Below are 44347 nucleotides of genomic sequence, written 5' to 3' on the forward strand. Positions count from 1 at the left end.
GCCCGACGCCCTGGAGCGTGCCAACCACGCGGCGGTGCGCCGCCTGCTCGGCTGGGTCGACGAGCACACCCCGCGGGCCCGGCTCCACCACGTCTCCACGCTGGCCGTCTCCGGCGGGGTGGACGGCCCGCCGCGCCGGTTCAGCGAGGCCGACCTGTGGATCGGCCAGCGGTTCCGCACCCCGTACGAGCGCAGCAAGTACCGCGCCGAGCAGGCCGTCCGGGCCTGGGCGGCCACCGGGCACGCCGCCTACCTGTACCGCAGCGGCCACATCGCCGCGCACAGCCGGACCGGCGCCTTCCAGGCCAACCCCGGCGACAACCGGATCTACCAGCTCGTCCGCGGCTACCTGCTGGCCGGCGCCGCCCCCAGCCGGCCGGACACCGCCTTCGCGTTCTCGCACGTGGACACGGTGGCGGCCGGGATCGCGGCGATCGCCCTCGACCCGTACGCCGCGCCCGGTGCCTACCACGTCGAGACCCCGTACCCGACGCCGCACGACGAACTGGTGGGCTGGCTCGCCGCGCACGGCCACCGCGTCCGGCTCACCGACGACCGGACCTTCGCGGCCGCCATCGCCCGGGCCGAACGCCGGCACCCGACGGCCGCCCGGCTGGCCGCCGCCTGGGCCGAGCAGGAGGAGCGCAACGTCCGGGTGGACTGCGCGTACACCACCGCCGTGCTGGACCGGCTGGGCGTCCGGTTCGCCGCGCCGACACCGCAGTGGTGGACGGCCGCGCAGACCTGGGCCGCCGAGGCCGGCTACCTGCCACCCCGCTGAACCCCGCCACCCGAACCCACCTGACCCCCGATCCCACCGACGAAGGCGGACTCCGTTGTCCCAGCTCTCCCCAGCGCTCAAGCAGGCCACCCCCGTCGTCGCCGTGCGCGGCGAAGGCCTCCACCTCTACGACGCCGCCGGCCGCCGCTACCTCGACTTCACCTCCGGCGTCGGCGTGACCAGCACCGGCCACTGCCACCCGAGGGTGGTCGAGGCCGTCCGCGAACAGGCCGGCCGGCTGCTGCACGGCCAGTACACCACCGTCCTGCACGACCAACTGCTCACCCTCACCGACCGGTTGGGCGAGGTCCTGCCGCCCGGCCTGGACTCGCTCTGCTACGCCACCGCCGGGACGGAGGCGGTGGAGGCGGCGCTGCGGCTGGTCCGGCACGCCACCGGACGGCAGAACGTGATCGTCTTCGAGGGCTCCTTCCACGGCCGCACCATGGGCGCCGCCTCGCTCACCACCGCCGGGACCCGCTTCCGGGCGGGCATCGGCCCGCTGCCGCCCGGGGTCGCGGTGGCGCCGTTCCCGGCGGCGTTCCGCCTCGGACTGTCCGAGGAGGAGGCGGTCGCGCACGCCCTGCGCGGGCTGGACGAGGTGCTGGCCACCGTCTCCGCGCCCGCCGAGACGGCCGCCCTGTTCGTCGAACCGGTGCTCGGCGAGGGCGGCTACGTCCCCGCCCCGGCCGGGTTCCTCGCCGGGCTGCGCGAGCGCGCCGACCGGCACGGCCTGCTGCTGGTGCTGGACGAGGTGCAGACCGGCTTCGGCCGCACCGGCCGGTTCTGGGCGCACCAGTACGAGGAAGGTGTCCGGCCCGACGTGCTGATCACCGCCAAGGGCCTGGCCAGCGGCTTCCCGCTGTCCGCCATCGCCGCGCCGACCGAGCTGATGCGGCGCGCCTGGCCCGGCTCCCAGGGCGGCACCTACGGCGGGAACCCGGTGGCCTGCGCCGCCGCCCTGGCCACCCTGGACGTGCTGCGCGAGGAACGGCTGGTCGAGAACGCGGCCGAACAGGGCGCGCGGCTGCTGGACGGTCTGCGGACGGTCGCCGCCGGGGTGCCCGGCATCGGCGACGTCCGGGGGATCGGGCTGATGGCGGCCAGTGAGTTCTGCCGGCCGGACGGCTCGCCCGACCCGGAGACCGCCCGGCGGGTCCAGCAGGCGGCGGCCGACCTGGGGCTGCTGCTCCTGCTCTGCGGGATCCACCTCAACGTGGTCCGGATGATCCCCGCGCTGGTCGTCACGGCCGCCCAGGTCGACGAGGCGCTGGCGCTCTGGTCCAAGGCCGTCGCGGTCGGCACGGCGGTCGAGACCGTCGCGGTCGGCACGGCCGGCGTCGGGCAGGAGGAGGCGTCGTGAACGAGCACACCGTGACCGAGATCGGCTGGAGCAGCCTGGAGTTGGAGGCCCGGCGGCAGATGTGGTCGCTGCCGCTGAGCGACGGCGAGCGGCAGCTGCTGTGGGCCGACGCCCGGGCCGGGGGCTGGGGCGCGGGCGAGCCGGTGCGCGCGCGGCTGCGGACCTTCGTCCGGGAGGCCGTCGACTCGGTCGGGCTCGTCCACCTCGGCAACCTGGTCGACCCGGCGCGGCCGGAGCGGGAGGTCGCCGAGGCGCTTCCCTTCCTGCTCCGCGACTACGGCCGGATCGTCCCGCAGAACGGCCGCGGCGACCTCACCTCGGTGCTGCGCGACCACGACGGCGACGGCAACACCGACCTCGGCTTCCACTGCGACACCTGCGACCTGCTCGTCCTGCTCTGCCTCCAACCCGCCTACCACGGCGGTGGGTTGACCAAGCTGGCGAGCGCCCGGCACGTCCACGACCTGATCGGCGTGGAACGGCCGGACGCCCTGGCCACCCTCTGCGAGGACTGGACCTTCGACCGGACCGGCCGGGCGGGCCCGCAGCTGGTCGTCACCCCGATCCTCTACCCGAGGAAGGACGGCACGATCGGCTGCTACTACCAGACCCGCACCGTCCGCTCCTCGCCGGACCGCGGCGGACCGGAGCTGACGGACCGTCAATGGGAGGCGCTCGGCGTACTGGACGAGGTGCTGTACCGGCCGGAGATCGCCTTCGGCCTGCCGATGGCCGCCGGTGACCTGCTGATCATCCGCAACAGCCGTGTCCTGCACGGCCGTTCGGCGTACATCGACGAACCCGGCCGGTACGCCCGGCGGATGCTGCGGATCTGGCTCAACGAGGGGGAGACATGGACGCCGTGAACCGACCGCACGGGAAGGTCGCCCTGGTCACCGGCGGCGGCAGCGGGATCGGCCGGGCCTCCGCGCTGGCCCTGCTCGGCGCCGGCTGGACGGTGGTGCTGGCCGGCCGCCGCAAGGACGCGCTGGAGGAGACCACCGCACTCGCCGTCGACACCGAAGTCGCAGACCCGGAACGGGTGTTGGCGGTGCCCACCGACATCCGCAGCCCCGAGGAGGTCGCCCGGCTGTTCGACGCCGTCCGCGACCGCTACGGCCGGCTCGACCTGCTGTTCAACAACGCGGGCGCCGCAGCCCCGCGCCGGCCCATCACCGAAACGCCCTTCCAGGACTGGAACCGCGTCCTGGACACCATCGCCACCGGCAGCTTCCTGTGCGCCCGGGAGGCGTTCCGGCTGATGAGCACCCAGCAGCCGCAGGGCGGCCGGATCATCAACAACGGCGCGCCCTCCGCGCACGTGCCGCGCCCCAACTCCCTCGCCTACACCGCCGCCAAGCACGCCGTCCTCGGCCTCACCAAGGTGCTCGCCCTGGACGGCCGTCCGTACGGCATCACCTGCGGCCAGATCGACGTCGGCAACGTCAGCCCGCCGGACGGTGCTCCGCAGCCCGCCGCGATGCAGGCCGACGGGACGACGGCGGTGGAGGCGACCATCCCGGTCGAACGCTTCACCGAGGCCCTGCTGCTGATGGCCTCGCAGCCGCCGGGCACCGTCATCCAGTCCCTGGTGGTGCTGCCGGCCACCATGCCGTTCATCGGGAGGGGGTGAGCCGTGCTGGTCAGCGCACGCTCCTTCGCCGAGTACCGCGCGATGTTCGCGCTCACCGACCGCGACCTCGACCAGCGCATCCTGGACTGCCCGGGCGGGGCGGCGAGCTTCGTCGCCGAAGCCGGGCGGCGCGGGATCGACGCCGTCGCCGCCGACCGCGAATACGCCGTGCACCGGGTGGAGTTGGGCCTGCTGGTCGAGCGGGAGAGCAGGTTCAAGCGGGAGCTGCTGCTCCAGGAGACGGCGGATTTCACCCCGTCCTGGTACGCCGACACGGACGACCTGATCCGGCAGTGGACCGCCAACGCCCGGCTGTTCCGGGCCGACATCGCGGCCCGCCCGGAGCGCTACGTCGCCGGGGAGCTGCCCGAACTCCCCTTCCCGGAAAGCTCCTTCGACCTGGTGCTCAGCTCGCACCTGGTCTTCTCCTACGGCAACCGGTTGGGCGAGGAGTTCCAGCGGGCCGCACTGCTGGAACTCGCCCGGGTGGCGCGGCGGGAGGTCCGGCTGTTCCCGCTGACGGTCTACGACACCGGCGAGCGGTACCCCGCGCTGGAACGACTGCGGGAGGAACTGGCCGGGGCCGGGATCGGGAGCCGGGTGGAGCGGGTGGCGTACGAGTTCCAGCCGGGGGACGGCGAGATGCTGGTGCTCTCCTGCGCCGGGTACCGCGCGCCGCCCGCGACGGCGCCCCCGGCCACCGCCGTCGACCCGGTGCGGTGGCGGCACCGGGAGGCGGCACGGCCGGGGGCTGTGCGGCCGGGGGAGTAGGCACCCGGTCGGGTGATGTGTGCTTCGGCGGCGGCCTCCGGTGGGCAGCCTCCGGGCGGACGTTCGGACAGGACACGACGAGGAGGAGGACGGCATGCGGCAGAACGACGACGACGGGTTCGACGCTGAGCAGGCGGGGGGAGGGGCCGGCGCCGGCCCGGAGGACGGCTACCGCCGCTCCGCCGCCTACCTCATCGACGAGGCCCTCGGCTTCCTCTTCCCCGCCGCCCTCCGCGCCGCCGCCGACATCGGGGTGGCCGACCACCTCGCGGACGGTCCCCGCACCCCCGCCGAACTCGCCGCCGCGACCGGCACGCACGCCGACAACCTCCACCGGGTCCTGCGGCTGCTCGCCACCCGGGGCGTGGTGCGGGAGGACGACCGGGGCCGCTTCGCACTGACCGGCGCCGGACAGGCCCTGCGCGGCGATGTCCCGTACTCCGCGCGCACCGCCGTCCAGATGCTGACCGACCGCACCATGTGGTGGCCGGCGGGCGAACTGACGCGCTGCCTCACCGACGGCACCGCGGCCTTCGAGGCGCTGTTCGGCATGCCCTTCTTCGACCACTTCGCCCAGGACGAGCGAACGGCCGCCGTCTTCCACGTCGGCATGGCGGCGATGTCCGACCCGGAGAACGCGCTGATCGCGGCCGCCTACGAGTTCCCGAAGACCGGCACGGTGGTGGACGTGGCGGGCGGTCACGGCGGCCTGCTGCTGGAGGTGCTGCGCCGAAACCCTGGCCTGGACGGGGTGCTCTTCGACCGCGCCCACGTCCTCGCCGGCCACCGGCTCGGCTCGGCCGGGGAGATCGCGGGCCGCTGGACACCGGCGGAGGGCGACTTCTTCGAGGCCGTACCGCCCGGCGACGTCCACGTGCTCAAGCGGATCACCCACGACTGGGACGACGACCGCTGCGTGACCCTCCTCGGCCACTGCCGCCGCGCCCTGCGCCCGGACGGCCGGGTCCTGGTCGTGGACGCCGTCGTCCCCCGGGGGAACGCCCCCCACCAGGCGAAGGCCCTGGACCTGATGATGATGGCCTCCCTCGCGGGCCGCGAACGCACCGAGGAGGACTTCGCAGAGCTCTTCCGGCGGGCCGGCCTGCGGCTCTCCCGCGTTCTCCCCACGCCGACGGTCCTGTCGGTGGTGGAGGCGGTCGCGGCCTGACCGGTTCGCTCGGAGCGCAACGGTGGGGGGAACGCGGCCGCAACGGGCGGTGGTTGTGCACGGTATGAACACGCATCAGAACCACGGCCACCACGAGCACCACCAGAACCACGAGCACCACCAGAACCATGAGAGCCACCAGCAGCACGGGCACCACGAGGGCCACCAGCACCACGCCGACCACGCCCACCACGGCCACGGCGCACCGCAGGGGCTGACGGCCTCCGACCAGGGCTACACCCTGATACCGGAGACCGTCGGCCCCGAGGGCGAGTTCACCTTCCGGATCACCGGCCCGGACGGCAGGCCCGTCACCGCGTACGAGCCCCAGCACGAGGCCCTGCTGCACCTGATCGTGGTCCGCCGCGACCTCTCCGGGTACCGGCACGTGCACCCCACCCTGGACGCGGACGGCACCTGGCGGGTCGCCAACCCCTTCGACGGGCCCGCCGCCTACCACGCGTACGCCGATTTCAAGGCCGCCGGCGCCGCCCCGCTCACCCTCGGCGTGGACCTCACCCTCCCCGGCGGGACCACCGAGCACCCGCTCCCGGAGGCCTCGGCGACCGCCACGGTCGACGGCTACACCGTCACCCTGACCGGGCAGTTGACGGCCGGCGCGGGTGCGCCGCTCACCTTCACCGTGGCCCGCGACGGCGCCCCCGTCGCCGACCTCCAGCCCTACCTGGCCGCCTACGGCCACCTGGTCGCCCTGCGCGCCGCCGACCTCGCCTACCTGCACGTCCACCCGAACGGCGAGCCCGGCGACGGCGTCACCGCGCCCGGTCCGGACATCACCTTCCACGCGGTCGCCCCGACGGCCGGCCCGTACCGGCTCTACCTCGACTTCAAGCACGGGGACGCCGTCCACACCGCCGAGTTCACGGTGGTCGCTGCGGACTGAAGGTGACGCAGCCTGAGGGTCACGCGGACTGAGGGCGACGCGGCCGCCGGCGCGCCGGGCCGTCCGACCGCTGGGACGGTGTGGCCGCGCCGTCCGCCGCTCTGCCAGCATGGCGCGATGGACAACGGACGCCGGCTGGTCAGTTCAGGCTCGCCCCTGGAACCGCGCATCGGGTTCTCCCGCGCGGTCCGCAAGGGCCCGTACGTCGCGGTGGCGGGCACCGCGCCGATCGGCGAGGACGGGACGACGGTCGGGCGCGGCGACGTCCACGCCCAGACGGTCAGGTGCCTGGACATCGCCGAGGCCGCGCTGGCGGCGGCGGGCGCGTCGCTGGAGGACGTGGTGCGGACCAGGATCATGCTCACCGACGTGACGGCCTGGGAGGAGGCGGCCCGGGCGCACGGGGAGCGCTTCGGGGCGATCCGCCCGGTCACCACCTTCGTCGAGGTCTCCCGCTTCATCGACCCGGACTGGCTGGTCGAGGTGGAGGTCGACGCCGTCCTCGGCTGACGCCTGCCGCTGCCGGGGCGCCGCACGCCGCCGCCGATATCCGCGCGACGCACGCCGGGCCGCTCCACTACGGTGCGATCATGGTGAACTTCGTACTGGTCGCCGGTGCCCGGCTCGGCGCCTGGGCCTGGGACGACGTGGCCCCGCGGCTCCGTGCGGCCGGCCACGCCGTCCATCCGCTGACGCTGTCCGGGCTGGCCGAGAAGCGGGGCCTGCCCGCCGGGCAGCAGACCCACGTCCAGGACATCGTGGCCGAGGTGGAGCGCCACGACCTGCGCGAGGTCGTGCTGGTCGGGCACAGCTACGCGGGCGTCCCGGTCGGCCAGGCCGCGCAGCGGATCGGCGACCGGCTGGCCCGGCTGGTCCTGGTCGACTCCGCCGTGCCCGTCGACGGCCGGTCCTTCGCCGCCGGCTGGCCGGACGGCGGCGCGGCGCTCCGGGCCGCGATCGCCGCCAACGGCGGCTCCTGGCCCTGCGCGCGGCCCGAGCACTTCGCCGGGCACGGCCTCAGCGAGGAGCAGACCGCCCGCCTCCTCGCCGGTGCCACCCCCCACCCGGGCGCCACCCTCACCGAGCCCGCCACCCTGACCGGCTCCCTCGCCGCCCTGCCCACGACCTACGTCAAGTGCCTGCTCGCCGGGGCGGAGCCCGACGAGGACGTGGCCGAGCTGCTGGCCGGCGGGCACTGGCGCCTGGTCGAACTGGACACCGGCCACTGGCCGATGTTCTCCCGCCCGGCCGACCTGGCCCGCCTGCTGCTCGACGCCGCGGTGCACTGACGGCCGGGAGACCCGTCCGGCTTCCTGGCACGGCTGACCTGGTGGCGCGGCGACCGTGCTCGCCCCGACCGTGACCGCCCCGACGAACCGTGAGTCCAAGGGCCACGCCCCGGCCGTCAGTCCGCGCTGTCGGGCTGGTGGACGGGGCGGCCGCCGAGGAGGGTGTGGGTGGGGGTGAGGTCGCGCAGGGCGTCGGCGGGGCAGTGGGCCGGGTCGCGGTCCCAGAGGGTGAGGTCGGCGAGGCGGCCGGGGGTGAGGCTGCCGCGGAGGCGGTCCTCGCCGAGGAGGCGGGCGGCGTGGGTGGTGTGGAGGGCGACGGCCTCGTCGTAGCCGATGGCGTGCTCGGGCCCCTGGACGCCGATGACGGTCTGCCGGGTGGTCATGCCCCAGACGGAGCGCATGGCGCCGAACTGTCCGACGGGGAAGTCGGATCCGGCCGCGACGAGCGCGCCCTGGTCGAGCCAGCCGCGGGCGGGGAAGAGTGCGGCGACGCGTTCCGGGCCCCAGAACTCGCGCTCCACCTCGGCGGTGTCGTGCAGCAGCGGCTGCTGGATGGTGACGGGGATGCCCAACGCGGCGGCGCGGGCCCGCTGTTCGGGGCCGGCCAGGCCGCCGTGCTCCATCACCAGGGTGCCGGCGGGCAGGCCGGGGACGTCGCGCAGCACCTGCTCGTAGACGTCGAGGAGGATCCGGACGGCGCGGTCGCCGTACGCGTGGGTGCCGACCCTCCAGCCGCGCCGGACCACGGCCCCGACGGCTTCGGCGAGGGCGCCGGGCTCCCAGGTGAGGGTGCCGGAGTAGGCGTGGTCGCAGGCGTAGGGCTCCTCGGTGGCGCCGGCCTCCAGGCCGCCGTCGAGGCCGAACTTCACTCCCCACACCCGCAGCCACGGGTCGGCGGGGTCGCGCCAGGCCTCCATGGTGTCGAGGAGGTCCTCGACCTGGGCGGTGCCGGTCAGGCCGAGGGCCGAGATGAGCGCCCGGACCCGGGTGTGGAGCGCCCCGGCCGCGCGGGCGGCGAGCAGCACTTCGTAGTCGTCGGGGGAGACGGCGCAGTCGCGGACGGTGCCGATCCCGGTGGCGGCGTACTGCCGGCTGGCCAGGCGCAGCCCGTCGACGCGCCGGGCCCGGTCGTCCGCGGGGACGAGCCGTTCGACCAGGCCGATGGCGTTGTCGATCAGCCGTCCGTTCAGCCTCCCGTCGGCGTCGCGGCCGATCACTCCGCCGGCCGGCACGGGCGTGGACCCGGTGATGCCGGCCAGGCGCAGCGCGAGGGAGTTGACGACGTCGTTGTGGCCGCCGCGCTTGACCAGGACGGGGTGGCGGTCGGTCGCCCGGTCGAGTTCCGCGGCGGTGGGCATGCGGCGCTCGGCGAGGTTGAGCTCCTGCCAGTTGGTGGTGGTGCGGATCCACTGCCCCGCGGGGGTGCGGGCGGCGCGCTGCCGGATCAGGTCGAGGAACTCGGCGATGGTGCGCGCCCGGTGGACGGGGACGTCGTACGCGCTGCGCCCGGCGAAGATCAGGTGGGTGTGGGTGTCGTCGAAGGCGGGCAGGACGGTGGCCCCGGGCAGGTCGTGCACGGTGGTGCGCGCCGTGACCAGGTGGTCCAGGCCGCGCGGGTCGGGGGACAGCGCGGCGATGCGGTCGCCCCGTACGGCCAGGGCCCGTTGGGGCGCCCGGCCGGGGGCGAGGGTGTGCACCGCGGCGGCCCGGATCAGCAGATCGGCACCGTGTTCGGTCATGGTCTTCCTCCCGTGTCCCGGTCCGGTGGCGGGACCACCGGTCGTCCGCGGCGGCGGGGCGTTCCTCGGGTGCGGCCGCCGCCGGTCACACCGTTGTAGGCCCCAATCGTCGGTTTCCCGTACAAACGGCACCCCATGGCGAGGAAACCCGACAGCGGAGCGCCCTAGGATGCTGATCATGCGCCGAACGCTCGACGGAACCGACCGCCGCATCGCGGCCGCCCTGCTCGCCTCGCCCCGGGCCGGCTGGCGCGAGCTCAGCCACTGCCTCGGCCTGTCCGAACGCACCGTCGTCCGCCGCGCCGCGCCCCTCTACGCCGACGGCACCCTGCGCGCCACGGTCGTCCGCAACCCCGCGCACTTCCCCGGGCTGGTCCCGATGGCGCTGCGGATCCGCTGCCGCCCGGCCAGGATCCGCCACCTCGCCGCCGCCCTGGCCCACCGGCCCGACACCGTCTGGGTGGACGTCCTCGGCGGCGGCGACGAGATCTCCGCGGTGTTCTTCCTCGACGGCCCCGACGCCCGCACCGCCCTGCTGCTGCGCGACCTGCCCGCCACCGAGGCCGTCGACTCCTGGACGGCCCACACCCTGCTGCGGGTCTTCCCCACCGCCTTCCGCTGGACCGCCGGGCTGCTCACCCCCGAGGAGACGGCCAGGCTCGCCCCCGACCCGCCGACCGCGCCCGCACCGCCGACCCTTCAGCACGGTGTCGACGCCGCCCTGATCACGGCCCTGTCCGAGGACGGCCGCGCCACCTACACCGACCTCGCCCGCCGCGCCGACACCACCGCCCTCACCGCCCGCCGCCGCCTCGACGCCCTCCTCCGCGGCCACGTGCTGCGCCTGGCCACCGAACTCGACCTCGCCCTGCTCGGCGCCCACGCCGAGGCCCTGCTCTGGCTCACCGTCCACCCCGGCGCCCTGGAGCGCACCGCCCGCGCCCTCAGCACCCACCCCCAGGTCCGCTTCGCCGCCGCCACCACCGGCCCCGCCAACCTCCTGGTCGCCCTCGCCGCCACGGACCTCGACGCCCTCTACACCTTCCTCGTCACCACCGTCGGCCCCCTGCCCGGCATCACCGCGATCGAGACCACCCCCCTCCTCGCCACCGCCAAACGCACCGGCCTCACCCGCCGCCCCTGACCGGCGGATGAATTGCCGCGAGCAGTGACCGACCGGATACTCGCCGTAGTGGATCGCCGTGGATCGGCATCGATGAAGGAGGAGATCATGGCCGGCAAAGCCAGCATCGTTTTCGCCCACGGGCTCTGGGCCGACGGGTCGTGCTTCAGCAAGCTCATCCCCGCGCTCCAGGCCGAGGGCCACGAGGTGTACAGCTCGCAGCACGGCCTCGACTCGCTGGAGGGCGACGTCGCGTGCGTCACCCGGGCCATCGAGCACGTGCCGGGCCCGGTCGTGCTCGTCGGGCACTCCTACGGCGGGACCTTGATCACCAAGGCCGGTGTCCACGACCGGGTGGGCGCCCTGGTCTACATCGCCGCGCTCGCCCCGGACGAGGACGAGACCTCGCAGGGCCAGCAGGAGAAGTTCGCCCCCATGCCCGTCTTCGGCCAACTCGACATCGCCGACGGCCGCATCTGGCTCCGCGAGTCGGGCCTCGGCGACTTCTGCGGCGACCTGCCGGCGGACGAGCAGAAGCTCGTCCTCGCGACCGGCGCCGTGCCGGTCGTCGACCTGTTCAGCCAGCAGGTCCCCGGCAACGCCTGGCGCACGACGCCGAGTTGGTACATCGTCGCGAACCAGGACCGCACCGTGAACCCCGACCTGGAGCGGGCCGCCGCCGAGCGGATGGGCGCCAAGACCTTCGACATCGACAGCAGCCACGTGCCGATGCTCTCGCACCCCGACTTCGTCCTGGACGTCATCCGCGACGCCGCGAAGTCCCTGGAGTCGTAGGGCCCGTCCTGGGCCCGTCTTTGGCCGGCGGCGCCGGAACCTGGTGCCGGACGGCATTGTCCGACAAGATGCTCCGGTGGCGAACTTCACCCGTATCTGGACGATGACCCGCACCAACTTCCACGCCGCCGACCCGGTCGAGCGGTGGACCGCCCGCGCGGCCTGGGCCCTCCTCACCGCGACGGCCTGGCTGCTGGTGATGTTCACGACCGTCTTCGGCGCCGAAGTCGCCGGAGTCCCCATGGGCACCGTCAGCCGGCTGGCGATCGTCCTCACGGTGGCCGTCCCCGCCGTCTCCGCGCTCGCCGTCACCTCCCGCCCGGACGGCCGCACGGGGGCACCGGCCCTGACGATCCTCCTGCTGCTGGCGGCCGTCGTCCTCGTCGTCACCTTCATCTGAGCGGGGCCGTGGTCGTTCCACGAACCGCCCCTCCGGGACAGTGCCTTGTTGCATACTGGCTGCCATGCTGAGCCAGGTAGCTGTGCTGTCCGACATCCACGGTGTGCTGCCCGCGCTGGAGGCCGTCCTGGCGGAGCCGGAGGTGCGGGACGCGGACCTGATCGTGCTGACCGGGGACATCGCCTGCGGACCGCAACCGGTGGAAGTGCTCGACCTGTTGACCGGTCTCGGTGACCGGGTGGCGTGGATCCGCGGCAACGCCGATCGCGAACTGGTGGAGTACCGGCGCGGCCTGCGGGACTCCATCCCGGACCCGATCGCCCCCTCGGCCGCGGAGCAGCTGCGCGAGGACCAGGTCGATCTGCTGGAGCGGTTGCCCACCTCGCTGACCCTCGAAGTCCGCGGGCTGGGCGAGGTGTTGTTCTGCCACGCGACGCCCCGGGACGATCAGGAGGTGGTGCTGGTCGACTCCAGCCTGGAGCGCTGGGGTGAGGTCCTCGCCGGGGTGGACCCGGCCGTCACCACCGTCGTCTGCGGGCACACCCATATGCCGTACACCAGGCTGGCGTTGGGCCGGCTCGTGGTCAACCCGGGCAGTCTCGGCATGCCGTACGGGCGGGCGGGTGCGCACTGGGCCCTGCTGGGCCCCGGCGTCCAGCTCCGTTCGACCCGCTTCGACGTGGACTCCGCGGCGGCCCGGATCGCCGAGGGCTCCGCCTTCCACCAGGCGGCCGAGTGGGCGGACTACTGCCTCAACGCGCGGACCACCGAGCACGACGCGTTCGGGATCTTCGCTCCGCACGACGGTCGCGGGCCGACGCCCTGACGCTGTGGCGGGGCGCCGTGGGGCGGCGCGGCGGCTCACCCCACGGCGCGTCCCGGGTCAGCCGGCCGACGGGACCAGCTCGAAGAAGTGGCCGTTCGGCGGCGTGACGGTCGGGTGGATCGTGCGGCACTCCCAGCCGCTCTCGGTGAACGCCTGCCGCCACTCGTCGAGGGTGGGCAGGTAGTCCCCCATCAGCGCGTGCACTCCCTCGAAGCCGAGGGTGAACACGGTGGTGTCGGGCCCGGGCAGTTCGGTGGTGCGCACGACGTCGCAGAGCAGCAGCCGCTCCGCGCGGGGGAAGGCCGCGCGCAGCGCGCGCAGGGTCGCCACGCAGCTGTCGTACGGCCAGAAGTCGTGCCCCATGAAGACGCAGGTGATGGTGTCGACGTCGGCGAAGGCCGGGGACGGGTCGAGCTCCAGGACGTTGCCGCGGTGGATGGTGATCCGATCGGCCAGGCCCGCGTCGGCCACGGACTCGGACGCCAGCTGGACGGAGGCGCGGGCGATGTCGACGCCGACGCCGCTCGCCTCCGGGTGGTTGCCCGCGATCCGGATGAGCCGCTGGCCGGAGCCGCAGCCGAGGTCGGCGACCTTGCGCGGCGGGCGGTCGGCCAGGACCTGGTCGAAGAGCCGCTCCACCTCCTCCTCGCCGATGATCCGCGAGCCGATCGCGACCGCCCGCATGTCCCGGCGGTAGAAGTCCCCGACTCTGTTCTCCGTCTTCGCGACCTGCGGCGCGATGCTGAAGAGCTCGCCGCAGCCCTTGACCAGCCAGTAGAAGTAGCCGCGGGCCGCGTACGCCTCGGCGAAGCGGGGCCCGGTCAGGACGGGGCCGTCCTCCTCGATCACGACCACCCCGGCCCAGTGCAGCGCGCGCAGGATGGTGCGGACCACCCCGTCGTCGAGGTCCGGGTGGTCACCGTTGCCGTACGAGGTCTTTCCCTGCTCGGCGAGTTCGTCGAGCAGACCGAGCTCCTGGGCCGCGGACAGCGCGGCGGCCGCGACGTAGGAGGAGTAGAGGTCCGCCACCGGGCCGGTGGTCCAGTCGGCCGGGGCGAGCACGCGCTCGTGGGGGCTCGACGCCTCGTGGGGGTTTGACATGTGGGGGCTTCCCTTCGTTCGACAGAGTGGGCCGTTCGCCGACGCCGGGCCGGATGGGGCGGTCAGTCGGCGGAGCTGGAGCCGAGGGACGCGGCCATGTGGGCGTGGACCTGGTCGAGCCGGTGCACGACCTCCTCCGGCGAGTCGCCGCGGACCGAGACGATGGCCGCGGCGTCGTTGCAGTTCTGCGGTCCGGTGAGCGCCGTGCCGGGCTCCGCCAGGATCTGGCTCTCCAGCACCCAGGGCTCGTCCGGTGCGGTGAGCGGTGCACGGAGGGTCCCCGGACCGGCGTAGATGACGATGAACCCGGTGAGATGGTCCGCGGGCCCCTCGGTCGTGGGCAGGGGCTCGCCCAGCTGCGCCCGGATCATCACCTCGTCCAGGTTCACCCCGGTGCGGGAGAGGAAGCCCGCGATGACGCCGCCGCCGCCGGCCCGGGCGGCGATCTCGCAGAGGTACACCTCGCCGTCGTCGGCGACGAACATCTCGTGGTGGGTGACCCCGGTGAACCCGGGGAAGGCCTCCAACACCCGCCGGTTGAAGTCCAGCAGGGTGTCCAGCAGCGGGCCGGGCGGTACGCCGACGTCCCGGCAGGGGAGCAGCCGCTCGTACGAGGTGGTCTCGTCGATGTATCCGCCGGCGATCGCCGCGACCGGCTTGGAGTCCTCGACCATGCTGTCCACGTGGTAGAGCCGGCCGGTGACGAACTGCTCGACCTCGAAGTCCGCGAGCCGGTCCGCATGGGCGGCGGTGAACGCGGCCAGGTCGGCCTCGCCGCGCAGCACCGTGATCTCCGTCGAGCCGGTGCCCAGCCGCGGCTTGGCGACCACGGCCGGATGGGAGCGGAGCAGTTCGCGGGCGGCCGTCTTGCTGAAGGGCGCGAACGCGGGCACCTTGATGCCGTGCCGCGCCAGGTGCTCCTTCATCACGACCTTGTCCCGGAAGGGCAGGGTCTGCGGCACGCTTTGCCCCGGGATGCCGAGTTCCTCGCGCAGTCGGGCGGCGAGCAGCAGGAAGCGTTCGGTGACGGCGACCAGGCGCGCGGCCGGCTGCCCGCCGAAGGTGCTCTGGAAGCGGACGGCTTCGATGAGCGCCCGTTCGTCGTGGCCGTCCACGGCGAGCACCGATTCCAGTTCCTCGCCGTTCGCTTCGCCGGCCTTGGCGAGCGAAGTCACCAGTCGTACGTCGAATCGGTCGGCGGGTAGGAAGGAGCGCCCCTCGGAATCCCGGTAAAAGGCGTATCCGATTCGGTCGAGAAGCACCACAGGAGTTTTTGGCCTCTGGTCGTCCAAAGACACCTGGATCCCCCGTTCTTCGTTCAGGTGTGGATCGGCAGTTCGGCCGAAACGAGCACTGATATTTGCATGGACCTTCGCGCACTGTCCAGGGAGTTCAAGCGGAAGGTTTCGCTCCGAATTCACCTGGCGTTCGGTCCGGCGGGCTCGCTGGAGTTTGCGAAGAAAGCGTCCTGAACTGGGGAGATGTGGAATCCTCAAGATCAATCCTTGACAGGACTCGAACAGCCGTGATGTTCTGATCAAGCATCAGCGGCGGCGGGTTCCTTTGCGTGCTGCAAGAACGGGGGAGCTGGTAGAGATGTCCGATATTCCTCTTTGGTCCACCCCTGCTGATTGTTCCGCGCGACCGTCCGGGAAAGCCGTCGACTGGCTCCCGGAGGTCTGGGACATTCTCGTCGGCAAGCTTCTCGATCCGGCCGATGACTATCCCTGCCATTTCGGCACGCAGGGGGAGCAGCGCGGCCATAATTCGTACACCGTCGTCGATCCACGGCACCCCGGCGAGTACGGTGTCGACCAGCTCGGTCGCACCCTGCTGGAATTCCGGGAACGGGCCTGGTCGGGCGTCAAGCGCCAGACCCTGATCGCCTTCATCGGTCCACCGGAGCCCGAGGCGGATCTGGCCGCGCACGGCGCCCGGCTCTGGGACCTGCTCAACGAACTCAGCGCACTCGACCGGGCCCCCTGGCCGGCCGACGTCCCGAAGGACACGAGCGATCCGCGCTGGCAGTGGTGCTTCGGCGGTGAGCCCTGGTTCATCTTCGCCGGCAGCCCCGGCTACCGGCAGCGGCGCAGCCGCAACTTCGGCCCCTGCCTGACCGTCATCTTCCAGACCAGGCGGGTCTTCGAGGGCCTCGGCGGCTCCACCGTCGCGGGCAAGGCCGGCAAGAAGCGGATCCGTGAGCGGCTGCTGGACTACGACGAAGTGCCGCCGCACCCGTATCTCGGCGATCCGCTGCTGTCCTCGGCGCACAAGTGGCGCCAGTACGTGCTTCCCGACGACCAGTCGGTCGACTCCTCGCCCTGCCCGTTCGCCCACTGAGGCCTACGGGCCCGGCCGCACCGGCCGAGCGCCGACCCTGTCCGCACCCCCCGCCCGCCGTTCGGCCGAAAGGTAGTTGCTCAGTGCCCGCTCCAGGTTTCTGGTCCCGCCATGTCTTCGTCCTCCTCAGCTCGGACGCCGTCTACCGGGGCGTCCACGGCGAGATGGTGGCGCGCCTTCGCAAGGAGGGGTTCGCGCCGGTCGCCGCCCGGGCGATCGACGCCGACCCCGAGCTGGTCGACGACCTGTACGCCGACCTCATCGCCGGCCAGTGGCAGACCTGGCGCTACCGGCTGGTGGACGCCGTGCTGGAGCTGGGGCCCGCGGTCGCGCTGATCTGCCGCTACGAGGGCGACGAGCAGGAGGCCGACGTGCACGGGCAGTTGGCCCGTCGCAAGGGCTACCAGCACCCGGAGCAGGCCCAACACGGCACCCTGCGGCGCGACTTCGGTGCCATCAACAGCATCGTCGGGCTGATGCACAGCTCGGACGGCCCGGTGGAGTCCGAGCGGGAGGCCGCGGTGTTCGGTCTGACCGAACAGGACGCCATCGCCGACCCGGAGCGCGCGGCGGAGGAGATCGACTACCTGTGCCGGCTGATCACCCCGCACACCCCCGAGCACCGGGACTTCGAGCAGGTGCTCGTCGCCGTCCGCACCCGGGCGCTCGCGGCCCTCTGGGAGCAGCTCCCGGACACCGCCCGGCACGCCGTCCGCTCCGCCTTCCCCGGGGCCGGCGGGCTCGGCGCGATCGGAGCGGGTGAGCGGCTCGCCGCCTTGTTGGAGGGGCACGCCCCGGCCGCACTGCTGGCGACCCTGCGCTGCGAGTTCGAGCACGGCAGCGCGGACGGCAGCTCGGACACCATGCGGATCGGTGCCGCCGAGGCCGCCCTGCGCGTGCACGGCGTGACCCTGGACGCCTGGGAGCGCGTGGTGCTGGAGTCCTCGCTGCACTTCCCGCCGCTGCGGGCCAGTCGGCAGGTGGCCGAGTGACCGGCCCGGCGCGGCTGCGCCGGGCACTGCCGCCCGCCGACCGCTAGAGAGGACACCCCCGTGGACGTGGCACTGCTGGACGCGCTGCCGGATCACGTACGGACCGAACTCGCCCGGCGCGGCGTCGAGTTGCCGGCCGTGGCGGGCCTGATCGACGCCGACCCGGACGAGCCCGTGCTGCTCACCGGCTCGTACGCCTCGGGCGAATTCAACCCCACCTCCGACCTGGACGTTCTGGTGCTCACCCGGCACCCGCGCACCCGCCGGGTGCCCGGTACGGTCAACCACCCGTCGATCTTCGGCGACAGCTTCGACGGGCTGGTCGCGGACCTGCCGGTCAACATCGAGTACGTGGCCGAGGGGCGCTTGGAGGACCTCGGCCACGTCACGCGGACGGTGACGGACGGCGGGCAGGTGGACCTGCCCAACCTCCAAGGCCTGGAGCTGCGCCTGGCGCAGCGCGTGCACAGCGGCATCCCGCTGGCCGGGGCCGAACACCTGGACCGGCTGCGGCGCCTGGTGGACATCGAGGTGGTACGGGCCTCCGCCGCCGCGCTGGCCTTCGTCGGGGCGATGAGCCTGCTGGAGGACACCACGGTGCTGGAGTCCCCCGCGCGCGAGCTGATGCTGAGGGGCTCCGCCGAGGCGCTGCTGATGTCGGGGGTGAACGCCTTCGGCCGGATCACCCACGACGGCAAGCACCTGATGCGGCGGGCCGCCGCGCTGGCCGGCGCGCCCGGGGCACCGGCGCTCTTCGCCCAGCGGGAGCGGCTGCTGTTCGTCGACCGGCTGCCGCAGCGGGAGGCGCAGGAGCTCGTCCTGGACCTGGCGCAGGAGCTGTACGCGTCCTTCCCCGACGAGCGCTGCCCCGCGCTGGTCATCGACATGCTGGCGCCCTTCCGGGAGTCCTGGGCGTGGGCCGGGCGCCCGGTCCTCTCGGGCTCGACGGGCCAGACAGGCCAGACGGGTCCGACAGGCCTGACGGGTCCGACGGGCCAGACAGGCCCGACAGGTCTGACGGGCCGCGGATGAGGGCCGTGGGCCAGTGCCCGCCGCAGTGGGCCGAACTGGACGCCGATCCACCGCTGTTCGCCTCCGCGCGCTGGCTCGCCCGGATGGGCGACCGGATCGACGGGGTGCACTGGTGGTTCGTCCACCGGCCCGGGGACGGGCGGGACGTCGGGTTCTTCGGCTCGGTGAGCGAGGACAGCGCGGTCTCCGATGCCAAGAACCCCTGGCGGCTGCTGTTCGAGCCGGGCAGTGCCCGGTCGCTGGGCCGGCCGGCGCTGGAGCGGCAGGCCGCGGCGCGTGCGGCCGGGCCGGCGCCGGAGCACTGGTTCCCGTCCCTGGTGGTGACCTACCCCGGGCTGGAGTGCTTCCCGCTGGGCCCGGGTCGGCACTCGGCGCAGGCCCTGGACGGCGCCGTCGCCGAGGTGGTGGCCGAGGCCCGGGCCGCGGGGCTGGGCAGTGTGGCGTTCCTGTACGTCCAGCCGGAGGAGACGGAGCTGTCCGCCGCCCTGCACCGGGCCGCCTTCCTGGAGGTGCCGACCGCGCTGCGGGCCAACCTCCGGCTGCCCGGCACCACCTTCGAGGACTACCTGGCCTCGCTCGGCCGCGACGCCCGCAAGGGCGTCGCCCGGATCCGTCGGCGGCTGGCCCGCCAGGGCGTCACCGTCCGGCAGCTGCTGCTGCGCGACGCGGACGACCGGCTGGTCGAGGAACTGGTCGGACTGCGGATGAAGCACCGCGCCAAGTACGGACGCCGGCCGGACACCGCCGGGGAGCGCAGCCAGCTGCACACGCTGCGGGAGTCCTTCGGCGAACGCGGCCGGCTCCAGCTGGCGGTGGCCGACGGGCGGACCATCGCCTTCTGCCTGTTCCTCGACGCCGGCGGCATCCGGCACGCCTGGATGACGGGGACGGACTACGCCGACCCGAGGTCGGACGGCACGTACTTCGAGGTCTGCTACCACGCGCCGATCGAGGAGGCGTACCTGACGGGCTGCCGGGAGCTGTCCTTCAGCTACGGCGCCGAGGCCAACAAGCTCGAACGGGGCTGCCGGCTGGACGAGGTGACCTCGTTCGTCCTGCCGCTGGACGCGGCCGGGCTCGGCCCGGCGCGCGAGGCCGCGGCCGCGCTGGCCGGCGCCCTGGTGCGGCCGGGCGGCGCCGCCGGGTCGGACACACAGTGACGGAGAGGGAGAGCAGGCCCGTGCAAGCAGGACCGACAGGGCGTCTGGGCATCGTGGGCGAGCGCGGCTTCGGCTGCTACTGGTCGGCCCGGACGCTGTCGCTGATCGGCGACTACGCCTTCCGGACGGCGTTCGCGACCCACATCATCACCGTCAGCGGATCGGCGTCCGTCCTGGCCACGGCCACGGCGGTGCTGCTGCTGCCGTCCCTGCTGTTCTACCTGGTGGGCGGGGCGGTCGGGGACCGGGCCGGCTCGCGGCGAAGGATCATGGTGTCCGCCGACGCGGCCCGGTTCCTCACCCTGCTGCTGATCGTGCTGAGCACGCTCTGGACGGACAGCGTGCCGCTGCTGGTGGTCCTCGCCGCGCTGATCGGCATCGCCGACGGGTTCTTCCAGCCGGTCGCGTTCGCGTACATGCTGGAGATCACCCCCAAGGAGAAACTGGTCGCGGCCAACTCGGCGCTGTCGGTCAGCCAGCAGATCGGGCTGATCGGGGGCCCGCTGCTCGGCGGGTTCCTGGTGAGCTTCGCCGGCGCACCGTGGACCTTCGCCTTCGACTCGCTCACCTTCCTGCTCTCCGGTGTGCTGCTGCTGGCCATCGGCAAGGGCTCGGCGGCGACGGCTGCGGTGCCTGCCGGGTCTGCCAGGCAGGGCGAGCAGGGCGGACAGGACGATCCGGCCGGGACCTCGGAGGACGCGCACGGGGCGGACGCCGCCCGCGGGCGGCTGCGGCAACTGCTGGGGGACGTCTCCCAGGGCCTGAGCTACGTCCGCGGGGTGCACTGGCTGCTGATCTCCATCGTGGTCGGCGCCTGCACCAACGCCGTCTACGCCGGGGTGCTGGACGTCGCGGTTCCCCTGCTGATGGCACCGAACGGCGCCCGGGACGCCGGCTCGCTCGGCGCCTTCTACACCTTGCAGGGCGTCGGCGCGCTGCTGGGCGCGGCCGTCCTGGTCAAGCTGACCGTCCGCCGGCTCGGGGTGGCGCTCTACCTGATGCTCGCGCTGATGGCCTGCTCGCTGGCCGCCACCGGCCTGATCGGCGGCGGCAACGGCGCACTGGCGATGGCCGTGCTGTACGGCATCGGCCTGCACTTCTTCAACTCCCTCTTCCCCAGCCTGCTGCAGGACAAGGTGCCGGAGCACCTGATGGGCCGGGTGGGCAGCTTCGCCCTGCTCGGCTTCAACGCCCTGATGCCACTCGGCGCACTGCTGATGGGCCCGCTGATCGCCGTCCTGGACGCCGGCGACGCCGCGCTCACCGCAGGCGTCGCGGCGGCCTGCGTCAGCCTGGCGGCACTGCTGTCGCCGAGCATCCGAAGGCTGGCCACCGTCCCGCCCCAGGACACCGGTCCCGAGCAGGCCGGCGCCGAGCTGCCGACCCCGGCCGGTCCGGGCACCGACGCCACCCCGGCCCGCTGAGCCGGGCGAGAACGCGAGCACGACAGAGAACGCGCGAGAGCGACAGAGCACGCGAGCACGCGAGCACGACAGAGCACGACAGAGCACGACAGAGAGCGAGAGAGACATGCGGGCGACGACGGTGTCCGACACGTTCGACGCCGCACGCTGGGACGCCCTGCGCCCCGGCACCGTGGTGCAGGGCGGTCGGTGGCTGAGCACCATGCTCAGCCGGTTGCCCGGCCGGCCGGTGACGGCCGTGCACGCCGGACCGGACGGCCTCGACGGTGCGGTCGGCTTCGTCGGCGCGGTGGTCGAGGACCCGGAGGCCTACGAGGCGTACAACCCCTGGCTGATCCTGCGCGCTCCCCAGCCCGTCTTCGAGGAGGTGTACGCCTCCGGCCGTCAGGTGGCGCCGCAGCTCGGCGACGCCCCCGAGCGGATGCTGCCCGGCCTGGTCCTGACCGCTCCCGGCTACATCGGGGATCCGGTCGGCCCGGCCGCCGGGCAGCCGGAGGAGGTGCGGGCGTGCCTGGCCGGCATCTGCGCCTGGGCCCGGTCGGCCGGCCTGGCCACCGTCACCGTGCTCTACACCACCCCCGCGGGCTCGGCGGTCCTCGAACCGGCGGTGGCGGCGCTCGGCGGTGAGAGCTTCGACCTGACCACCCGCTCGGCCCGCGAGGTCACCTGGACGGACGCCGAGGGGTTCCGGCAGGCGATCAGCCGGCGGCACCGCGCCGAGATGAACCGCCAGCTGAACCGGCTGGCCGACCTCGGCGCCGAACTCGGACAGGCCGACCCGGCGGCCAGGTTCGAGGAGGTGATCGAAGGCCGCTGCGAACTCGTCCGCTGGTACGGACAGCCCGTGGACGAGGCCGGCGAGCGGCGGCGGCTGCGCACCCTGATCGACACCTTCGGCCCGGACCTGCGGCTGTACACCACCGAGCGCGAGGGCCGGATCGTCGCCCACAGCCTCTTCGTCCTGCAGAACCGGACACTGCAGAACATCTACACCGGTACCACCGAGTCCGGCCGGAACACACCCTTCGCGCACCTCGCCGCCACCTACCACGAGCCGATGCTCAGCGCGTCGAGCGAGCACCTGGACCGCATCGACTACAGCATCGGGCACGGCTCGACCAAGCGGCTCCAGGGCTGCCGGGCCGTCCCGCTGCGCGGCCATCTCATCCCGCTGTCGTAACACCCCGTCCGCTGCCGGGCCCGCCCGTCACGGCGACCGTCGACCGTCCCGTCCATGCCTGCCAGGAGGTACCCGCCGTGCCGAATCCGGTCGTCCCGGTCGTCCCGGACATCACCGTCGTCGACCGCGTCGACGAGGAGACCGTCGAGGACTTCAACCGCCTCATCCCGCAGCTGCACAAGAACTCGCCGCCGCTGGACGCGGCGCGGCTCGCGCAGGTGCTCGACTGTCCGTCCAACCTGGTGCTGGCCGCCCGGATCGGGACGCGGACCGTCGGCCTGCTCACCCTGGTCATCCTGACCCTGCCCACCGGCGTCTGCGCCAGGCTGGAGGACGTGGTGGTCGACGAGCCCGCGCGGGGGCGGGGCGCCGGCCTCGCACTGGTGCGAGCCGCACTGGCGGCCGCCCGCAGCCGCGGCGCCGTCCAGGTCGACCTGACCTCGCGGCCGAGCCGTACGGCTGCCCATCGGCTCTACGAGAAGGCCGGGTTCGCCCGTCGCGAGACCAACGTCTACCGCTACCGGCTCGACATCGCCTGAGCTGTGCGATCGCCTGGGGGCGTGAGCCTCCCCTGGTGTTTCGGCGCCCCGCCGGTAACATGAGTGCCCCTCATGTTCTCTGCCGGGAGGCTGCCATGCCGGACCGCTACGACCTGCCGGCGGGGTTCCGCTGGGGTGCCGCCACCGCCGCCTACCAGATCGAGGGGGCGGTGGACGAGGACGGCCGCGGCCCCTCCGTCTGGGATACCTTCACCGCCCGGCCCGGCGCCATCCGCGACGGACACACGGGCGCGGTCGCCTGCGACCACTACCACCGGTACCCCGAGGACATCGCCCTGATGAAGGGCCTCGGGCTGGACGGCTACCGCTTCTCCATCGCCTGGTCCCGCGTCCTGCCCACCGGCAGCGGGCCCGTCAACCCCGCCGGCCTGGCCTTCTACGACCGCCTGGTCGACGCGCTCCTGGAAGCCGGCATCACCCCGCTGCCCACCCTCTTCCACTGGGACCTCCCGCAGGCTCTGGAGGACCACGGCGGCTGGCTCAACCGCGACACCGCCCACCACTTCGCCGACTACGCGGCCGTCGTCACCGACCGCCTCGGCGACCGCATCCCCACCTGGATCACCCTCAACGAGCCCTTCGTGCACACGGTGTTCGGCTATGCGCTGGGCACCCACGCCCCCGGCCGCACCCTGATGTTCGAGGCCCTCCCGGCGGCCCACCACCAGCTCCTCGCCCACGGGTTGGCCGCCTCGGTCCTGCACGACCGAGGCCTGGAGGTGATGCTCTCCAACAACCTCACCCTCGTCGAGCCGGCCACCCCCTCACCCGACGACGCCGCCGCCGCAGCGGCCTACGACGCCCTGCACAACCGCCTGTTCACCGACCCCGTCCTCCTCGGCCGCTACCCCGACCTCTCCGCCCTCGGCGTCCCCGACGACATCTACGGCGCCGTCCACCCCGGCGACCTCGACCTCATCCACACCCCCGGCCTCGACGCCCTCGGCCTCAACTTCTACAACCCCACCCGCGTCGCCGCCCCCACCGACCCCGGCCTGCCCTTCGACCTCGTCGACATCCCCGAAGCCCCCCACACCGCCTTCGGCTGGCCCGTCGTCCCCGACGCCCTCCGCCAACTCCTCCTCCACCTCCGGGACTTCTACGGCAAGGCCCTCCCGCCCGTCACCGTCACCGAGAACGGCTGCTCCGTCGACGAGTCCACCACCCCCGACCACCCCCGCATCGACTACCTCGCCACCCACCTCGACGCCCTCGCCACCGCCATCGCCGAAGGCCTCGACATCCGCGGCTACTACACCTGGTCCCTCCTCGACAACTTCGAATGGGCCGAGGGCTACCACCAACGCTTCGGCCTCGTCCACGTCGACTTCGCCACCCAGAAGCGCACCCCGAGGGCCTCGTACGCCTGGTACCGCGACCTGATCGCCGCCCACCGGGCGCACCGGTCGGGGTAGTCGGCCTCCAGCTGCTGCCGGATGAGGGGCTGCATCGGTCCGGAGAAGGCCGCCTGACAAATCTTCAGGCTGTCCCGTACTCGTCGTGGCGGCGCAGCCAGTGGGTCTCCTCGCCCTCCTCGTGTCGTCCCATCGGGGTTCGGTCGAGGAGGCCGTAGTAGGCCATGGCGGGCTCAAGGCCGCGCGCAGTGGTGACGTACGTCCGGTAGACGGTGCCGTTCGAGAGCGCGTAGGCGCTCAGCCCGGGCCCCTCGGTGACGTACCCGGGCACGTCGGTGCCGCAGGCCTCCGCCATCTGCCGGACGGTCGGCGGGATGGCACCTCCGAGGAACGGCCCCAGCTCCGCTTCGGTGTACTGGAAACCGAGGTCGCGGTGGAAGTCGCTGCCGGTGGTGGAGACCCAGTCGAAGCGCCAACCCATCCGCTCCCGGTAGGCGAGGAGCTTGTCGATCGGCGCCCGCGAGGAGCAGATCAGTGCCACGTCGCGGGCTCTCAGATGGACCGCGTTGGGGTCGAGGGTGTCTGCGATCGAGGAGCAGACCGGGCATCCGGCCTCGTAGGGCGGGCCGAACATGAAGTGGTAGACGAGCAGCTGCGAGCACCCGCCGAAGAGGTCCGCGAGCGACTTGGTCCCGCCCCCGGTCTCGAAGCCGTAGTCCTTCTCGACCGCCACCCAGGGAAGCTCCCGCCGCTTCCGTGCGAGCTCGTCACTTCGTCGGGTGAGCTTCTTCTCCTCTGCGAGCAGCTCCTCCCGGGCCGCCTCGAATTCCGCCTGCGTGCCGATCCTGTGCTCGGGCATGGCCATTCCCTCCTGTAGGAGAGCGGAACACCGCATCGCCGCGTGCGGTCACCCGCAGTGGCAGCCGGCAGTGCCTGCCACCGGCTACCCGTCCGGCCGTACCTCCACCGTACGCGCGCGGCGGCGGGCCCTCGAAGCCAGGCCGGATCGCCTGTTCGGCGCCGTGATCACCCGGCGGGACGGAGGCAGCGCAATGCGCGAGCGCAGGGCGTCGCAGGCGAACGCCGAGGTGTGGGTGATCGGACCGAGCGCGGGGAGTCGGAGGTCGATCGTGTCGGCGCGGCCGAACGGGCGAATCCCACCCGCCGATGGGCGGTGGCCGAACGTGCGGCTCGACACAGATCGGCCACGGAGTGTAGCCATACAGTGCTTCGACCGGTGTCGTGCACGTGGTGCGGGAGAGGGACCGGTGTCCCGTGCGGTCGGGACGGCGGGCCGGGCAGCATGGAGTGCGTCAGGGAGGTGGGCGGATGAGAGGGCTCGGGGTCGGCGGCGCCGGGGTTGCCGCGGCCCTTGCGGCTGCCGGGACCACGCTGTTGTGCGTGGCGGCCTGGTCGCTCCTCGCGCTGACCCACCCCGGGGTCGGGGGCGTCAGTGACCAGTACCTCTACAACGGCGTCTGGGTGGCGGTCGGCCTGGCGTTCACCCTCGCCGGCCTGTTCCTGGTGGTGAACCGGAACGGCCAGGCCCTGGGGGCGTTGCTGCTGTTCGCCGGTCTGCTGCAGTCATTGCGAATGGTGACGCTGCTGGCGGCCGCGTTGGCCGGAGCCGGACCGACGGCCGTCGCGGTGGTCGCGGCGGTGATGCTGGCCGCCGACATCGCCAACGCCTCCGTGGTGATCGGCTTCCCGCTCTGGCTTCCCGACGGCAGGTTGCTCGGCGGGGCCTGGCGCGGCATTACCGCCTTGGTGGCCGCCTGGAGCGCCCTGCTCGCCTTCGGCAACACGGCCCAGACGGCCGAGTGGTACGGCCTGCCCAACCCGCTCCACCACACCGCGCTGTTCGCCTGGCTGGACGGGTGGCTCAGCCCGTACGCCGTCAGGGAGTTCGCCGCGACCCTGGTGTTCACTCTGGCGGTGGCCGCGGTCCGCTGCTGGCGCCTGCCCGGACCGCACCCGTACCTGCGTGCGGTGATCGCCGCCTACCTGGCCTGGTGCGTGCTGGCCGTCGTCCCGCACTTCGTCGGCGAGTGGCTGCCCTACGCGGTCGTCGTGGCCGGTGAGGCCCTCTGGATGCTGGTGCCGATGGCCGCCTTCCGCCGCGACCGCCAACTCTCGCTGGACCGGGCTACCCGGCGCTACCTGGCGGCGTTCGCGTTCTGCGCGCTGTTGTTCGTCGGTGGCCTGCTCACCGCCTACCTGACGTACGGCCTGCTGCCCGGCACCGGGTCCGGCGCGCGCTGGTGGCAGGTGGTGACGGCCGCGGTCCTGGGCGCGTCGCTGCGACCGGCCGCCCGGGCGGTGGGGCGCGCCGTGGACCGGTACTACTACGGCGAGCGGGCCCACCCCTACCAGCTGGTCCGGCAGCTCGCGGAGCGGATGAGCCATGCCGTCAACCCGGCGGACGCGCCGCCGTTGCTCTGCCGGACCGTGGTGCAGGCCCTCGGGCTGCCGGCCGCCGTGGTCCGGGTGCGGACCCGGAGCGGGCCGCGTGAGCTGGCTCGGCTCGGGACGGCCGATCCCCCCGGCGTGCGCTTTCCGCTCACCTACGAGGGCGCCGAGATCGGCGAGCTGCTGGTGCCGCCTCGCTCCGGGCAGTCCGAGCTGGACCGGCAGGACCGTGAGGTGCTGAGCCTCCTCGCGGACCAGGCATCGCCGGCGATCGCCTCGCTCGGCCTGTACGAGGACCTCCAGGCCAGCCGTGAGCAGCTCGTACTGGCCCGCGAGGAGGAGCGCCGCCGTCTGCGCCACGACCTCCACGACGGCCTCGGCCCCGCCCTCTCCGGCCTGCGCCTGCGCATCGATGCCGCCGGCACCGACCTGCCCGTCGGCTCCGGGGCCGCTGCCTCGCTCACCGCGGCCTCCGCGGGCATCGGCCAGGCGATCACCGAACTCCGGCGGATCACCGACGGCCTGAGTCCCGGCCCCCTCGACAGCAAGGGTCTGGCCGACGCGCTCCGCCGACTCGCCGACACCCTCGGCAGCCGGTCGCTCCGGATCACCCTCGACCTGCGCCCCGATCCGCTGCCCGCGCTCTCCGCCGCCGTCGAGGTCGCCGTCTACCGGATCAGTGGTGAGGCCCTGAACAACGTGGTCCGTCACTCGGGTGCCACCGTCGCCAGGCTCAGCCTGCACGCCCTCTCCGACCGTGTCACCGTCGAGGTCGCCGACAACGGCGTGGGCTTCGCCGGCTGCGCCGCCACGTCCGGCGTGGGCCTTCGCTCCATGGCCGAGCGCGCCGAGGAGCTCGGCGGCACCTTCACCGCCGGCGACGCCCCCGTCGGTGCCGTCGTCCGCGCCGTCTTCCCCCGCTGCCGGGCCGACTGATGCTTCGGTCCGGTCCCGTCGAGGTCGGCGATCGGGCATTGTCCGGTCGACCTCCTCGTCGACACCCCGACGAAGGCGCACTGACCGACGAAGGCGCACTGACCGAGGAGCCGCACTGACCGAGGAGCCGCACTGACCGAGGAGGCGCACTGGATCCTGCGGCGAATCGGGTAGTCGGACCGGGTAGTTCTACCGATGCCCGCGGGGCTCGTCGCACGGAGAATTCCAGGCGGATTCAAGAGCCGCCTGAATTCCCGCGACTGCCACACAGTGAGGCCGATCCCTGCCCATGCCTGCGAACGATCCACAGCACGCCGCCCCGCCGCCCCCCGCCTTCCAGCCCCTCCAGGCGGACGATCCGACCGAAGTGGCCGGGTACCGGCTGCACGCGCGGCTCGGGGCCGGCGGGATGGGTCGGGTCTACCTCTCCTACACCCCCGGCGGACGCCCGGTGGCCCTCAAGGTGGTGCGCCCCGAGTTCGCCGAGGACCCGGAGTTCCGCCGCCGGTTCACCCGGGAGGTGGCCAACGCCCAGCGGATCCACGGCCTGTACACCGCCCAGGTGATCGACGCCGGCAGCGAGGCCGACACCCCGTGGCTGGTCACCGCCTACGTGCCGGGCCCCTCGCTGCAGCAGGTGGTGCGCGAGCACGGCGCGCTGCCGGTGCGCACCGTGCTGCTGCTGCTCGGCGGCATCGCCGAGGCGCTGCAGGCGATCCACGGTGTCAACGTGGTGCACCGCGACCTGAAGCCCGCCAACGTGCTGGTCGCGGCCGACGGCCCGCGGGTGATCGACTTCGGCATCGCCCGGGCCGCCGACACCACCGCGCTGACCGGCACCGGGGTACGGATCGGCTCGCCCGCCTTCATGGCGCCCGAGCAGGCCCGGGGCGCGGCGGTCACCACCGCGACCGACGTCTTCGCGCTGGGCGCGCTGGCCGCCTACGTGGCGAGCGGCGTGCAGCCGTTCGGCGAGGGGCCGGAGACCGCGGTGCTCTACCGGGTGGTGCACGAGCCGCCGGAGCTGGACGCGGTGCCCGCCGAGCTGCGCGCGCTGCTGGAGCGCTGCCTGGCCAAGGCGCCCGAGGACCGTCCCACGCCGGCCGAGATCATCGAGATCGCCCGCAACCACCCCGAGGTCGGCGGGCAGTTGCGGTTCGCCGACGACTGGCTCCCCGCGCCGGTGTCCTCCGAGATCACCCGGCGCTCCGACCTGCCCAGGACGGCACCGGACCCCACCGTGCTGGCGACGGCACCCTCGCTCGGCGCGCCCGGGCCGGGCCCGGCGGCTGTTCCCGCGACCCCGCCACCGACGCCGGCCCCGACCCCGCCGCCGCTCAGCGAGATGCCCACCACGCGTGCGCGACACCCGGAGCAGACCGTGCCGCTCGCGTCGCCCGCTGCGTCGCCCGTCGCGCCGCCGCCCGCGCCGCCGCAGGCCGAGGCGAAGGGCGTCTCCTGGAAGACCCTGCTGACCGTCGCCGTGGTGGTGGCGCTCGGCGGCTCGCTGGTCGGGGTGCTGCTGACCCGGAACGACACGTCGACCACCGGCGGCACCGCCGCCGCCCAGACCCCGGTGGCCGCGAAGCCTCCGGTCGCGTCCGCGACGGCTCCCACGACAGCTCCTACGACAGCTCCTACGACAGCTCCTACGGCAGCTCCTACGACAGCTCCCGCAACGGCTCCCACGACGGCTCCGGCAACCGCGTCCGCCGCGGCGGGGAGCTACACCCCGCTGGTGGGCAAGGTCGAACTGAGCATCCCGGCGGCCGACTACGCCACCCAGGCCTACCAAGTCGACCTGGTCGGCGGAAAGACGGCCCCCTCCATCACCGCCCCCACCTGGGCGCTCGGCCTGACGCACCAGAGCCCCACTGGCAGCGCCGTGGCCGACTCCTTCAGCGCGTCCGGCGTGGACCGGTCCGACTTCGCCGTGCTGACCGACCCGTCGTCCACCCCGGCCCAGTGCAACACCGCGATCGACACCCGGCCCAGGGCCAACGTCGGCTTCACCCAGGTGAACGGCGGCCGGCTGCTCTGCATCCGCGACCGCGCCACCAACAGCATCGCGATCGCGACGATCGAGACCGCCGACGTACAGACCGGCGCGGTCACGCTCTCGGTGAGCACCTGGCAGCGCAGCTCCTGACCCCGTTCGGGCGGGCCCGGGAGCGGCCGTTGCGCGGGGGTTCCCTCACGCCGCGCCGGTTGCCTCGCTGAGCAGGGCGCGGGTGAGGCTCGCCCGGTTGGAGACGCCGAGCTTGCGGTAGATCCGGCCGAGGTGGCCGTCGACCGTGCGCACGCTGAGGAACAGCGTGCCGGCGATCTCCCCGCTGGTCAGGCCGGTGCTGGCGAGGCGGGCGATCTCCCGTTCCCGTCCGGTGAGCAGGGCCAGCACGGCCGGATCCGCACCGCCCCGGGCCTCGAACCCAACGGCAGCGGCGGAGGCGGTCGGCGCGGTGAGCAACCGGGCGCGCTGGTGGGCGACTTCGTCGGCCAGCCGGGCCGAGCCGCACTGCTGGGCCAGCGCCGCGGCCTGGTCGAGCCACCCGGCCACCTGCTCGGTCCGCAGGGCGTCCAGGGCGAGCGCGGCCACCGCGACCAGCGTGCGGCCCGCCTCGATCCGCTCACCGCCGACGGTGAAGTCCGCGACCGCCGCCAGTCCGCTGCGCCGAGCCTGCTCGAGGTCCCCGCGCATCCGGTCGACCCACATCCGGGTGCGCCCGGCGTACCCGCGGCGGTTGGCGGAGGGCAGCTCGTCGACCCGGGCCTCGGCGAGCTGCGCCCAGTGCTCGGCCGTCGGCCCGTCCCCCTCGGCGATCGCGGCCCGCGCCAGGGTCTCGTAGCAGCGCGGTTGCCCCCAGGCGGTGACCCGGGGCAGGTCGGGGCCGCCCGCGGCGTCCAGCAGCAGTCGGCCCGCCCGGGCCGGATCCCCGGTGAGCAGCACGAGTTCGGCATGGGCGCAGCGGACGTTGACGGCCCAGGCGGTGGACCGGCCGTCGGCGAGCGCCGCCGCGCGCTCGGCCGACGCGAGCACCTCGTCGCGCGACTCGGCGGAACCGCCCCGCCACAGCAGGGCCTCTGCGCGGGTCACCGCCAGCACGGCCCGGATCGCCGGGTTGCCGTCGAGCTCGGTGTGCCGGTCGGCCTCGTCGAGGGTGGCCAGCGTGCGGCGCAGGTCCCCGCCGCGCAGCTGGGTGCTGGCCAGCGCCGTCAGCAGCGCGGGCTGGATGTACGTCTGCCCGGTGCGCCGGGACAGCGCGGCGCCCCGGGTGAGGTGACGCTCGGCGGCGGCCAGGCGTCCGAGGATCCCTTCGGCCGTGCCCACGTGGTGGAGCGCCTCCAGATTGGTGAGGAGGGTGGCGTCGGAGACGGCGTCGACGAGTTCGACCGCGCTGTCCGCCGTGCGGTCGGCCGCGGCCAGGTCCCCGGTGAACAGGTGGGCGAGCGAGGCCTGGGCCAGGGACTTGGCCTCGTTGACCCGGTCGTGGTTCCGGCGCGCGATCGCGGCGGCCGTCTCGGCGTGCTGCCGACAGCTCTGGTAGTCCTGCACGTCGTAGGCGCAGTCGGCGAGTTCGGAGTGCAGGGCGGCCGCCGCGGCGCAGTCGCGGTCGGCCAGCGCGGTGAGCCCGGCCCGGGCCACGGCAGCGGCCTCGTCGTAGCGGCCGAGCTGCCGTTCGACCCGGCTCGCGTCGGCGAGTGCGGTCAGCGCGTGGTCCCCGTGCGGCGGCCGGCCGGCCGCGGGTCGGCGCAGTGCGTCGAGCATCGCCCGGCTCTCGGTGGCGTCGCCGGTCAGCAGCCTGGTCTGGGCGAGCAGCACCTGCGCTTCGTGCCAGTGCTCCCCGCCCTCCCGGACCAGCGGCAGGATCACCTCCAGGTACCCGGCCGACACGGCGGGGGAGGTGTGCAGTGCGTCCCGCGCGGCGGCGATCAGGGTGGTGAGGTGCTCCGGTTCGTTCGGGTCGATGGACCGCGCCACGTGGTGGGCCCGCCGGGCGATCGGCACCGCGAGCTTGGCGAGTGCGGCCGCCGAGCGGCGGTGCAGGTCCCGGCGCCGGCTGGGTTCGATCTGCTGGTACACGACCGCCCCCACGGCCGGGTGGCGCAGGACCATCTTCGCTCCGGCGTTGGCCGGCCGTACCAGGTCGAGGCCGGTGAGCAGGTCCAGGGCCCGCAGGGTCTCGGGCAGCTCCAGCTCCAGCGCGGCGGCGAGCAGCTCCGGGTGGAAGGAGTGGTCGAACACCGCCGCCGCGTGGAGCACGGTGAGCGCGGTGTCGTCGAGGCCGGCCAGCTCACCGAGGACCGCCGTGCCGGCCGCGGCGATCGCCTGGCCGTCGGAGGAGGCCAGGATCTTGAGGTACTGCGGGTTGCCCTGGCCCTCGCGGTGGAGCTGCTCGAGGTCGGGGCGCTCGCCGAGCAACTCCCGGGCCGCCGCCGGGGAGAGCGGCCCGAGCTGCCACACCTCGAGCAGGCCGGCGGATGCCGCGCGGGACAGCACGGCGGCGAGCGCGGGCGAGAGCCGGCGCTGCCGGTAGGCCAGCAGACACAGCAGCGGGCCGTCGGCGGTCGCCTGGAGCACCCGCTCCAGGCCCGGGATCCGATCGGCCGCGAGGTGGTGCAGGTCGTCCACGGCCACCACCGTCGCGCCGTCCCGCGCCACCCGCTCGCGCACGTCGCCGGGCTCGTCCAGCAGCGACCGCGGGCCGTACTGCCCCTGGGCCGGGTCCACCCGGACCCCCGCTGCCCTGGCGTGTGCGACGGCCGTGGCCATCAGCGCGCTCTTGCCGATGCCCGGCTCCCCGACCAGGGCGATCGCCCGCCCGCCCGCCGTCCTCAGGCCGCCCAGCACCCCCAGCAGCGCCCCGATCTCCCCCGCCCGCCCGAACAACTGACGCCCCCTGGCGGCCATCCCCCAAGCCGGCGAGCCCCCGAGGATGGATCCGCCGCCCTGTATCCCATCCGACATGACCGGCACACTAGTCGCACCGGACGACAGATTCACCAGCCCTCCACAACGCCCCCTCCGTGACGCCAGGTCACCGCCGCCCCGCTCGACCTGCGGGCCCGGGCGGGCCCGCAGGGAGTCCGGCGCGGTGTCAGCCGGATTGCTCGGCGGTCCTCTCCAAGGCGGCGGTGAAGTCCGCGGCCCATCGCTCGGCGGTGTCGGGGTGGAAGAGGTCGGTGTCGTACTCGAACCAGAGGCGGATGCCCTCCGGTCCCGGTTCGGCGCGGATGTAGAGGTCGGTCCGGGCCACGCCGGCGCTGACCAGACCGCTCACGGTGACGCCGACGCCCGGGAGTTCGACGTGTGGCCGGTCGGTGTCGGCGACTGTCAGCATCACCGCGTCGAGCGGGCGCCCGTCCTGGTCCGGGTCGGCGGCCTCGGGGACCGCGGAGATCACCTCGTCCCAGGCCAGTGCCTGGTGTTCGAGCGCGCGGAACAGCGACCGCGTGGTGTGGGCGAGTGCGGTGTCGAAGGGGGTCCGCGGGTCGGCCGTCAGCCGGAGCGGCACCGGTCCGCCGAACATGCCGACGGTGCCGTGGTGCTCCGGATCCGGACGGTTGGCGCTGGAGAGCGCGAGGACCAGGTCCGGCTGTCCGCAGAGCCCGCCGAGCCAGCGGGCGCACACGGTGGCCAGCAGGGCGGCCAGGGTGCTGCCCTGTTCGGCGGCACGCCGGCGGAGCCGGTCGGTCGGGCCGGCCGGCAGGTCGGTGCGGACCAGCGCCCCGCGCCCGGAGGGCTCGGCGGGGCGGGGGAGGTCGCCGGGCAGCCGGGGCCCGCTGGGCTGCCCGGCGAGCTCGTGCCGCCAGAACCGCTCCAGCTCGGCGCGGGCCGCGCCGGAGGTCTGCCGCGTTCGCCGGGCCACGTGGTCGCGGTACTGGCCGGACGGCCCGTGCGGCGCCGGTCCGGAGCCCGTGCGGACCGCCTCGTAGAGCGCGGGGAGCTCGGCCAGCAGGAGTCCCAAGGACCAGCCGTCGACGATCAGGTGGTGGAACGTCAGGACCAGCGTCCAGGAGCCGTCGCCGAGGTGGGCGAGCCCGGCGCGCCACAGCGGCGCCCGGTCCGGAGCGAACGGCCGGTCGGCTATGGCCCGGCACCAGGCGTCCACCTCGGACGGGCCGACCGACTCCACGCGCAGCTCCGGCCGGACCTCGGCCGGGAACTGCTGTCGGGGCCCCTGGGCGGTCTCCGTGATCCGGCTCCGCAGCGCGTCGTGCCGCCGGGCGAGCAGCCCGAGGGCGCCGGCCAGGGCCTGCGGATCGAGCTCACCGGTGAGGTCGAGGCGGACGCTCGCGTTGCAGACCTCCGGTCGTGGGTGCCGCAGGTGCCGCCGCCACATCCGCAGCTGCACACCGGCGAGTTCGGCGTCGTGCTCGATACCGGGCTCGGCGTCGGGCCGGACGTCGTCCCCGGCCGGAGGCGGCAGGCGGCGGGCGAGTGCCCGGACGGTCGGCTGCCGGAGGAACCCGGTGAGCGAACAGTCCAGGCCGAGCTCGTCCCGGATCCGGCCGAGCAGCCGGACGGCACTCAGCGAGTGGCCGCCGACGGAGAAGTAGGACCGGTCGACCGGCACGGAGGCGACGCCCAGCTGCTCGCACCAGATCCGGTGCACGGCGTGTTCGGCCTCCGTCTGCGGCTCGGCACCCTCCTGGGCCGCGGCCCAGTCGGGCTCCGGGAGGGCGGACCGGTCGTGCTTGCCGGCGGCGTTGAGCGGCAGCCGGTCCAGCCGGACCCACGCGCCGGGGACGAACTGGGCCGGCACCTGGGCGGCCAGCCGTGCGACGGTCTCCGCCGGGTCGGCGCCCGGGACGAGCGACAGATAGCCGACCAGCCTCGGTTCGCCGTCGGGGCCGGTACGGACCAGCACCTCGGCGTCGCGTACCGACGGCAGGGCGAGCAGCGCCCGGAGGGTCTCGGCCGGCTCGATCCGGACCCCGCGGATCTTCACCTGGTCGTCCCGTCGGCCGAGGTACTGCAGCTCGCCGGCGGCCGTCCAGCGTCCCAGGTCCCCCGTCCGGTAGAGCCGGGCACCCGGTGCGAGCGGGTCGGCGACGAAGGCGGCCGAGGTCTGCTGCGGCCGGTCGAGGTACCCCAGGGCCGGCGCGGCGCCGCCCGCGTGGATCTCGCCCACCGCCCCGAGCGGGACCCGCCGTCCGGCGCCGTCCAGCAGCCGGACCACGACCCCCGCCACCGGCCGTCCGATGGCCGGGGCGTCGTCGCGCGGGTCCACCCGGTGGGAGGTCACCATCATCGACGCCTCGGTCGGACCGTAGTCGTTGTAGAGCACGCAGTGCGGGTGCGCGGCCAGGAAGCGGCGCAGGGCGGGGGTGGGCAGCAGCCGTTCGCCGACCGAGACCAGCTCGCGCAGCCCGGGCAGTTCGGGGTCGGCCTCCATCAGATGGGCGAGGGCGCTCGCGGTGAGGCAGAGCCGCTGCACGCCGTTCTCCCGTACGGCGGCGGCCACCGCGTGGGCGTCGTACCGCACCTCCTCGGGCAGCAGGACCAGGGCCGCGCCCGAACCGAGGGTGGTGAAGATCTCGAAGAGGCTGAGGTCGAAGCCGGCGGAGGCCCACTGGAGGGTCCGCAGTCGCGGACGGGCCCGGCGGAACCAGCGGAACAGGTTGACCGGCCCCCGATGCGGCAGGAGCACGCCCTTGGCCCGTCCGGTCGATCCGGAGGTGTACAGGCAGAGCGCCGGGTCGTCCGGGTCGGCCGGGCCGCCGTCGGCCGGGGCCGTCGTTCCGGCCGGGGCGGTCGTCCCGGGTGGGGCGGGCTCGCCGTCCGGATCGAGCACCCGCAGCCCGGGTACGGCGGCGCGCAGCCCCGCCGGTTCCGCCTCGGCCGTGGTGACCAGCAGCACCGCCCCGCTGTCCGCCAGCAGCTGCGCCAGTCGGGCGGCGGGCTGGGCGGGATCCAGGGGCAGCAGGATGCCGCCGGCCTTGAGCACGGCGAGCACCGCCTCCACCGCGGGCACACCGCGCGGCAGACAGAGGGCCACCACCGCCCCCGTGACGTCGGCCTGCCCACGGAGCCGGGCGGCCAGCAGCTCGGCGCCCCGGTCCAGCTCCCCGTAGCTGACCGAGCCTCCGGGGTCGACCACCGCCTGAGCTGCGGGCGTCCGGCGGGCCTGCCGCTCGAAGGCGTGGTGCAGCAGCTCCGGGTGGTCCGGGTGGTCCGGGTGGTCCGGCGGATCGGTGGGGACGGCGTCGGGGTGGCCCTCCAGCCCGTCCAGGACGAGGGCCTCGGATACCGGCGGTGCCATGAGTTCGGACAGCCGCCGGCCGGCCGGGTCGCCGGCACCGAGCTCCAGCACCTGCTCGACGTAGTCCAGGATCCGCTGCACGGTCTCCTCGGCGAACAGGGCCGCGTCGTAGTGCGCCAGGCAGTGCAGCAGGCCGTCGCGGTACGACAGGCAGAGGCTGAGGTCGAACGGCGCCCGTCCGCTGGGCAGATCGACCACCTCGCCGCGCAGCGCGCCCGCCTCGAAGCCGGGATCGGCCGCCGCCTCGTACTCGACCATCACCTGGAACAGCGGGTTGCGGCCGGTCCCGCGCTCGGGGTTGACCGCCCGTACCAACTCGTCGAAGGGCACCGCCTGGTCGTAGGCCTCCGCGCTGAGCGTCCTGATCCGGTCCAGCAGTTCCGCGAAGGCCGGGTCGCCGGCCAGGTCGAGGCGCAGCGGGACGGTGTCCACGAAGAAGCCGATCATCCCGTCGCAGTCGGCGGGGCGGTTCCCGACGGCGGTGCCGACCACCAGGTCGTCCTGCCCGCTGAATCCGGCCAGCACGGTGCCGACGGCGGCCAGGACGGCCATGAACGGGGTGGCTCCCTGGTGCCGGCCGAACGCGCGCAGGGCCTCCCGGGTGGCGGGCTTGAACGTGTGGGAGAGCGAGGCGCCGACCGGGGCGCGGTTCGATCGCGGCCGGTCGGTGGGCAGCGCCGGGACCGGGGCGTCCGCCAGCCGGCGGCGCCAGTGGGCGAGCCGGGAGGGGTCGGCCGGATCCCGGACCGCCGTATCCCGGGTGGGCAGCGCGGGCAGCGGGGCGGGCGGGTGCGGCCAGGCCCGCAGATGGGCGGCCAGCTCCTGCCCCAGGATGTGCAGCGAGGCGGCGTCGAACACCAGATGGTGGGTCAGCAGCAGCAGGACGTGCCGGTCGGCGGACAGCCGGAGCAACCTGGCCCGCACCAGCGGGGCCCGGGTGAGGTCCAGCGGTTCGGCGCCCAGCTCGGCGAGGTGCTCGGCCACGGCCTCGTCCTCGGACCGGCCGGAGCAGTCCACCAGCGGGCAGGCCAGTACGGCCTGCGCCCGCACCACCTGCCGTGGCTCACCGGCGACCTGCCGGAACGCGGTGCGCAGCGCCGGCTGCCGGTGGACCACCCGGTCGAGCGCGGCGCGCAGGGCCGGAGGGTCCAGCGGGCCGTCCAGCCGGATCGCCCGGGGTTCCAGGTAGTCGGCGCTGCCGGGGTCGAGCTGCTCGATGAACCAGACTCCGCGCTGCGCGGGTGTGAGCGGCAGCTCGGTCTCGGCCGGGGCGGTCTGGGCCGGGGCGGTCTGGGCCGGGGCGGTCTGGGCCGGGGCGGTCTGGGCCGGGGCGGTCCCGGCCGGGGCGGTCTGGGCCGGGGCGGTCCCGCGGTCGCCGACCGGCGCGTACCGCCGGCGCAGTTCGTCGAGTCGGACCAGCCCGTCGAGCACCCGTTCGCTGCTCAGGCCGAAGTCGACGAAGGCCGCGAGCTCGTCGACCCCGGCGGCCAGCAGGCGTTCGACCACCGGGGCGGCGTCGTCCACGGTGCCGATCAGCGCCCGGTCGGCGCAGTACCGCTCGTAGGCGCGGTGCAGCAGGAAGTCCAGGTCCTCGGGGGTCGTGCGCTCCAGGTCGATGGCCAGTCCGAGGCTGTTGGCGAACTGGCCGAGCAGGGCCATCGATGAGCGCAGATAGGCGCAGAAGGGATCGCGGGCCTCGGCCCGGGCCTCGTCCCGGTCGGTGCCGAGGTAGGTGTGGACCAGGACCACCACCCGGCCGGCCTCGGGATCCAGCCCGACCTCGGCCCGGGCGGCCCGGTAACGGGCGATGTTCTCGGCGAGCTGCTCCACGGACTGGGACATCAGGTTGGTGACGACCCCCAGTCCCTTCCGGGCGGCGTCCCGATAGCTGTCCGGGTTCTGCGCCACCGCGACGAACAGCGGGGGTTCGGCCTGCACCGGCCGGGGGAACAGCGCCACGTCGACCGGCTTGCCGTCGCCGGCCGTCGCGCCGACCGACGCACCGGACCAGAGTGCCCGCACCGTGTCGAGCCGCTCGTACATCAGCTCCCGGTGGCGGCCGAAGGCTTCCGGGGCGAGGGCGAAGTCGCGGGCGTGCCAGCCGGAGGCCACGCAGAGACCGGCCCGGCCGTCCGAGAGGTTGTCCACGACCGACCACTCCTCCGCCACCCGGACCGGGTGGTGCAGCGGCAGGACGACGGAGCCCGCGTGCAGTCGGATCCGGGAGGTTCGGGTGGCGAGCGCGGCGGCGAGCACCGAGGGGTTGGGGAAGAGGGCCCCGAACGAGTGGAAGTGGCGTTCGGGGAGCCAGACGGTGTGGAAGCCCTGCTGGTCGGCGTAGGCGGTGGCGTCCAGGATCAGCTCGTACTTGTTCCGGTGGCCCTGCTCCGGGTAGTCGCCGAAGAAGTAGAGGCTGAAGTCGCATGCCCCGGTCGTCGGGGAAGGAGGCGAGGACGGCGATGGAGGTGAGGACGGGGACGGGGCTGGGGAGAGCGGCCGCCGAGGCGGGGCGGGGCGCGGGGAGGGCGGCCCCGGTGGTGGTGTCGCGCCGGCTTCCAGGAGCGCGAGCTGGCGCTCGACCAGTGCGGTGACCCGGTCCGTGAGCAGCAGCTGCCGGGCGATCAGCGACTCGACCGGGTCGACCGGCGCGGCCTCGGCCGCGGGAGCGGCCGACCGGTGGGGACGCAGGGCGTCGGCCAGCTTACGGGGCGTGTCGAGGGAGTCGAAGAGATCACGCAGTGCCACCCGGGTGCCGAACCGCTCGGCGAGCTCGCGGCCCATCGCGGCGAGGGTGAGCGAGTCCGCGCCGAGTCGGACGAACGCGTTGTCGGGCGCCACCTCGTGCTCCGGGCAGCCGAGATGGCGTGCCGTCAGGGCGATGACCTCCGCCAGTGGCGCATCGGATGGCGCGGTGTCGGCCAGGGGGAGCGGAGGCGGCCCGGTCTGCCGGTGGGCCGCCGCGGTGGGGGCTTCCCCCGGGGACGGCGCCGGTCGGGCTGGCCTCGGTTCGAAGGAGTACGGGAAGTCGGTCCGCTGGAACGGGTAGCGCGGCAGTGGCTCGGGCGGCAGCGCGCCGTCGCGCGGCAGTTCGAGCGGAGCGCCCGAGCAGTACAGCTCCGCCTGCGCCAGCGCGTCCCCCGACTCGGCCGGGAGGCCGCGTCGTTGGGAGGCGATCCACGGGCCGGGGCTGCCGGTCCTGCGGCCCAGCCTGCTCAGCTCCTCGTCCGGTCCGATCGTCAGATAGCCGCGGCAGCCGGTGGCCTCCAGCGCGGCCAGCAGGTGCCGGAACCGGACCGGGCCGCGGAGCTGGGCCGTCAGGTAGTCCGGCCCGATGACGGCTCCCGGTGGCAGGACCGTGCCGTCCAGCCCGCAGGCGAAGGGCGTCCGGATCGGACCGTAGTCGTACCGTTCCGCTTCGCGGCGGAACTCGGCCAGGACCGGGTCGAGCAGGGCCGAGTGGAAGGCGCGGTCCACCGGCAGCCTCCGCCAGGGCGTGCCCTCGGCGTCGAGCAGGGCGGCGACCCGGTCGACCTCCTCGGCCGGACCGGAGAGCACCTGGCTGTCGGCAGCGTTCTCGGCCGCCACGCAGAACCCGGCGGCTGCGGCGATCCGCTCGGCCAGGGCGCGATCGGCCCGGACGGCGAGCATCGCACCGGACGCGGTGCCCTGCATCAGGCGGCCGCGGAGCGCGGTCAGCCGAAGGCCGGTCCTGGTGCTGATGCCACCCGCGGCCCACAGCGCGGCGTACTCACCGATGCTGTGCCCCAGCAGGTGGTCCGGGCGCAGACCACGGCCGCGCCACAGTTCGGTCGCGGCCGTCTGGGCGGCGAACAGCGCGGGCTGGGCCAGCTCCGTCGGCAGCGGGTCCTGCGGCAGGGCGTCCAGCCGTGCCAGCAGGCCGGTGCCGGTGAGCCGCCGGTACTCCTCGTCGCACTCCTGGACGAGGCGCCCGGCGGTGGGGTGCGTCCGCAGCATGGCCAGCAGCGGCCTGGGGTCGGATCCCTGACCGGAGTAGGCGAAGGCCAGCGGGCCGAATCCCGGCGCCGGAACGCTGCCGTGATGTCCGCCGGAGGTGGCGCCGGTGCGCCCGAACTCGCCCAGCGCGCCGGCGAGTTCGGCCGCTGTCCGGCCGGCCACCGCGAGCCGGTGGCCGCGCCGGGGCCGGCGGGCCAGTTCGGCCGCCACGGCGCCGAGCGGGGCCCGCGGGCGGTCGGCCAGCCAGCCGGACAGGTCCGAGGCCAGGCCGCGCAGTGCCTCGGGGTGCTCGGCGGACAGCGCCAGCACGGTCGGCCGGTCGGTGGCGGCGTCGTCCCGTACGACGGCCTCGGGGGCCTCCTCCAGCACGACGAACGCGTTGGTGCCGCCGACGCCGAGTGCGCTCACCCCGGCGCGCCGCGGGTGGGGTCCGGCCGGCCAGTGGCGGGTGCCGGTGGCGAGGACGAACGGGCTGCCGGCCGCTTCGAGGGCCGGGCTCCAGGCGGTCGCACCGGGCATGACGACAAGGGTCCGGTGGCGCAGCATCAGCACGCTCTTGATCAGACCGGCCATGCCGGCACAGGTGTCCAGGTGCCCGATGTTGGCCTTGACGGACCCGAGGGTGCAGAACCCCGTCCGGCCCGACGGGCTGCGCAGGGCGGCGGCGAGCGCGGCGAACTCGACCGGATCGCCCAGCGGGGTGCCGGTGCCGTGCGCCTCCAGATGGCCGAGGCTGTCGGCGGGCACGCCGGCGCGGGCGAGGGCCTGCCCGACCACCTCGGTCTGCCCGCTGACGCCGGGCGCGCTGAAACCGACCTTGGCCGCCCCGTCGTTGTTGACCGCCGAGCCGGTGATCACCGCGTGGATCCGGTCGCCGTCCGCCAGCGCCCGGCGCAGCGGTTTGAGCAGCACCGCGGCGACGCCGTTGCCGCCGACCGTGCCGTCCGCGGCGGCGTCGAAGGGGCGGCATCCGCCGCTCGGTGACAGGACGCTGCCGGGGTGCAGCCGGTATCCGGAGTGCTGGGGCAGGTGCACCGCCGCCGCGCCCGCCAGCGCCAGGTCGGCATCGCCGTTCAGCAGTGCCTGGACGGCGAGGTGGACCGCCACCAGCGAGGACGAGCAGGCCGTCTGCACACCGACCGCCGGGCCGCGCAGGTTCAGGCGGTAGGCGACCCGGGACGCGAGGAAGTCCGGGGCCGCGCCCAGCGAGGACTGCATGGCGAGGCCCGGGTCGGCGGGCGGCCGACCAGTGTCGGTCTGATAGTCGTACAGATTCATGCCGGAGCCGGCGAAGACGCCGATCCGCTCGCCCCCGGCGGCATCGGCGTGGCCGCCCTCCTCCAGCGCGTGGTAGCAGCACTCCAGGAACAGGCGGTGGGCGGGGTGGGTGAGCGCCGCCTCGTGCGGGCTGACGCCGAAGAAACGGTGGTCGAAGCCGGTGACCTCCTCCAGCACCCCGCCGAAGGGACGTAGCTGCGGATCCCGGATGTCCTCCGGCGAGCGGCCGGCCGACGCCAGTTCGGCCTCGCCGAAGGTGGAGATGCGGGAGGTTCCACTGCGCAGATCGGCCCAGAAGCTCTCCGGGTCCGAGGCTCCGGGCAGGCGGAAGGCCATGCCGATCACCGCGATCCGTCGGTCGGCCGGGTCGGCCGTCTCCGCCGGGTCGCTCGACCCGGCAGGGGCAGGGGCAGGGACGGGGGCGGGGGCCGGCTGCTCCGGGGTGCTGCCGAGCCGGTCCAGTGCCGCGGCGAGGGAGGCGATGGTGGGGTGCTCGAAGAGCAGGGTCCGGGCGAACCCGACGGCGAGGGCCCGCTCCAGCTCGACGTGCAGCCGGACCAGGGACACCGAGCCGAGCCCCAGCTCGTGGAAGGGCGTCGCATCGTCCGGTCCGCCCGTAGGCGCACCGGGGAGTTCGGCGAGGATGCCGCGGACCGATCGGCGGACCGTGTCCAGGGTGGACCGGGGCTGGAGCGGCGGGTGTTCCCAACCGGAGGAGAGCAGCAGTTCACGGGCGGCCCCGCGGAGCACCTTGCCGCTGGAGGTGCGGGGGAAGTCCCCGGCCGCCACCGGGACCACGGGTCCGGCGGCCAGTCGGAGGCGGGCGAACAGCGCGGCACGGATCGCCCGCGCGGTCGCCTCGGCGGCGCGCCCGGAGTCGTCGGCCGCGGAGGCACCGACCGCGGAGACATCGGCCGCGGAGTCGTCGAGTGCGGAGGCGTCGAGTGCGAACAGCAGCCCCAGGGTCTCGGTGCCGCTCCGCGGACTGGGCAGGCCGCAGGCGGCCACCGCGCCGGCCAGGACGCCCGGGACGGAGGCCGCGACCTCCTCGATCTCGTGGCAGAGGTGGTTGTGGCCGTTGAGGATCACGACGTCCTTCGCCCGCCCGGTCACCACCAGCTCCCCGTCCCTGAGGAAGCCCAGGTCACCGGTGTCCAGCCAGCCGCGGGGAGCCCAGTCACCGGTGGGGAAGGCCCGTTCGTCGGCGGCCTCGTCGTCGACGTAGCCCGGGGTCACCCGTGCCGAGGCGACCTGGAGCGCGCCGATCCGGCCCTCGGGCAGCACCGCGCCGTGCGGGTCGACGATCCGCAGGGTGGCGCCCGGTGCCGGGCGTCCGACCGCCACGAAGTCCAGGCACTCGTCGTCGGGAGCCTCGGGCCCGGCGTACTCCAGCTCGCCGGCCAGGCTGGCCCGGCGGATCCGGTGGGTGCTGCCGGGGGCGCCGAACCGGCCCATGGTGATTCCGGTGCAGGTCTCCGCCATGCCCCAGGCGGGCACGAAGGAGTCGCCCGGCAGCCCGAAGCGGGCGGTCTCCGCGAGGAAGCCGCGGACCAGCCCGGCGCTGATCTGCTCGCCGCCGCTGACCAGGGTGCGCACGGCGGAGAGGTCCGCGGTGAACTCCGGGTGCCGGGCCAGTGCGTCGCGGACCAGCTGGTAGCCGAACGCGGGAGCCCAGGAGTGGTTCACCCGGTACCGGTCCATCAGGTCGAGCCAGCGCAGCGGGTCGGCCAGCACCAGGTCGGTGGGTACGTGGATCTGGGTGGCTCCGGTGAAGAGCGGCAGCAGGTGGTAGAGGAGCAGGGCGCCGCTGTGGTCGGTCGGCAGCCAGTTCAGCGTCACCTCGCCGGGCCGCCAGTCGAGCAGCCGCCGCGAGCCGTGGCCGAACTCGGCGAGCCCGCGGTGGGTCAGCCGGGCGACCTTGGCGTTGCCGGTGCTGCCGGAGGAGAGCATCAGCAGGGCGGTGTCCGCGGCCTCCGGCCGGTACGGGTCGCTGCTGTGACGGTCGGTCAGGGAGCCGTGGTCGACGGCGGGTATCCCGGCTTCCGTGAGCGCGGCGACCCCGGCGGCGGTCGACAGGACCGGCGGGCGGCCGAGGCGTTGCCAGGCGGCGGCGAACCGGCCCTCTCCGGCGCGCAGCCGGGTGGTCTCCACCGGTTCGCTGATCGCCAGCGGACGGATCCCCCCGAGCAGGCAGGCCCAGAGGAGGGGGAAGAAGTCGGCCGCGGGCAGGTCGGCGAGGATCGCCCGGCTCCCGGGGGTGAGGCCGTGTCGGCGGAGTCCGGTGAGCAGCCGGCTCGCGGTGTCGAGCAGTTCGGGGTAGCGGACGGTGCGGGCCCCGCCGTGCCGGTCGAGGGTCACCAGCCCGGCCGAGGGGAACCGCTCGGCCGCCCGCCGCAGCAGTTCGGGGATCGTACGGGGGTCGTCGTCGGTGAGGTCGACGGGCTCGCCGTGGCTCAGCGCCAGTGGTGTCCGGCTCATCGGATTCCCCTTCGTTCGGCCGGCGGCCACGATGACCGACGGCTTGATGGAGCGAGTGGAGCGCCGCCCGAACGGGCCGGACCCGGCGTCGGCCGGCGGGCCGTCAAGACCCGTTCACGGCCCGGTGGGGCGGATCGAGGCGATCGGGCCGGTGCGCCCGACCTGGGAACCTTCTGTGGATCTTGCATGTCCTTCATACGTGAACGGAGAACAGGTGAACGATCGGTGTCTTCAGGGACGGGATCTCAGGTTCGGGGTGCTCGGATCCATACGGGCGCACCGCGGGTCGACGCCACTCGCGGTCGGGACCCCGCAGCAGCAGGCGATGCTGGCCGTGCTCCTCCTGAGCCCCAACGGTTCCGCGACCATCAGCTGCCTGGTCGAGGGGCTGTGGGGCCAGGAGCCGCCCGACGCCGCGGTCACCACCGTGCGGACCTACGCCTGGCGCTGGCGGCGGCTGATGGAGCCGGACCGCTCCGTGGCACCGGTGGTCCTGGTGTCGGCCGGTGACGGCTACCGCCTGGTGGTCCCGTCGAACGCACTGGACCTGTGGCAGGCGGAAGGGCTTGCGGCCCGGGCGGCCGAGGCCCGCTCCTCCGGGCGGTGGGAGGAGGCCGACTCCCTGCTCGTGCAGGCCCTGTCCCTGTGGCGGGGCGACCCGCTGCCGAGGCTCCCCGGTCCCTTCGCGCAGCGCCAGCGGGCCCGGCTCACCGAGCTGCGCCTCACCCTGATCGAGCAGCGGCTCGACCTGGCGCTGAGGCTCGGCCGGCACGGCCTGGCCGTGCCGGACCTCACCGCCTTCGTCTCCGAGCACCCCCTGCGCGAGAGCGCCCACGGGCTGCTGATGCGGGCCCTGTCCGCCGGCGGTCGGCAGACCGAGGCTCTGCAGGTCTACCAGCGGATCCGGCAGCGGCTGATCGCCGAGCAGGGCCTGGACCCCGGTCCGGAACTGACCGAGCTGCACCGCCGGGTCCTGGCCGGCGATCCCTGTCTGCTCGCTCCGGCCCGGGAGGACGAGCCCGCCGAGCCGCTCGCCGCCGCGGCCCGGCCGGCCCCGGCCGGGCCGCCGGC

30 protein-coding genes (1 of these 30 cut by a window edge) are annotated in these 44347 nt (G+C 74.3%); 24 read left to right on the forward strand and 6 right to left on the reverse strand.

The window, feature by feature from the left end:
* The 9 genes from ACFVXG_RS36700 to ACFVXG_RS36740 form a co-directional block, all read left to right on the forward strand.
* Positions 1-781 carry the final stretch of an AMP-binding protein gene (locus tag ACFVXG_RS36700; RefSeq protein WP_387934084.1) on the forward strand. 3413 nt of this gene lie to the left of the window's left edge, so only the last 781 of its 4194 coding nucleotides appear in the window; its start codon lies beyond the left edge, outside the window; the stop codon is at positions 779-781.
* 55 nt (positions 782-836) lie between these two features.
* Positions 837-2144: an aspartate aminotransferase family protein gene (locus tag ACFVXG_RS36705; protein WP_387934086.1), complete on the forward strand. Its 1308-nt coding sequence runs from the start codon at positions 837-839 to the stop codon at positions 2142-2144.
* Positions 2141-3010, forward strand: a complete 870-nt coding sequence (locus ACFVXG_RS36710) for a TauD/TfdA family dioxygenase (RefSeq protein WP_387934088.1) — start codon at positions 2141-2143, stop codon at positions 3008-3010. Before ACFVXG_RS36705 ends, ACFVXG_RS36710 begins: the two co-directional genes overlap by 4 nt.
* Positions 2998-3777, forward strand: coding sequence for an SDR family oxidoreductase (locus ACFVXG_RS36715; protein WP_387934090.1), 780 nt, complete (start codon positions 2998-3000; stop codon positions 3775-3777). Before ACFVXG_RS36710 ends, ACFVXG_RS36715 begins: the two co-directional genes overlap by 13 nt.
* A gap of 3 nt (positions 3778-3780) precedes the next feature.
* Positions 3781-4548, forward strand: a complete 768-nt coding sequence (locus tag ACFVXG_RS36720; RefSeq protein WP_387934091.1) for a methyltransferase domain-containing protein — start codon at positions 3781-3783, stop codon at positions 4546-4548.
* A gap of 94 nt (positions 4549-4642) precedes the next feature.
* Positions 4643-5716 (forward strand): methyltransferase, encoded by a 1074-nt coding sequence (locus ACFVXG_RS36725; RefSeq protein ID WP_387934093.1) that lies wholly within the window; start codon positions 4643-4645, stop codon positions 5714-5716.
* A 64-nt stretch (positions 5717-5780) separates the two neighbouring features.
* Positions 5781-6620 (forward strand): hypothetical protein, encoded by an 840-nt coding sequence (locus ACFVXG_RS36730; protein ID WP_387934095.1) that lies wholly within the window; start codon positions 5781-5783, stop codon positions 6618-6620.
* A 117-nt stretch (positions 6621-6737) separates the two neighbouring features.
* Positions 6738-7130 carry a RidA family protein gene (locus ACFVXG_RS36735; protein ID WP_387934097.1) on the forward strand — a complete coding sequence of 131 codons (393 nt, stop codon included), beginning with the start codon at positions 6738-6740 and terminating at the stop codon, positions 7128-7130.
* Between the two features lie 80 nt (positions 7131-7210).
* The gene (locus ACFVXG_RS36740) at positions 7211-7909 is read left to right on the forward strand and encodes an alpha/beta fold hydrolase (protein ID WP_387934099.1); all 699 of its coding nucleotides are present in this window, start codon (positions 7211-7213) and stop codon (positions 7907-7909) included.
* Positions 7910-8025: 116 nt separating this feature from the next.
* Here the strand turns inward: ACFVXG_RS36740 and ACFVXG_RS36745 are convergent, their stop codons facing one another.
* Positions 8026-9648 carry an amidohydrolase gene (locus tag ACFVXG_RS36745; protein ID WP_387934101.1) on the reverse strand — a complete coding sequence of 541 codons (1623 nt, stop codon included), beginning with the start codon at positions 9646-9648 and terminating at the stop codon, positions 8026-8028.
* Positions 9649-9826: 178 nt separating this feature from the next.
* Between ACFVXG_RS36745 and ACFVXG_RS36750 the strand changes: the two genes are divergently transcribed.
* The 4 genes from ACFVXG_RS36750 (at position 9827) to ACFVXG_RS36765 (ending at position 12792) form a co-directional block, all read left to right on the forward strand.
* On the forward strand, positions 9827-10792 hold the full coding sequence (locus tag ACFVXG_RS36750) for an Lrp/AsnC family transcriptional regulator (RefSeq protein ID WP_387934102.1): 966 nt from the start codon (positions 9827-9829) through the stop codon (positions 10790-10792).
* Positions 10793-10879: 87 nt separating this feature from the next.
* Positions 10880-11566 (forward strand): alpha/beta fold hydrolase, encoded by a 687-nt coding sequence (locus tag ACFVXG_RS36755; RefSeq protein WP_387934104.1) that lies wholly within the window; start codon positions 10880-10882, stop codon positions 11564-11566.
* 76 nt (positions 11567-11642) lie between these two features.
* Positions 11643-11966, forward strand: coding sequence for a hypothetical protein (locus ACFVXG_RS36760; protein WP_387934105.1), 324 nt, complete (start codon positions 11643-11645; stop codon positions 11964-11966).
* Positions 11967-12030: 64 nt separating this feature from the next.
* A complete protein-coding gene (locus tag ACFVXG_RS36765) occupies positions 12031-12792 on the forward strand; it encodes a metallophosphoesterase family protein (RefSeq protein WP_387934107.1) in 762 nt (253 codons plus the stop codon).
* A gap of 57 nt (positions 12793-12849) precedes the next feature.
* Here the strand turns inward: ACFVXG_RS36765 and ACFVXG_RS36770 are convergent, their stop codons facing one another.
* Complete coding sequence (locus ACFVXG_RS36770) at positions 12850-13893, reverse strand: SAM-dependent methyltransferase (protein ID WP_387934109.1); 1044 nt, start codon at positions 13891-13893, stop codon at positions 12850-12852.
* A gap of 62 nt (positions 13894-13955) precedes the next feature.
* Positions 13956-15068, reverse strand: coding sequence for an ATP-grasp domain-containing protein (locus tag ACFVXG_RS36775; protein WP_387934110.1), 1113 nt, complete (start codon positions 15066-15068; stop codon positions 13956-13958).
* 421 nt (positions 15069-15489) lie between these two features.
* Here ACFVXG_RS36775 and ACFVXG_RS36780 point away from each other — a divergent pair, with 421 nt between their 5' ends.
* The 8 genes from ACFVXG_RS36780 (at position 15490) to ACFVXG_RS36815 (ending at position 23996) form a co-directional block, all read left to right on the forward strand.
* Positions 15490-16233, forward strand: coding sequence for a YqcI/YcgG family protein (locus tag ACFVXG_RS36780; protein ID WP_387934112.1), 744 nt, complete (start codon positions 15490-15492; stop codon positions 16231-16233).
* 83 nt (positions 16234-16316) lie between these two features.
* Positions 16317-17225 carry a nucleoside-diphosphate kinase gene (locus ACFVXG_RS36785; protein WP_387934113.1) on the forward strand — a complete coding sequence of 303 codons (909 nt, stop codon included), beginning with the start codon at positions 16317-16319 and terminating at the stop codon, positions 17223-17225.
* Positions 17226-17285: 60 nt separating this feature from the next.
* Positions 17286-18257 (forward strand): nucleotidyltransferase domain-containing protein, encoded by a 972-nt coding sequence (locus tag ACFVXG_RS36790; RefSeq protein WP_387934115.1) that lies wholly within the window; start codon positions 17286-17288, stop codon positions 18255-18257.
* Between the two features lie 5 nt (positions 18258-18262).
* Positions 18263-19417, forward strand: coding sequence for a GNAT family N-acetyltransferase (locus ACFVXG_RS36795; RefSeq protein ID WP_387934117.1), 1155 nt, complete (start codon positions 18263-18265; stop codon positions 19415-19417).
* Positions 19418-19437: 20 nt separating this feature from the next.
* A complete protein-coding gene (locus ACFVXG_RS36800) occupies positions 19438-20841 on the forward strand; it encodes an MFS transporter (protein WP_387934119.1) in 1404 nt (467 codons plus the stop codon).
* A gap of 121 nt (positions 20842-20962) precedes the next feature.
* Positions 20963-22021 carry a GNAT family N-acetyltransferase gene (locus ACFVXG_RS36805; RefSeq protein ID WP_387934121.1) on the forward strand — a complete coding sequence of 353 codons (1059 nt, stop codon included), beginning with the start codon at positions 20963-20965 and terminating at the stop codon, positions 22019-22021.
* Between the two features lie 77 nt (positions 22022-22098).
* Positions 22099-22560: a GNAT family N-acetyltransferase gene (locus tag ACFVXG_RS36810; RefSeq protein WP_387934123.1), complete on the forward strand. Its 462-nt coding sequence runs from the start codon at positions 22099-22101 to the stop codon at positions 22558-22560.
* 95 nt (positions 22561-22655) lie between these two features.
* Positions 22656-23996: a GH1 family beta-glucosidase gene (locus tag ACFVXG_RS36815; RefSeq protein WP_387934125.1), complete on the forward strand. Its 1341-nt coding sequence runs from the start codon at positions 22656-22658 to the stop codon at positions 23994-23996.
* Positions 23997-24060: 64 nt separating this feature from the next.
* On the opposite strand, the gene ACFVXG_RS36820 is transcribed toward ACFVXG_RS36815, so the two are convergent.
* A complete protein-coding gene (locus tag ACFVXG_RS36820) occupies positions 24061-24795 on the reverse strand; it encodes a DUF899 domain-containing protein (RefSeq protein WP_387934126.1) in 735 nt (244 codons plus the stop codon).
* A 470-nt stretch (positions 24796-25265) separates the two neighbouring features.
* Between ACFVXG_RS36820 and ACFVXG_RS36825 the strand changes: the two genes are divergently transcribed.
* Together ACFVXG_RS36825 and ACFVXG_RS36830 are read left to right on the forward strand one after the other, a co-directional pair.
* Positions 25266-27281 (forward strand): sensor histidine kinase, encoded by a 2016-nt coding sequence (locus ACFVXG_RS36825; protein WP_387934128.1) that lies wholly within the window; start codon positions 25266-25268, stop codon positions 27279-27281.
* Between the two features lie 289 nt (positions 27282-27570).
* Positions 27571-29430, forward strand: a complete 1860-nt coding sequence (locus ACFVXG_RS36830; protein WP_387934130.1) for a serine/threonine-protein kinase — start codon at positions 27571-27573, stop codon at positions 29428-29430.
* A 45-nt stretch (positions 29431-29475) separates the two neighbouring features.
* Here the strand turns inward: ACFVXG_RS36830 and ACFVXG_RS36835 are convergent, their stop codons facing one another.
* Together ACFVXG_RS36835 and ACFVXG_RS36840 are read right to left on the reverse strand one after the other, a co-directional pair.
* The gene (locus tag ACFVXG_RS36835) at positions 29476-32247 is read right to left on the reverse strand and encodes a LuxR C-terminal-related transcriptional regulator (RefSeq protein WP_387934132.1); all 2772 of its coding nucleotides are present in this window, start codon (positions 32245-32247) and stop codon (positions 29476-29478) included.
* A 130-nt stretch (positions 32248-32377) separates the two neighbouring features.
* The gene (locus tag ACFVXG_RS36840; protein ID WP_387934134.1) at positions 32378-43276 is read right to left on the reverse strand and encodes a MupA/Atu3671 family FMN-dependent luciferase-like monooxygenase; all 10899 of its coding nucleotides are present in this window, start codon (positions 43274-43276) and stop codon (positions 32378-32380) included.
* 256 nt (positions 43277-43532) lie between these two features.
* Here ACFVXG_RS36840 and ACFVXG_RS36845 point away from each other — a divergent pair.
* Positions 43533-44347: BTAD domain-containing putative transcriptional regulator (locus ACFVXG_RS36845; protein ID WP_387934136.1), on the forward strand; the 815-nt coding region annotated here is incomplete at its 3' end.

Source organism: Kitasatospora sp. NPDC058162, from assembly GCF_042884005.1.
Classification (GTDB): domain Bacteria; phylum Actinomycetota; class Actinomycetes; order Streptomycetales; family Streptomycetaceae; genus Kitasatospora.

Coding starts and splice junctions, on each gene's coding strand:
- ACFVXG_RS36715 (WP_387934090.1), top strand. CDS start 2,998: ATGGACGCCGTGAACCGACCGCACGGGAAGGTCGCCCTGGTCACCGGC.
- ACFVXG_RS36725 (WP_387934093.1), top strand. CDS start 4,643: ATGCGGCAGAACGACGACGACGGGTTCGACGCTGAGCAGGCGGGGGGA.
- ACFVXG_RS36730 (WP_387934095.1), top strand. CDS start 5,781: ATGAACACGCATCAGAACCACGGCCACCACGAGCACCACCAGAACCAC.
- ACFVXG_RS36735 (WP_387934097.1), top strand. CDS start 6,738: ATGGACAACGGACGCCGGCTGGTCAGTTCAGGCTCGCCCCTGGAACCG.
- ACFVXG_RS36740 (WP_387934099.1), top strand. CDS start 7,211: ATGGTGAACTTCGTACTGGTCGCCGGTGCCCGGCTCGGCGCCTGGGCC.
- ACFVXG_RS36745 (WP_387934101.1), bottom strand. CDS start 9,648: ATGACCGAACACGGTGCCGATCTGCTGATCCGGGCCGCCGCGGTGCAC.
- ACFVXG_RS36750 (WP_387934102.1), top strand. CDS start 9,827: ATGCGCCGAACGCTCGACGGAACCGACCGCCGCATCGCGGCCGCCCTG.
- ACFVXG_RS36755 (WP_387934104.1), top strand. CDS start 10,880: ATGGCCGGCAAAGCCAGCATCGTTTTCGCCCACGGGCTCTGGGCCGAC.
- ACFVXG_RS36765 (WP_387934107.1), top strand. CDS start 12,031: ATGCTGAGCCAGGTAGCTGTGCTGTCCGACATCCACGGTGTGCTGCCC.
- ACFVXG_RS36770 (WP_387934109.1), bottom strand. CDS start 13,893: ATGTCAAACCCCCACGAGGCGTCGAGCCCCCACGAGCGCGTGCTCGCC.
- ACFVXG_RS36780 (WP_387934112.1), top strand. CDS start 15,490: ATGTCCGATATTCCTCTTTGGTCCACCCCTGCTGATTGTTCCGCGCGA.
- ACFVXG_RS36815 (WP_387934125.1), top strand. CDS start 22,656: ATGCCGGACCGCTACGACCTGCCGGCGGGGTTCCGCTGGGGTGCCGCC.
- ACFVXG_RS36820 (WP_387934126.1), bottom strand. CDS start 24,795: ATGCCCGAGCACAGGATCGGCACGCAGGCGGAATTCGAGGCGGCCCGG.
- ACFVXG_RS36825 (WP_387934128.1), top strand. CDS start 25,266: ATGAGAGGGCTCGGGGTCGGCGGCGCCGGGGTTGCCGCGGCCCTTGCG.
- ACFVXG_RS36830 (WP_387934130.1), top strand. CDS start 27,571: ATGCCTGCGAACGATCCACAGCACGCCGCCCCGCCGCCCCCCGCCTTC.
- ACFVXG_RS36835 (WP_387934132.1), bottom strand. CDS start 32,247: ATGTCGGATGGGATACAGGGCGGCGGATCCATCCTCGGGGGCTCGCCG.
- ACFVXG_RS36840 (WP_387934134.1), bottom strand. CDS start 43,276: ATGAGCCGGACACCACTGGCGCTGAGCCACGGCGAGCCCGTCGACCTC.